General features: G+C 73.6%; 59 protein-coding genes (2 of these 59 cut by a window edge). 34 read left to right on the forward strand and 25 right to left on the reverse strand.

Going from position 1 to position 55,178, the window contains the following annotated elements; all coding sequences use genetic code 11:
* Positions 1-104, reverse strand: partial view of an HD domain-containing protein gene (locus PP1_RS27435; RefSeq protein ID WP_010241008.1) — the 5' portion only. Its footprint begins 457 nt before the window's first position; 104 of the gene's 561 nt are visible here — the first part of the coding sequence; its start codon is at positions 102-104; the stop codon falls past the left edge of the window.
* Between the two features lie 112 nt (positions 105-216).
* Here PP1_RS27435 and PP1_RS27440 point away from each other — a divergent pair, with 112 nt between their 5' ends.
* Both PP1_RS27440 and PP1_RS27445 read left to right on the forward strand, forming a co-directional pair.
* Complete coding sequence (locus PP1_RS27440) at positions 217-690, forward strand: hypothetical protein (RefSeq protein WP_139323903.1); 474 nt, start codon at positions 217-219, stop codon at positions 688-690.
* A gap of 220 nt (positions 691-910) precedes the next feature.
* Entirely contained in the window at positions 911-1,705 is a 795-nt protein-coding gene (locus tag PP1_RS27445; protein ID WP_010227053.1) for an IS5/IS1182 family transposase, read from the forward strand.
* A gap of 17 nt (positions 1,706-1,722) precedes the next feature.
* On the opposite strand, the gene PP1_RS27450 is transcribed toward PP1_RS27445, so the two are convergent.
* Entirely contained in the window at positions 1,723-2,079 is a 357-nt protein-coding gene (locus PP1_RS27450) for a hypothetical protein (protein ID WP_075314456.1), read from the reverse strand.
* Between the two features lie 189 nt (positions 2,080-2,268).
* On the opposite strand from PP1_RS27450, the gene PP1_RS27455 reads away from it, so the two are divergent.
* Positions 2,269-2,598 carry a hypothetical protein gene (locus tag PP1_RS27455; RefSeq protein WP_010227319.1) on the forward strand — a complete coding sequence of 110 codons (330 nt, stop codon included), beginning with the start codon at positions 2,269-2,271 and terminating at the stop codon, positions 2,596-2,598.
* Positions 2,599-2,710: 112 nt separating this feature from the next.
* On the opposite strand, the gene PP1_RS27460 is transcribed toward PP1_RS27455, so the two are convergent.
* Entirely contained in the window at positions 2,711-3,721 is a 1,011-nt protein-coding gene (locus tag PP1_RS27460) for a saccharopine dehydrogenase family protein (RefSeq protein ID WP_029239372.1), read from the reverse strand.
* Positions 3,722-3,791: 70 nt separating this feature from the next.
* Here PP1_RS27460 and PP1_RS27465 point away from each other — a divergent pair, with 70 nt between their 5' ends.
* A complete protein-coding gene (locus PP1_RS27465) occupies positions 3,792-4,760 on the forward strand; it encodes a GlxA family transcriptional regulator (protein WP_010227323.1) in 969 nt (322 codons plus the stop codon).
* 20 nt (positions 4,761-4,780) lie between these two features.
* Here PP1_RS27465 and PP1_RS27470 read toward each other — a convergent pair whose 3' ends face one another.
* From PP1_RS27470 to PP1_RS27480, 3 genes are all read right to left on the reverse strand, one after another.
* Positions 4,781-5,521, reverse strand: coding sequence for a TetR/AcrR family transcriptional regulator (locus tag PP1_RS27470; protein ID WP_010227325.1), 741 nt, complete (start codon positions 5,519-5,521; stop codon positions 4,781-4,783).
* 72 nt (positions 5,522-5,593) lie between these two features.
* Positions 5,594-6,349 carry an SDR family oxidoreductase gene (locus PP1_RS27475; protein WP_010227329.1) on the reverse strand — a complete coding sequence of 252 codons (756 nt, stop codon included), beginning with the start codon at positions 6,347-6,349 and terminating at the stop codon, positions 5,594-5,596.
* 76 nt (positions 6,350-6,425) lie between these two features.
* Positions 6,426-7,367 carry an SDR family oxidoreductase gene (locus tag PP1_RS27480; protein ID WP_010227331.1) on the reverse strand — a complete coding sequence of 314 codons (942 nt, stop codon included), beginning with the start codon at positions 7,365-7,367 and terminating at the stop codon, positions 6,426-6,428.
* Between the two features lie 175 nt (positions 7,368-7,542).
* Between PP1_RS27480 and PP1_RS27485 the strand changes: the two genes are divergently transcribed.
* Entirely contained in the window at positions 7,543-8,424 is an 882-nt protein-coding gene (locus tag PP1_RS27485) for a helix-turn-helix transcriptional regulator (RefSeq protein WP_010227333.1), read from the forward strand.
* Positions 8,425-8,508: 84 nt separating this feature from the next.
* Positions 8,509-9,786 (forward strand): cation:proton antiporter domain-containing protein, encoded by a 1,278-nt coding sequence (locus tag PP1_RS27490; RefSeq protein ID WP_083697170.1) that lies wholly within the window; start codon positions 8,509-8,511, stop codon positions 9,784-9,786.
* A gap of 12 nt (positions 9,787-9,798) precedes the next feature.
* Here the strand turns inward: PP1_RS27490 and PP1_RS27495 are convergent, their stop codons facing one another.
* A complete protein-coding gene (locus tag PP1_RS27495; protein ID WP_029239373.1) occupies positions 9,799-10,230 on the reverse strand; it encodes a pyridoxamine 5'-phosphate oxidase family protein in 432 nt (143 codons plus the stop codon).
* A gap of 47 nt (positions 10,231-10,277) precedes the next feature.
* Complete coding sequence (locus PP1_RS27500; protein ID WP_010227339.1) at positions 10,278-11,117, reverse strand: NAD(P)H-binding protein; 840 nt, start codon at positions 11,115-11,117, stop codon at positions 10,278-10,280.
* Positions 11,118-11,199: 82 nt separating this feature from the next.
* On the opposite strand from PP1_RS27500, the gene PP1_RS27505 reads away from it, so the two are divergent.
* Positions 11,200-12,141 carry an AraC family transcriptional regulator gene (locus PP1_RS27505; RefSeq protein ID WP_010227340.1) on the forward strand — a complete coding sequence of 314 codons (942 nt, stop codon included), beginning with the start codon at positions 11,200-11,202 and terminating at the stop codon, positions 12,139-12,141.
* Positions 12,142-12,154: 13 nt separating this feature from the next.
* Here PP1_RS27505 and PP1_RS27510 read toward each other — a convergent pair whose 3' ends face one another.
* A complete protein-coding gene (locus PP1_RS27510) occupies positions 12,155-13,042 on the reverse strand; it encodes an alpha/beta fold hydrolase (protein WP_010227343.1) in 888 nt (295 codons plus the stop codon).
* 91 nt (positions 13,043-13,133) lie between these two features.
* Here PP1_RS27510 and PP1_RS27515 point away from each other — a divergent pair, with 91 nt between their 5' ends.
* Both PP1_RS27515 and PP1_RS27520 read left to right on the forward strand, forming a co-directional pair.
* Complete coding sequence (locus tag PP1_RS27515) at positions 13,134-13,661, forward strand: CGNR zinc finger domain-containing protein (protein WP_010227345.1); 528 nt, start codon at positions 13,134-13,136, stop codon at positions 13,659-13,661.
* Between the two features lie 141 nt (positions 13,662-13,802).
* Positions 13,803-15,299, forward strand: a complete 1,497-nt coding sequence (locus tag PP1_RS27520) for a dienelactone hydrolase family protein (protein ID WP_050802290.1) — start codon at positions 13,803-13,805, stop codon at positions 15,297-15,299.
* A gap of 9 nt (positions 15,300-15,308) precedes the next feature.
* On the opposite strand, the gene PP1_RS27525 is transcribed toward PP1_RS27520, so the two are convergent.
* Positions 15,309-16,349: a YdcF family protein gene (locus PP1_RS27525; protein WP_010227349.1), complete on the reverse strand. Its 1,041-nt coding sequence runs from the start codon at positions 16,347-16,349 to the stop codon at positions 15,309-15,311.
* Positions 16,350-16,413: 64 nt separating this feature from the next.
* Here PP1_RS27525 and PP1_RS27530 point away from each other — a divergent pair, with 64 nt between their 5' ends.
* The 4 genes from PP1_RS27530 to PP1_RS27545 are packed head-to-tail and all read left to right on the forward strand — an operon-like array spanning position 16,414 to position 20,490.
* Positions 16,414-17,175: an alpha/beta fold hydrolase gene (locus tag PP1_RS27530; protein WP_010227351.1), complete on the forward strand. Its 762-nt coding sequence runs from the start codon at positions 16,414-16,416 to the stop codon at positions 17,173-17,175.
* Between the two features lie 30 nt (positions 17,176-17,205).
* On the forward strand, positions 17,206-17,649 hold the full coding sequence (locus PP1_RS27535) for a helix-turn-helix transcriptional regulator (protein ID WP_010227353.1): 444 nt from the start codon (positions 17,206-17,208) through the stop codon (positions 17,647-17,649).
* A 5-nt stretch (positions 17,650-17,654) separates the two neighbouring features.
* Entirely contained in the window at positions 17,655-18,068 is a 414-nt protein-coding gene (locus PP1_RS27540) for a VOC family protein (RefSeq protein WP_010227355.1), read from the forward strand.
* Between the two features lie 25 nt (positions 18,069-18,093).
* On the forward strand, positions 18,094-20,490 hold the full coding sequence (locus PP1_RS27545; protein ID WP_010227357.1) for an ATP-binding cassette domain-containing protein: 2,397 nt from the start codon (positions 18,094-18,096) through the stop codon (positions 20,488-20,490).
* Positions 20,491-20,525: 35 nt separating this feature from the next.
* Here PP1_RS27545 and PP1_RS27550 read toward each other — a convergent pair whose 3' ends face one another.
* The 4 genes from PP1_RS27550 to PP1_RS27565 form a co-directional block, all read right to left on the reverse strand.
* Positions 20,526-21,698: a DUF418 domain-containing protein gene (locus tag PP1_RS27550; RefSeq protein ID WP_010227359.1), complete on the reverse strand. Its 1,173-nt coding sequence runs from the start codon at positions 21,696-21,698 to the stop codon at positions 20,526-20,528.
* 87 nt (positions 21,699-21,785) lie between these two features.
* Complete coding sequence (locus PP1_RS27555; protein ID WP_010227362.1) at positions 21,786-22,757, reverse strand: phosphotransferase; 972 nt, start codon at positions 22,755-22,757, stop codon at positions 21,786-21,788.
* Between the two features lie 97 nt (positions 22,758-22,854).
* Positions 22,855-23,226, reverse strand: coding sequence for a hypothetical protein (locus tag PP1_RS27560; RefSeq protein WP_075296295.1), 372 nt, complete (start codon positions 23,224-23,226; stop codon positions 22,855-22,857).
* Positions 23,227-23,473: 247 nt separating this feature from the next.
* Positions 23,474-23,725, reverse strand: a complete 252-nt coding sequence (locus PP1_RS27565; RefSeq protein WP_010227366.1) for a hypothetical protein — start codon at positions 23,723-23,725, stop codon at positions 23,474-23,476.
* A 128-nt stretch (positions 23,726-23,853) separates the two neighbouring features.
* On the opposite strand from PP1_RS27565, the gene PP1_RS27570 reads away from it, so the two are divergent.
* From PP1_RS27570 to PP1_RS27585, 4 genes are all read left to right on the forward strand, one after another.
* Positions 23,854-24,504 (forward strand): GOLPH3/VPS74 family protein, encoded by a 651-nt coding sequence (locus tag PP1_RS27570; protein WP_075314452.1) that lies wholly within the window; start codon positions 23,854-23,856, stop codon positions 24,502-24,504.
* Positions 24,505-24,697: 193 nt separating this feature from the next.
* Positions 24,698-25,825 (forward strand): sensor histidine kinase, encoded by a 1,128-nt coding sequence (locus tag PP1_RS27575; protein ID WP_010238060.1) that lies wholly within the window; start codon positions 24,698-24,700, stop codon positions 25,823-25,825.
* Positions 25,822-26,514, forward strand: a complete 693-nt coding sequence (locus PP1_RS27580) for a response regulator (RefSeq protein WP_075314450.1) — start codon at positions 25,822-25,824, stop codon at positions 26,512-26,514. The genes PP1_RS27575 and PP1_RS27580 overlap by 4 nt, the downstream gene beginning before the upstream one ends.
* A 28-nt stretch (positions 26,515-26,542) precedes the next feature.
* Positions 26,543-27,160 carry a dihydrofolate reductase family protein gene (locus tag PP1_RS27585; protein WP_010235669.1) on the forward strand — a complete coding sequence of 206 codons (618 nt, stop codon included), beginning with the start codon at positions 26,543-26,545 and terminating at the stop codon, positions 27,158-27,160.
* Between the two features lie 113 nt (positions 27,161-27,273).
* Here PP1_RS27585 and PP1_RS27590 read toward each other — a convergent pair whose 3' ends face one another.
* Complete coding sequence (locus PP1_RS27590) at positions 27,274-28,023, reverse strand: DUF3152 domain-containing protein (protein WP_212592113.1); 750 nt, start codon at positions 28,021-28,023, stop codon at positions 27,274-27,276.
* Positions 28,024-28,148: 125 nt separating this feature from the next.
* Here PP1_RS27590 and PP1_RS27595 point away from each other — a divergent pair, with 125 nt between their 5' ends.
* Both PP1_RS27595 and acs read left to right on the forward strand, forming a co-directional pair.
* Positions 28,149-29,243, forward strand: coding sequence for a DUF3500 domain-containing protein (locus PP1_RS27595; RefSeq protein ID WP_010241827.1), 1,095 nt, complete (start codon positions 28,149-28,151; stop codon positions 29,241-29,243).
* A 67-nt stretch (positions 29,244-29,310) separates the two neighbouring features.
* Positions 29,311-31,215 (forward strand): acetate--CoA ligase, encoded by a 1,905-nt coding sequence (gene acs, locus PP1_RS27600; RefSeq protein ID WP_010241828.1) that lies wholly within the window; start codon positions 29,311-29,313, stop codon positions 31,213-31,215.
* A gap of 3 nt (positions 31,216-31,218) precedes the next feature.
* Here the strand turns inward: acs and PP1_RS27605 are convergent, their stop codons facing one another.
* Positions 31,219-31,536, reverse strand: coding sequence for a putative quinol monooxygenase (locus PP1_RS27605; protein WP_029240006.1), 318 nt, complete (start codon positions 31,534-31,536; stop codon positions 31,219-31,221).
* Between the two features lie 89 nt (positions 31,537-31,625).
* Between PP1_RS27605 and PP1_RS27610 the strand changes: the two genes are divergently transcribed.
* Positions 31,626-32,777, forward strand: a complete 1,152-nt coding sequence (locus tag PP1_RS27610) for a DUF3500 domain-containing protein (RefSeq protein ID WP_010241831.1) — start codon at positions 31,626-31,628, stop codon at positions 32,775-32,777.
* A 9-nt stretch (positions 32,778-32,786) separates the two neighbouring features.
* Here PP1_RS27610 and PP1_RS27615 read toward each other — a convergent pair whose 3' ends face one another.
* Complete coding sequence (locus tag PP1_RS27615) at positions 32,787-33,287, reverse strand: Lrp/AsnC family transcriptional regulator (RefSeq protein WP_010241832.1); 501 nt, start codon at positions 33,285-33,287, stop codon at positions 32,787-32,789.
* A 112-nt stretch (positions 33,288-33,399) separates the two neighbouring features.
* Here PP1_RS27615 and PP1_RS27620 point away from each other — a divergent pair, with 112 nt between their 5' ends.
* The 6 genes from PP1_RS27620 (at position 33,400) to PP1_RS27645 (ending at position 40,528) form a co-directional block, all read left to right on the forward strand.
* Complete coding sequence (locus tag PP1_RS27620) at positions 33,400-34,404, forward strand: LacI family DNA-binding transcriptional regulator (protein ID WP_010241833.1); 1,005 nt, start codon at positions 33,400-33,402, stop codon at positions 34,402-34,404.
* Positions 34,401-35,390 carry a 2-hydroxyacid dehydrogenase gene (locus PP1_RS27625; RefSeq protein WP_010241834.1) on the forward strand — a complete coding sequence of 330 codons (990 nt, stop codon included), beginning with the start codon at positions 34,401-34,403 and terminating at the stop codon, positions 35,388-35,390. The genes PP1_RS27620 and PP1_RS27625 overlap by 4 nt, the downstream gene beginning before the upstream one ends.
* Entirely contained in the window at positions 35,387-36,604 is a 1,218-nt protein-coding gene (manD, locus tag PP1_RS27630) for a D-mannonate dehydratase ManD (protein WP_010241837.1), read from the forward strand. The genes PP1_RS27625 and manD overlap by 4 nt, the downstream gene beginning before the upstream one ends.
* Positions 36,601-38,052: a mannitol dehydrogenase family protein gene (locus tag PP1_RS27635; RefSeq protein ID WP_249266011.1), complete on the forward strand. Its 1,452-nt coding sequence runs from the start codon at positions 36,601-36,603 to the stop codon at positions 38,050-38,052. The genes manD and PP1_RS27635 overlap by 4 nt, the downstream gene beginning before the upstream one ends.
* On the forward strand, positions 38,049-39,086 hold the full coding sequence (locus PP1_RS27640) for an NAD(P)-dependent alcohol dehydrogenase (RefSeq protein WP_083697169.1): 1,038 nt from the start codon (positions 38,049-38,051) through the stop codon (positions 39,084-39,086). Before PP1_RS27635 ends, PP1_RS27640 begins: the two co-directional genes overlap by 4 nt.
* A gap of 71 nt (positions 39,087-39,157) precedes the next feature.
* Positions 39,158-40,528 (forward strand): MFS transporter, encoded by a 1,371-nt coding sequence (locus tag PP1_RS27645; RefSeq protein WP_010231949.1) that lies wholly within the window; start codon positions 39,158-39,160, stop codon positions 40,526-40,528.
* A 16-nt stretch (positions 40,529-40,544) separates the two neighbouring features.
* Here the strand turns inward: PP1_RS27645 and PP1_RS27650 are convergent, their stop codons facing one another.
* Together PP1_RS27650 and PP1_RS27655 are read right to left on the reverse strand one after the other, a co-directional pair.
* On the reverse strand, positions 40,545-41,804 hold the full coding sequence (locus tag PP1_RS27650; protein ID WP_033199772.1) for an FAD-dependent oxidoreductase: 1,260 nt from the start codon (positions 41,802-41,804) through the stop codon (positions 40,545-40,547).
* A 134-nt stretch (positions 41,805-41,938) separates the two neighbouring features.
* Positions 41,939-42,763 carry an SAM-dependent methyltransferase gene (locus PP1_RS27655; RefSeq protein ID WP_010231953.1) on the reverse strand — a complete coding sequence of 275 codons (825 nt, stop codon included), beginning with the start codon at positions 42,761-42,763 and terminating at the stop codon, positions 41,939-41,941.
* A 256-nt stretch (positions 42,764-43,019) separates the two neighbouring features.
* Between PP1_RS27655 and PP1_RS27660 the strand changes: the two genes are divergently transcribed.
* From PP1_RS27660 to PP1_RS27670, 3 genes are all read left to right on the forward strand, one after another.
* Positions 43,020-43,913, forward strand: coding sequence for a helix-turn-helix domain-containing protein (locus PP1_RS27660; protein ID WP_010231955.1), 894 nt, complete (start codon positions 43,020-43,022; stop codon positions 43,911-43,913).
* A 230-nt stretch (positions 43,914-44,143) separates the two neighbouring features.
* Complete coding sequence (locus tag PP1_RS27665) at positions 44,144-44,371, forward strand: DUF397 domain-containing protein (RefSeq protein WP_010231957.1); 228 nt, start codon at positions 44,144-44,146, stop codon at positions 44,369-44,371.
* A gap of 145 nt (positions 44,372-44,516) precedes the next feature.
* Positions 44,517-45,569, forward strand: coding sequence for a class I SAM-dependent methyltransferase (locus PP1_RS27670; RefSeq protein WP_010231961.1), 1,053 nt, complete (start codon positions 44,517-44,519; stop codon positions 45,567-45,569).
* Between the two features lie 4 nt (positions 45,570-45,573).
* On the opposite strand, the gene ppk2 is transcribed toward PP1_RS27670, so the two are convergent.
* Positions 45,574-46,563, reverse strand: coding sequence for a polyphosphate kinase 2 (ppk2, locus tag PP1_RS27675; RefSeq protein WP_010231963.1), 990 nt, complete (start codon positions 46,561-46,563; stop codon positions 45,574-45,576).
* Between the two features lie 81 nt (positions 46,564-46,644).
* Positions 46,645-47,553: an ABC transporter substrate-binding protein gene (locus tag PP1_RS27680; RefSeq protein WP_010231965.1), complete on the reverse strand. Its 909-nt coding sequence runs from the start codon at positions 47,551-47,553 to the stop codon at positions 46,645-46,647.
* A 158-nt stretch (positions 47,554-47,711) separates the two neighbouring features.
* Between PP1_RS27680 and PP1_RS27685 the strand changes: the two genes are divergently transcribed.
* Entirely contained in the window at positions 47,712-48,467 is a 756-nt protein-coding gene (locus PP1_RS27685) for a phytanoyl-CoA dioxygenase family protein (RefSeq protein WP_010231966.1), read from the forward strand.
* Here the strand turns inward: PP1_RS27685 and PP1_RS27690 are convergent.
* Both PP1_RS27690 and PP1_RS27695 read right to left on the reverse strand, forming a co-directional pair.
* Positions 48,445-49,206, reverse strand: a complete 762-nt coding sequence (locus PP1_RS27690) for an SDR family NAD(P)-dependent oxidoreductase (protein WP_010231968.1) — start codon at positions 49,204-49,206, stop codon at positions 48,445-48,447. The two genes, PP1_RS27685 and PP1_RS27690, sit on opposite strands and share 23 nt — an antisense overlap.
* Before the next feature lie 12 nt (positions 49,207-49,218).
* Complete coding sequence (locus PP1_RS27695; RefSeq protein WP_029239618.1) at positions 49,219-50,220, reverse strand: acetamidase/formamidase family protein; 1,002 nt, start codon at positions 50,218-50,220, stop codon at positions 49,219-49,221.
* 81 nt (positions 50,221-50,301) lie between these two features.
* On the opposite strand from PP1_RS27695, the gene PP1_RS27700 reads away from it, so the two are divergent.
* Entirely contained in the window at positions 50,302-50,739 is a 438-nt protein-coding gene (locus PP1_RS27700) for a helix-turn-helix transcriptional regulator (protein WP_010231972.1), read from the forward strand.
* A 10-nt stretch (positions 50,740-50,749) separates the two neighbouring features.
* The gene (locus PP1_RS27705) at positions 50,750-51,187 is read left to right on the forward strand and encodes a VOC family protein (protein ID WP_010231974.1); all 438 of its coding nucleotides are present in this window, start codon (positions 50,750-50,752) and stop codon (positions 51,185-51,187) included.
* A 1,281-nt stretch (positions 51,188-52,468) separates the two neighbouring features.
* Here the strand turns inward: PP1_RS27705 and PP1_RS27710 are convergent.
* Positions 52,469-52,906, reverse strand: coding sequence for an FmdB family zinc ribbon protein (locus PP1_RS27710; RefSeq protein ID WP_010231979.1), 438 nt, complete (start codon positions 52,904-52,906; stop codon positions 52,469-52,471).
* Between the two features lie 78 nt (positions 52,907-52,984).
* Positions 52,985-53,803, reverse strand: coding sequence for an N-acyl homoserine lactonase family protein (locus tag PP1_RS27715; RefSeq protein WP_010231982.1), 819 nt, complete (start codon positions 53,801-53,803; stop codon positions 52,985-52,987).
* Between the two features lie 115 nt (positions 53,804-53,918).
* Here PP1_RS27715 and PP1_RS27720 point away from each other — a divergent pair, with 115 nt between their 5' ends.
* Positions 53,919-54,539 carry an L-threonylcarbamoyladenylate synthase gene (locus PP1_RS27720; protein ID WP_010231985.1) on the forward strand — a complete coding sequence of 207 codons (621 nt, stop codon included), beginning with the start codon at positions 53,919-53,921 and terminating at the stop codon, positions 54,537-54,539.
* Positions 54,540-54,825: 286 nt separating this feature from the next.
* Positions 54,826-55,178, forward strand: partial view of a hypothetical protein gene (locus PP1_RS27725; RefSeq protein WP_075314446.1) — the start only. 1,885 nt of this gene lie beyond the right edge of the window; 353 of the gene's 2,238 nt are visible here — the first part of the coding sequence; its start codon is at positions 54,826-54,828; its stop codon lies off the right edge, out of view.

A 55,178-nucleotide genomic window follows, 5' to 3' on the forward strand; every position in this document is an offset into this window, starting at 1 on the left:
GCCTTCTCCGCCACCGCCTGCACGTGGGCCCAGCGGCGGTGCAGCGGTTCGAGGAGCTGCCGGGCGAGGTGCCGAGCCTCACCGGCCGTCGGTGTCTCAGGCATCACCGCCGACAGTATGCCGCCCCTGCACGCGAAGCTGGGACGCGTCGATCATGACGTCGAAGCAGGAGGAAGCGTCGACGTCTTTGGGCGCCCGTTCGGACACCCATAGCGGATGAAACTGATCCGTACTTGTTCCGGAGCTCACCCGACATCACCCGGTGTTGCGGGTCGGAGACGTTTCCGCGGCGATTCCGACAAGCCGGACGGCGTATTGTTGAATTCTTCGAGACTTCCTGACGGTGCTAATGCATGGGAACGGAGCGAGCTCAGTGAATTTCCCGAGCTGCGGAGAAACTTTCCCTTCGATCTTGCGTCCGACGAAGAAGTTTTCCAGATAGGCTCTGTGAGAGACTTCGAGCGACTCGTCGTCGAGTATCCGCGGGTCATCGAGCCTGGCCGAGTAGGTGTCGACTGGGAAGGACTGTCCGGTCGGTATGTTGCCGTCAATCTGACCTCGGCAGGTCTGGCAAGAGTGCAGAATTTCAGAATCGTGACCGACCGCGGTGTCGCGGAATTATCGGATTGGGATGCGGAATGCACGGCATGGTTGCGTTTGCTCAAGTATTGCGGCTTGGTGGCTCTCTAGGGTGAACCGGGGAGTTGGCACCTTGCATGGCGATGAAGTCGGCGGAGAGTGCTTTCGATCTACGCCGGAGACGGTGGTCGGCTGGTCTCGACTCATTGAACCCTTTCCAACCTGGTGATCATGCGGCTGGTCGTGCCCGGCGTGGCGGGCCCGGAAAGTAGAAGAGCCCCTGGTAGACGAGTGATTGCCTAGATCAACTCGTTGTCCACCAGGAGCTCCGGTGCTTTCCTACCCGTCCGCGCTGTCGGTGTCCAGCCGCGCGCTGATCACCCTGACCAACGCCCTGCAGCGCAGCCGCAACCAGCGCGGTACCCGCTGGCGGCGACTCCCGGTCAGCCGCCACGCCCTGCTCGCCCTCGCGCACCTGCGCAAGGGCGAGACCTACCCCGACCTCGCCGCCGGGTTCGGAATCGGCACCACCACAGCGTTCCGCTACATCCGCGAGGCGATCGACGTCCTCGCCGCCCAAGCCCCGACCCTGGCCGAAGCGGTCGCGGTGGCGCTACGGAAGGCGTTCGTGATCCTCGACGGGACCCTGCTGCGGATCGACCGGGTCGCCATGGCTTCGGGACGTGACCGCCCGTACTACTCGGGGAAATGGAAGTGCCACGGCATGAACGTCCAGGTCATCAGCGACCCGGCCGGGCGGCTGGTCTGGGCCTCACCGGCGCTGCCCGGTGCGCGGCACGACATGGGTGCCGCCCGCGAGCACGGGATCATCGACGCCCTCGCCGCTGCCCGGGTGCAGGTGGTCGCCGATAGCGGATACCGCGGCGCCAGCCCGACGTTCGATCTCCCGCAGCGCCGGCGACCGGCCGATCGGGACACCGGTGAGCGCCGGCGGCTCTCCCCGGCGCAGCGGGAGGTCAACGCCGCCCACGCGGCGCAACGCGGGCCTGGGGAACGCGCCAACGCGATGTTCAAGAGCTGGAAAGTCCTGCGGAAGATCAGGTGCTGCCCGCAGCGCACCACCGCGCTGGTCAACGCGATCCAAACCCTCATCCTCGCTGGCTGACGCCAAGTGGAAAGAGTTCATTGCTGACTGTTCCGCGACGGATGGAGATTCGCCACCTTCTGCTCGAGCTGGTCTTCGAGCTCGTCGATCGTCACGGACGGGGAAGCCGCCAGCGCGTCGCGAAGGCGCTCCGCGGACCAGCCGACCCGCCTGGCCGCGCGGAGAAAGTGAAGGTCGGACATGGCGACCGTGTATCGCTCGGAGACGATGACTCGCAGCCACTCGTCAAGGACGTCGTCCGGAGGCGGAGGAGAGGTGCTCCGCTCGACCAGCAACAGCATCATCGTCAGATCGTTCGTCGCTCGGTCGGCCACCTCCGGACGTCCGATGGCGGTTGCCCAGCCTGCCGGCAGTGGACTGCCGTCCTCGGTCATCGGTCACTCCTCGTGGACGCCGGTGGGGAGCTGAAGGATCCGGTCTGCACGTGCGCAACGACGCGGGCGTGAGCCCGACAGAGTGTGAGGGAGTCGGGCTTCCTGCGAGTGACTTCTCGCCGATCGTCACTTCTGTCGATCCGGCCCGCCGCCGGCTAACGACCGCCCGGTTGCGCCGGATGGACGTGCATGACTACTCCGAACTCCCCGCAGCCGACCCCCTACGAGCTGGCCCAGTGGCAGCAGTACCAGGCGTGGCAGCAGCACCAGGCCTGGCAGCAGCACCAGGCCGCCGCGCGTTCCGAGTCCGCCCGCAAGCTCGCCGGCTGGGCCATCGCCTGCGGCGGGCTCGGCTTGCTGGTGTTCGGCATCGTCCTCGGTCCGATCGCCTTCGCACTCGGGCTCACCGCGTACAACCAGCTCCTGCCGGGGCAGCGCGGCAAGAACGACGCGGTCGGGGCGATGGTCCTCGGCGTGATCGACATCTTCGCGTTCTTCGTGATCATGGCGATGCTCTGATCTGCGGCGCGACAGGCACACTCCTGCTGTCCCGTCGGCGGACAGGTCCACCACTGAGCAGCGGTGAGCAGCGGTCACCCCGCAGCGCACTGCGGCGGGGGATCGTTCGTCGTCAGGGGGTGTCGATCGTCAGCCACTCCGCGCTCAGGGAGTCGAGGAAGTCCTGCGCGTCGAACGCCTCGCCGGGCGCCAGGACACCCCGCTCCTGCGCCCGGCCGTCCAGCAGCCGCACGACCGCCTCGACGACGAGCGGCGCGGTGACCGCGTAGATGTCCCGGCCGGTCGCCGCGATGCGGCGCTCCTCCCGGCCGCGCCGGACGACGACGTCGACCACGAACACCTGCGCCGAGCGCCCGTGCTCGTCGACGGCCTGCGGCGCCGAGGTCGCCGGATCACGGACGTCCCCGAGCGCGACCGAGGCCAGGTAGTTCTCGATCCGGTTCGCGGGCAGGTGGCGCGCCATCGTGACGATCTCGCTGAACGGCACACCGACCACGGTCTGCGTCCCGATCGGGGCCGGGAACACCCATTCCCGTTCGGGGGCCGGAGCGGGTGCGGGGACCAGCTGCCCGCCGTCGACGACGAGCCGTGTGGCCGTGTTGCGCTCGCCGGTGATCCGCGTGCCCCTCGTCGGCCACCACCGGTCGAGGCCGATGCCGACGGTCACCGCGTCGATCGTGTCCCATCCCGTCGTCGCGGCGGTGGCGAGCAGGTCGGCCAGCCCGCCGTAGAACGACATCGCCGGCACCACCGCCACGTCCGGCGCGGCGCCGGGGGCTCCGTACGCGTCGTACAGGCCCTGCACCGCAGCCTGCTCGGCCGCGACGTCCAGGTAGTGCGCTCCCGCTCGGACGGCGGCGTCCGCCAGCGGACGGGCCGTGTCGAGGAACGGGCCGGCGACGTTCACGACCGCTGAGACCCCTCGTACCGCGGCGTCCAGCGCGGCCGGATCGTCGACCGACGCCGGCCGTACCTCCGACCCCGGGAACTTGTCCCCGAGGTCGTCCAGGGCCGCCTTGCTCCGTCCGGACAGCACGGGCACCAGGCCGCGCCGCACTAGTTCCGCGACCACGAACCGTCCCGTGTGGCCGTACGCCCCGTAGACCAGAACTCTGCTCTCCATGCGTCCACCTCACCAGCGCAGAGGGGTTCGTTCGAGTGTCTGATCCGACGATGTACGTACACTTTCGGACATGCACACCCTGGGGCTCGCCCTCCACCAGGACTCGATGCTGTACGAGACGGCGATCGCGTCGGAGGTCTTCGGGGTCGACAGGTCCGAGCTGTCGGCGACCGGTGAGTGGTACGACGTCGTCGTCTGCACCCCGAACGGGGTCGCCCCCGGCTGGTTCCCCGGTGCCGAGGTCCAGGACTTCGCAGCGCTGACCCGGGTCGACACCGTCCTCGTCCCGTCCACGTCCGTTCTCGACCGCGAGCCGGACGCGGAGCTCCTCTCCGCCCTCCGGGCCGCGTACGAACGGGGCGCGCGGATCGCCGCCCTGTGCACCGGCTCGTTCGTGCTCGCGGCGGCCGGTCTGCTCGACGGCCGCCCGGCGACCACGCACTGGATGCACGCCGCCGAGCTCGCGGAGCGTCATCCCCGTGTCGACGTGCGGGCGAACGTCCTCTACGTCGACGACGGGCAGGTCCTCACGTCGGCGGGCAAGACCGCGGCGCTCGACCTCTGCCTGCACCTCGTCCACCTCGACCACGGCACCGCCGCGGCGAACGGGCTGGCGCGCACGCTCGTCGTCCCGTCGCACCGCCCCGGCGGCCAGCAGCAGTTCATCGTCGCGCCGGCCGACCCCGTCGTGACCGACGAGCTCGCTGCGGCGCTCGACTGGGCGCGCACCCGTCTCGACCAGCCGATCACGGTGCAGGGGCTCGCGGACCGGGCCCGGCTCAGCAGCCGGCAGCTCGCCCGGCGGATGCTGGCCGAGCTCGGTGTCGCCCCGCTGACCTGGCTCCACGACCAGCGGATCCGCCGTGCGCAGGACCTCCTCGAACGTACCGGCGCCTCCGTCGAGGAGATCGCCACACGCTGCGGCATGGGCACCGCGGCGACGCTCCGGCGGCGGTTCCGGCACTCCCTCGGCGTCAGCCCGACGGCCTACCGGGCCGCCTTCCGGAGCTCCCACGAGCTCCGCCCGAGCCCCGGCTGAGGCCGACGGTGCCTGCGGGCTCAGGGCGTGGACGACGTCCCTGGTCGGTGGGCCGGGCCGGGGAGGCGTGCGATGTCGGCCAGCCACTTCTTGAGCAGCACCGTCTCGGGGGCACCGAGGACCGTGTTGTCGTCCGGCAGCGCGAGAAGGGTCGCCGCCGCCCGGGCGAGGTGGGGCTCCTCCGCCGGATGGTGGGCGGGCCGGCTGCCGCCGGTGACGGCCGCGATGGTGGCCTCGCGCATGTCGGCCGACAGTCCCGGGTCGGGACGGGCGGTGATGATCTGTTGCAGGGTGACGCCGATGTTGGCCGCGAGGATGTGGGCCGCGGCCCGGTCGGGCTCGACGGCGAGTCGTCCGCGGGCGGCCGCCTTCCGCGTCAGGCCGAGGAGGATCGTGGTGGGCCGTTCCTGTGCCGCGGGTCGGCGGCCCGGCGTGACCTGGCCGTACATCAGGGCGTAGAAGCCGGGGTTGGCGATGCCGAACTCGACGTGGGCGTCCCAGCCGTCGCGGATGTCCTGGATCGGGTCGCCGCTGGGCTCGTGCTCCTGCTTGGCGGACAGGTACTGCTCGAACCCGTGCTCGACGACGGCGTCGAGCAGCCCCTCCTTGCTCCCGAAGAAGTGGTAGAGCGTGGGCAGCCGGACACCGGCGGCGTCGCAGATCGCACGCAACGGGACGGTCTCGCCCGGGGACGCCGCGATCAGGTCGGCAGCGGCGCGCAGCAGCCGGTTCCTGGTCCCGCCGGGGGGTTCGTGTCCCACGACTCCACCTTAGGTCGACCGGGTCGGGTCACTGCCACGACGCTCAGCACCGGCGACGGCGCCGCGACCCGCTCAGCGGGTGGTGTAGCCGCCGTTGGCGAAGATCGTCTGGCCGGTGATCCACCAGCCCTCGGTCGCCAGGAACCGCACGATGGGCGCGATGTCCTCGATCCGGGTGAGCTGGTTGCCCATGGCCATCGACCGGTGGAACTCGACCCGCTCCGGGGTCTCCTGGGGGTAGAAGAACGGAGTGTCCATCGGGCCCGGGGCCACGCTGTTGACCGAGATCCCGCGCTCGGCGAACTCCTTGGCCGCGGCACGCGTGAAGTGCTCGACCGGGGACTTGCCACCGGCGTAGGTGGAGTAGCCGTCGGTGAACGCCGCCAGCAGCGCGGTCACGATGGTGACGATCTTGCCGTTGTCGGCGAGGTTGCGGCCGGCCTCCTTGATGAAGAAGTAGGCCGCCTTCGAGTTGATGTCGAACATCGAGTCGTACTCGTCCTCGGTGGTCTCCACGATCGGCTTGCGGAGCACCTTGCCCACGGTGTTGACCGCGACGTCGATCGGTCCGAGCGATCCGGTCGCATCGGCGAAGAGCCGCTCGACGTTCGCCGGGACGGTCAGGTCCCCGGACAGCAGGACCCCCTGGCTCCCGGCGGCCTCGACGGCCTTCAGCGTGTCCTCCGCCTCGGGACGGGACGACTCCGAGTTGTAGTGGATCGCCACGTTCGCCCCGGCCTCGGCGGCCTGCCGGCTGACCAGGCCACCGAGGTTCTTGCCGCCCGCGGCGACGAGCACGTTCTTGCCCTGCAGCGTGTGAGTGGCCATGTCTCCTCCTATATCGACTGACCACTCCTGTGTATCAGAGATACAGAACGGGTGTCGAGTCGATCCAGGACCCCCGTCAGGCCGCGGTGAGGCTCACGCCCGTCAGCTCCTGCGACAGGTCCCAGATCCGCGCCGCGTCCTCCTCGCTGCGCAGCGGCCGGTACAGGTCCTGCTCCCCGGGGCCGCCGCCGAGGTGCCCGAGCCCCGTCGGCCCGTAGAGCCGCCCGCCCTGCGCGTCCGCGGACGTCGCGGCCAGCAGCGCGGGCAGCTGCGCCGTCGCGACCGTCCCGATCAGGACCCCCCACCGCGACAGCGCCCGGATCACGTGCACCTGCGGGGTGTCCCGGGCGCGCCCGACCTCGGGCCGGGCGGAGAGCAGGCTCGTCGGCACGACCCCGGGGTGGGACAGGTTGCTCGTGATGCCCCAGCCGCCCGCCCGGCTGCGCCGGTCGAGCTCCAGTCCGAACAGCCCGAGGGCGACCTTCGACTGGCCGTAGGCGCGGGAGCCGTCGTAGGAGCGGTCCCAGTTCGGGTCGTCCCAGTGGATCGCGCCCCGGGCGGCCGCGATGCTGACCTGCGAGGTCACCCGGCCCCGGCCGGCGCGGAGCAGCGGCATCAGGTGCCCGACGAGTGCGACGTGACCGAGGTGGTTCGTGCCGAGCTGCAGCTCGAAGCCGTCGGCCGTCGTCTTCCGGTCCGGCGGGGTCATGACGCCGGCGTTGTTCACCAGCAGGTGGATCGGCCGGTCCTCGCCGCGCAGGGTCTCGCCGAGCGCGGCCACGGACGCCAGCGACGACAGGTCCAGCTCGCGCAGCGACACGTCGGCATCGGGGTGCTCCCGGCGGATTCCGGCGACCGCGGCCTCGCCCTTGCGCGGGTTGCGGACGGGCATGACCACCTCGGCCCCGGCGGCGGCGAGCCGGGTGGCGATGCCGAGGCCGACCCCGTCGCTCGCGCCGGTGACGACGGTGCGCCGCCCGCGGAGGTCGGGGACGGTGATGTCGGGCGTGCGCGGCATGGCGTGTCTCCTCGGGGTTCCGGGCGGTACCCGTCCAGGCTCACGCGCCGGCGGGTCCGTATCCACGGCCCGCCGATCCGTGGCTGCGGCCGTAGCGGGGGATCGACGATCCGTGGTCCGGCCGGCTGTCGCGCGGTAGGAACGGGGTCGTGATCGAGGGGGAGGGTGGTGGGCCGTGATCGACCGGACCGGGCTGGCGGAGTTCCTCCGGCGACGACGGGGTGCGCTGCAGCCCGAGGACGTCGGGCTCCCGCGCGGACGGCGCCGCCGGACCGCCGGGCTGCGGCGCGAGGAGGTCGCCGCCCTCTGTCACATGTCGGCCGACTACTACGCGCGCCTCGAACGGGAACGCGGGCCCCAGCCGTCGGAGCAGATGCTCGCGTCGATCGCGCAGGGCCTGCACCTCTCCCTCGAGGAGCGCGACCACCTGTTCCGGCTCGCCGGGCACCACCCGCCGCTGCGCGGGGCGGCGAGCGAGCACATCGGTCCCGGCCTGCAGCGCATCCTCGACCGCCTCGCCGACACCCCCGCCGAGATCGTCACCGAGCTGGGGGAGACGCTGCGGCAGAGTCCCCTCGGCGTCGCCCTGACCGGCGACACGACCGGCTACACCGGCCCGGCGCGCAGCCGCGGCTACCGCTGGTTCACCGACCCGGACACCCGCCGTCTGTACGCGCCGGAGGAGCACGCGTTCCTCTCCCGGATGTACGCCTCCGGCCTGCGGGGGCTCGTCACCCTGCGCGGGCCCGGGTCGCGGGCCGCGTACCTCGCCGACCTCCTCCTCGGGCAGAGCGAGGAGTTCGCGGCCCTGTGGGACGAGCACGAGATCGGCATCCGCCCGCGGGACACCAAGACACTGGTCCACCCCGAGCTCGGCGTGCTGGAGCTGAACTGCCAGACGCTCGTCGACCCGGAGCAGTCGCACATGCTGTTCGTCTACACCGCGGTACCGGGCAGCGAGAGCCACGAGAAGCTCCAACTGCTGTCCGTCATCGGGGCGCAGCCGCTCGGCCCGGCCGCACCCGGACACCCCGGCGACGGTCTCCCGGTGACGTAACGGGCGGCGGGCAGGCAGCCGAGTCCGAGCGCGTCGGCCCCGTCACCCGACGGACTCGACACGGGGCCCGGGGCTGGGGGACCGATGCTCGCGCTCGTCGTGATCATGCTGATTCTGCTCGGCTGGGCCCTGGTCGCGGGCCGTCTCGCGCGGTTCAGCGTCACGATGCCGCTGGCGATGCTGGTGGCCGGTGTCCTGCTCACCGCGGGGTCCGACCCGGTGTTCGTCTTCGACCTCGAGTACGAGTCGGCCGAGCACGTCGTCGAGGTCGTCCTCGCGATCCTGCTGTTCACCGACGCGACCGAGGTGCCGGGCGGCGTCCTGGGGCGGGAGCCGCGGCTGACCCTGCGGCTCCTGCTGGTCGCCCTCCCGCTGTCGCTCCTGCTGGCCTGGGGCGGCGGCGTCCTCCTGCTCGGCGGTGCGGGCATCTGGATGGCGGCCGTCCTCGCGACGATCGTCATGCCCGTCGACCTCGCACCCGCGGTCGCCTTCGTCCGGGACCGACGTGTGCCGGAACGGCTGCGGGAGCTCGTCAACGTCGAGAGCGGGCTCAACGACGGCATCGTCGCGCCCGTCTTCCTCCTCGCACTCGCCGCGGCGACCGCGGCCGGTGCGGAGTCCATCGAGGAGGCCGCGATCGACGGCGTCCCCGCGCTGGGCATCGCGATCCTGGTCGGCGCCGTCGTCGGTGTCGCCGCCGCGCGGGTGCTGCGCCGGTCGCTCGTCGCGGGGTGGAGCCAGCCGTCGGCGCTGCGCATCGGGGTGCTCGCCCTGCCCCTGCTCGCCTACGGGGGCGCGGTCGTCGCCGGGGGCAACGGGTTCGTCGCCGCGTTCGTCGCCGGCGTGTTCTTCGAGCCGGTGGCGCGCCGGCTCCCGGCGGGCACCCTGCACCTCGCCGAGGACGTCGGGCACCTGCTGTCGCTCGCGCTGTGGTTCGTGTTCGGCGCGATCGTGAACCAGACCCTCGCCGCCGGGTCGGTGACCTGGCAGATCGTGCTCTACGCGGTGCTCGCGCTGACCGTCGCCCGGGTGCTGCCGGTGGCGGCCGCGCTGATCGGGACCGACCTCTCCGCGCGCGACCGCCTCGTCGTCGGGTGGGTGGGTCCGCGGGGGATCGCGACGCTCGTGTTCGGAATGCTCGCGTTCATCGACCTGCCCCCGCCGCAGGAGGACCTCGCGCTCACCGTCGCCGTCGTGACCGTGGTGGCCAGCATCGTCGTCCACGGCCTGTCGTCGGGGCTGGTGTCCCGGTCCTACCCGGCGACGACGGCCGGCGACCCCGGGCCGTCCCCCGGTGGCGAGCCGGCGGGGGACGGCCGGGGACGGGTGGGCCGGACCACCTGGCGGTGGCGGCGCCGGTGACCCGGCCCGGGCTCAGAAGGCGAGGCGCCGCACCGACTCCGGGCGGAGGACGACGCGCAGGAGCCCGTCCTGGGAGAGGATCGCCGCGAGATCGGCGGCCCGGACCGGGTCGTCGAGGTCCCAGTAGCGCGCGGCGAGGCGGGCGGCCAGGTCGTGCGCCCCGTCGGTCTCGACCGTGGCCCGGCCGCTGACCGACACCCAGCGCTCGCGCTCCTCCACCGGAGCGGCGACGACGAGTGCGGCACGCGGGTCACGACGCAGGCGGCGCACCTTCAGCGCGTCCGGCTCGGTGAAGAGCTGGACCGCGCCGTCGGTGGTGGCCTCGAACCAGACCGGCCGGGCCTGCGGCGGCTGCGGACCCTCGGCGAGGGTCAGGAAGCCGTGCAGCGGGCGCCCGAGGAACTCGATGTCCTCGGCGGTCAGGGTGCTGGTGGTGGTGCTCATGGTGGTCCTCTCCGTGGTCCTGTCCCGGGTGTCGGTGTGCGCTGCGGTCACCGGTCCCACGCCCCGGCGGCCGCGGCCCGGACGACGTAGTCCTCGAAGGGACGGGGCTCGCGGCCGAGCACGGTGGCGACGCCGTCGTCGGTCCCGGCGATCTCCCCGCGCGCCATGAGGACGAACATCTCGGCGACGTGGTGGGCGTCGTCCGGGCCGACACCCCGCCCGACCAGCTCCGCGGTGTACGCGGCGGGGGAGACCTGCTCGTAGGTGAGGGACCGCCCGGTCGCCCGGGAGATCAGCTCGACGGCCTCGGGGAAGGTCACCGGACGCGGCCCGGTGAGCTCGTAGGTCCGCCCGGCGTGCCGGCCGGGCCCGGTCAGCACGGCCGCCGCGACGTCGGCGACGTCCTCCAGATCGACGAACGCCTCCGGGACCTCTCCGGCCGGCAGGGACAGCCCGCCGGCGACGAGCGGCGCGTGGAAGAGGTCCTCGTCGAAGTTCTGGGCGAAGTTCGACGGCCGCAGCACGGTCCACTCCAGCGCCGAGCCGCGCACGGCGTCCTCGGCCGAGCGCATGTCCCGCCCGAACGACGAGTCGCCCCAGGTGTCGGCGCCGTGCCCGGAGAGCAGGACCAGGCGTCGCACGCCGGCCGCGGCGGCCCGGGCGACGAACTCGTGGACCGGGCCGGGCACCGTCGGCGGGACGACGTAGGCGGTGGTGACGCCGTCCAGCGCCCGGTCCCAGCCGGCCGGGTCGGACCAGTCGAACGGGGTCGCGCTGGACCGGGACGCGGCGCGCACCGGGACCCCGCGCAGCCGCAGGCGGGCGGCGACCCGCCGGCCGGTCTTGCCGGTGGCGCCGAGGACGAGGGTGGTGTCGGTGGTGCTCATGACGACGATTCAACGGCTGATTGCCGGACGAATCCATGGGTGAGGAGCCGGATCGCCTGTGTGTTCGTCTAACCTCGGAGACGTGGATGCCTTCGCCGACCTCTTCCGCGGGGTGCGGGCCCAGGGCTCGCTCTTCGGCAGCACGACCCTGACCGCGCCGTGGTCGTTGCGGTTCGTCGACGGCGCCAAGCTCACGCTGTGCACCGTGCTCGAGGGCGGGGGATGGCTCCTCCCGGACGGGCACCCGCCCGAGCACCTCGCCGCCGGCGACACGGTGATCCTCCGGGGGCCCGGCCTGTTCTCCTTCGTCGACGTGATCGGGACGGCTGCCGAGCCGATCGAGTGCGGTGAGGACTGCGCGACCCCCGAGCAGGGCGGGACGCTGCACCGGCTCGGGTGGCACGACCGCGGCGAGGGCGACGGCGACGGTGCCACCACGCTGGTCGTCGGCGCCTACCCGGTGGGCGGTGAGATCGGCAGGCGGCTGCTGGACGCGGTGCCCGACGTCCTGCGCATCGAGCCGGACGGGACGGCCGACGCCGTGCGGGACCTGCTGGCCGCGGAGGTCGCCGTCGACGCGCCGGGGCAGCAGGTCGTCCTCGACCGGTTGCTGGACTGGATGCTCGTCTGCTCGCTGCGCGAGTGGTTCGACCGGCCCGGCGGCGCGCCGCCCGCCTGGTACGCGGCGCACCGCGACCCCGTCGTCGGCCACGCCCTGCGGCTGCTGCACGCCGAGCCGGCAGCCCCGTGGACGGTCGCGTCGCTCGCCGACCGGGTGGCCGTCTCGCGGGCGACGCTGGCGAAGCGGTTCGCCGACCTCGTCGGGGAGCCGCCGCTGACCTACCTGACCCGGTGGCGCATGACCCTGGCGGCGGACCTGCTGTCCGGGCGCGAGACGACCACGATCGCCGAGGTCGCCCGCGAGGTCGGCTACTCCGACGCCTTCGGGTTCAGCGCGGCGTTCAAGCGCGTCCGCGGTGTCACGCCGAGCGCGTTCCGCCTGGCCGGCGCCGCGGCCACCTGACGGGCGACGCCGGTCAGGTCCGGGCGGGCTCACGGGCGGGCACCCGTGCGAGGAAGTCCTGCACGAGCTCCAGCACGGTCTGCGGGTGGCTCTCGATCAGGAAGTGGCCGCCGCCGGGAACGAGGTGGATCTCGGCGCCGGGGAGGTCCCGGGCGAACGCCCGCGCCCCGTCCGGGCCGAAGATCTCGTCGTTCTCCCCCCACACCGCCAGCAGCGGGACCTGGGACTCGCGGAACCAGGCGTGCAGCTCCGGGTAGAGCGGCGGGTTCGTCGCGTAGTCGCGGAACAGGCTGAGCTGGGCCGCCGCCGAGCCGGGGCGGGCCATCGAGGCGGCGTCGACCGTCCAGCAGTCGGGGTCGACGAGCTCGGGCCGGTCCACGCCGTGCAGGTACTGCCACCGGATCGCGGGCTCGTCCAGCGCGGCGCGCACCGCCGGTTCGGTGCCGGGGCCGGGCGCGTCGGCGTAGGCCCACACCGGCGCCCAGAAGCCGGGGACGAAGCCGTCGTCGTAGGCGTTGCCGTTCTGGCTGATCACGGCGGTGACCGCCGCCGGCCGCCGCAGCGCGAGGCGCCAGGCGATCGGGGCGCCGTAGTCCTGCACGACGACCGTGAACCGCTCCACGCCCAGCTCGTCGAGCAGCGCCTCCGTCACGTCGGTGAGCGCGTCGAAGGTGTAGTCGAACGAGCCGGCGCCGGGGGCGTCGGAGTGGCCGAACCCGATGTGGTCGGGCGCGATCACGCGGTAGCGCTCGCCGAGCGCCGGGATCAGCGCGCGGTACATCCGGGAGCTGGTCGGGAAGCCGTGCAGCAGCAGGACGACGGGCGCGTCGTCCGGTCCGGACTGCCGGACGAACACCCGGTGACCGGCCACGTCGAGACGGCGGTGCAGCACCTCGGCCATGTCTAACCTCCTAAATAAGTTTTGATGGTTAGATAGGAGCATGGGTCGTCAGCCGGGGTCAAGCGGCCGGACCGGGAGCTACGCTCGCGGCATGGCCGATCCACGTCCGCTGACGGGGGAGCCGTTGCCGCTGGACCTGCTCAACACCCGGTGGGTCGAGCACGGCGAGGAACGGGACCTGCTGTCGGACCCCGGCGGCGTGGCCGCCTGGCTCGCCGGGCACGGGTTCGGCACCCCCGACGGCGAGCGGGCCGGTGCGGCGCTCCGGAGCGCGCGGAGCGTCATGACCGGACTCCTCGACGACCCGGTGGCCAACGCGGCCGCGTTCGACGAGCTCCTCGCTCACGGCCGGCTGCGCCGGGGGTACGGCCCGGACGGCGCCGTCACCCGGCCCGAGGTCGACGACGCCGACCTGCTGCCGGCCTGGACCGCGGCCGAGGCGCTGCTGCGGCTGCTGGAGACCCGTCCGGACCGGATCCGGCGCTGTGCCCACGACGACTGCGTCCTGCACTTCCTCGACACCACCCGCAGCGGCACGCGGCGCTGGTGCTCGATGACGTCGTGCGGTAACCGGACCAAGGCGAACCGCCACTACGCGCGGAGCCGCGGCGCCACGTGAGGCGGTCGGGGGAATCGGTGACCGTCGGCAGTCTCACACGGGTTGTTGTCACCCATCTGATGTGCGACAACGTCATCCGTTCGATGGCGTTATCACTGTTCGAGCTTGCGGAGGGTCGGGGGCTCGGTACGGTCCCGCCACATGCGCACCTCACGTCACTCCCGTCGCCGCCTGCCTGCCATCGGCACAGGCGCGGGCGCCGTGCTCGTCGCCCTGGCGGTCGTCGCTGCCGGTGACGTGGCGGTGCCGAACACACAGTCCCCGGCCTACCGCGCGGTCGCCGCGGCCCAGGAGGAGCCACCGGGGGGCGGTGACTCCGACGACGGGGGCGGGTCCGGTACCTCCTCCTCGCAGGACGACAGCTCGGACGACTCGGGCGGCTCCGGCGACTCAGGCAGCTCGGGCGGCTCCGGCAGCTCGGGCGGCTCCGGCAGCTCGGGCGACTCGGGCGACTCGGGTGGCTCGGGCGGCTCCGACCGGCCCGGCCTCCCCAGCCTCCCCGGCCTCTCCGATCTCACCGGAGGGATGATCTCGATCGACGGGACCGACTACCCGAACCCGCTGCAGCTGAGGAACGGTGGCCCGGTCTCCAGTGCGGCGATCTGGGAGAACACCCGCCGCGAGGAGCTGCTGGCCGACTTCCGCGAGAACGTCTACGGCCAGAGCCTGCCGATGCCGACCGAGCAGACCTTCGACGTCACCCCGACCGATGTCGGCGACGTGACGCGCAAGATCGTCAAGATCGACATCACCGGGCCGGAGGGGACGGGCAGCTTCGACCTGAAGCTCTTCATCCCCAAGGGCGAGAGCAAGCCGCGCGGGACCTTCCTGATGATCGACCACCGCGGCTCGGTGAGCGACGACCCGACCCAGTCGTCGGACTACGCGCCGGTCTCGAAGATCACGAAGGCCGGCTACGCCTTCGCCCAGATCGACGCCGAGCAGATCGCTCCCGACGACAGCGACAGCTACCGCAGCAAGATGATCAACCTGTTCCACGACTCCGGGCAGGACCTCCCCGACGACGCCGGTCGCGCCATCAGCGCCTGGGCGTGGGGCGCCAGCCGGGCCATGGACTACCTCGAGACCGACCCCGACATCGACGCCACGAAGGTCGCGGTGATCGGCCACTCGCGGGGTGGCAAGGCGTCGCTGTGGGCCGGGGCGCAGGACACGCGCTTCGCCGCCGCCATCACGAACAACTCCGGGTCCACCGGAGCCAAGCCGGCCCGGCGCGGCGACGGAGGCGTCGGCGGCGAGACCGTGGCGCGGGTGAACGAGTCGTTCCCGCACTGGTTCCCGCAGACGTACAAGAAGTTCAACGACGACGTCGACGCGCTGCCCGTCGACCAGCACCAGCTGCTGGCCCTGGTCGCCCCGCGACGGGTGGTCGTCGGGAGCGCGGCCGACGACTCGAACGCCGATCCCGAGGGCGAGTTCCTGTCGTACGTCTCGGCGTCGAAGGTCTACGAGCTGTACGGGCTGGGCGACACCGGCCTCCCGTCCCCGGACTGGAAGCCGGCCACCGACACCGCGTTCCGCGGTCCGGCGATGAGCTACCACCTCCGTTCCGGCGGGCACGGCCTGCAGGGCGAGGACTGGGACATGTACCTCGACGGGAACCTGTTCGCCCGGTGACCGACGCGGTCAGCCCGACGCCACCGCCAGCAGCGCGAGCGGCGCGGGCACCGCGATCAGGACGAGGAGCACGGCGTTGACGACCCGGTGCTCCCGCAGGATCGCGACGAACTCGCGCAGCACCGCGCTCGGCCAGTAGTACCCCGCCGTCGGCGCCCCGGCGGCCTGGGCGTCGACGCCCAGCCTGCGGGCCAGGACGGCGGCCCGGAACACGTGGTAGTCGCTGGTCACGATCAGGCCGGGGCCGGCCGGGTCCGGGTCGCCGCGCACCAGTTCGTCGCTGAGCCGGAGGTTCTGCTCGGTGGTGCGTGACGCGGTCTCGGCACGCAGCAGCGCGGGGTCCGCGCCGTGGTCGACCGCCCACCGGCGCATCGCCTCGCCCTCCGCGAGCCGTTCGTCGTCGCCCTTCCCGCCGGACAGGACCAGCATCCGTGCGCCGCGACGGTCGAGCTCGGTCATCCCGGCCCGGATGCGGTCGGCCAGCAGCGGCGGCACCGCACTGCCGTGCAGGCCGGAACCGAGCACGACCACCCAGTCCGCCGGACGGTCCCGCACCAGCCACCGGTACAGCCGCGCGTAGCCGAGGAACGCGACGAACTGGAAGGCGAGGAAGTACGCGGCCAGCGCGCACAGGATCCACAGCGCCCGCAGCCAGACCGGCCCGGTGAGCATCACCGGCACCGCGACCGCCAGCAGCACGACGATCAGCAGCCCGGCGAGCAGTGACAGCGAGTTCCCGAGGCTCACCCGTTCCCGGCGCAGCATGACCGCCCCGTTGAGGATCAGGAACACGGCGAACACGAGGGCGAGCAGCGGGGACGTGACGGTGAGCAGCACGATCGTGCCGAGGACCGGGTTGCTGCCGGCGAACCCCAGCGTCGCGACGGCGTTGCCGAGCAGCACCGCCGCAGCGAGGAGCCAGTAGGCGTTGCTCAGCCGCCGGGGCTCGCGGCGCACCCGCCGCACGACGAACGTGCAGACGACGGCCGTGACGACGAGGGGGACGACCAGCACGGCCACGGAGATCAACAGGTTCGTACCACCGGACACCGGGCCATCCTGCCCAGCGACGGTGCCACCCGATCGAGACCGTCCGGGATGCCAGGATCGGGGCATGCCCCTGAACGTCCACCACTCCGGCGACCCGGACGGCCCGCCCGTCCTCGCGATCCACGGCGTCACCGGTCACGGCCTGCGGTTCCGCCCGCTGTCCGGCGCGATGCCGGACCTGCGCTGGACCGCCGTCGACGTCCGCGGCCACGGACGTTCCCCGTGGACGCCGCCGTGGAACCTGGAGCGGCACGTCGCCGACGCGCTGCAGGTGCTCGACGACGAGGGGACCGGCCGGGCCGTCGTCGTGGGTCACTCGTTCGGCGGCGCGATCGCGACGCACCTGGCGCGGACGGCGCCGGAGCGGGTGAGCCGGCTGGTGCTCCTCGACCCGGCGATCGGGCTGGACCCGGAGCTCATGCTCGCCAACGCCGAGGAGTTCCGCGCCGACGCCTCGTGGGCGACGCCCGACGAGGCCCGCGCGGCCCGGACCGAGACCTGGCCCGGGGTGCCCGCCGAGCGCGTCGACGCCGAGATCGAGGCCCATCTCGAACAGCGCGACGGCGCCTGGCGCTGGCGCTACTCGCGGGCGTCGGTCATCGCGGCGTGGGCGGAGATGGCGCGCCCCGCCGTCGTCCCGCCGTCCGGTCTGCCCACACTGGTCGTGCCGGCGACCGGCGCCGACTTCGTCTCCGACGCCTGGCTCGACGCCTGCCGGGCCGAGCTCGGCGACGACCTCACGGTCGCCCCGATGGACACCGGGCACATGGTCTACCTGGAACGACCCGCCGAGGTGGTGGAGCTGCTGCGCGGTTTCCTCGGCTGAGGCGTGCCGGGGCTGTGGCAGGATCGGCGCATGGCCTGCCCGGACGACCAGCGGCTGCGTGACCTCGCCCGGCTGCGCCGCGTCCGGGACCGGATGGACCGCGAGTACGCCCGCCCGCTCGACGTCGAGGCGCTCGCGCGGGGCGAGCACATGTCGGCCGGGCACCTGTCCCGGGAGTTCCGCCGGGCCTACGGCGAGTCGCCCTACAGCTACCTGATGACCCGCCGCATCGAGCGGGCGATGGCGTTGCTGCGCCGCGGCGACCTGTCGGTGACGGAGGTCTGCTTCGCGGTCGGTTGCTCGTCGCTCGGCACGTTCAGCACCCGGTTCACCGAGCTCGTCGGCATGCCGCCGAGCGTGTTCCGCCGCGAGGCCGCCCGCGGGACCGAGGGCATCCCGGCGTGCGTCGCGAAGCAGGTCTCCAGACCGGTCAGGAATCGAGAAGCCCCGGAGCGCTCGCCCTCCCTAGCGTGACGTGCATGGACATCAGCATTCACTCCAGCTTCCTCCCGCACACCGACGCCGAGGCGTCGCTGGCCTTCTACCGCGACGCCCTCGGCTTCGAGGTCCGGCTCGACGTCGGCTACGCCGACATGCGCTGGATCACCGTCGGCCCGCCCGACCAGCCCGCCGTGTCGATCGTCCTCGCCCCGCCCGCCGTCGACCCGGGCGTCACCGACGAGGAGCGCAGGGTCGTCACCGAGATGATGGCCAAGGGCACCTACTCGGCGATCCTGCTCGCCAGTAACGACCTCGAGGCCGCGTTCGACAAGGTCCAGGCGAGCGGGGCCGAGGTCGTCCAGGAGCCGATCGACCAGCCGTACGGGGTACGTGACTGCGCCTTCCGCGATCCCGCGGGCAACATGGTCCGCATCCAGCAGCGTCCGGCCTGACCGGCCGCAGGGGGGAACACACACGATGACCACGCAGCACGCCGCGGACAGCCACGACCTCATCCGCGTGCACGGGGCTCGGGAGAACAACCTGCGCGACGTCAGCGTCGAGCTGCCGAAGCGCCGGTTGACCGTGTTCACCGGCGTGTCCGGCTCCGGCAAGAGCTCGCTGGTGTTCGCGACGATCGCGGCCGAGTCCCAGCGGATGATCAACGAGACCTACAGCACCTTCGTGCAGGGCTTCATGCCCACGCTGGCCCGGCCCGACGTCGACCTGCTCGACGGTCTTACGACGGCGATCATCGTCGACCAGGAGCGGATGGGCGGCGACGTCCGCTCCACCGTCGGCACCGCGACCGACGTCGGCGCCCTGCTGCGGATCCTGTTCTCCCGGCTCGGCGAGCCGCACGTCGGGTCGGCGAAGGCGTTCTCCTTCAACGTCGCGACGATCAGCGGGTCCGGCGCGGTCACCGTCGAGAAGGGCGGCAGGCAGATCAAGGAGCGCCGCAACTTCGAGATCGTCGGCGGTGCGTGCCCGCGCTGCGACGGGAAGGGCACCTCGTCGGACTACGACCTCACCGCCCTGTTCGACGCCGGCAAGTCGATCAGCGAGGGCGCGCTGACGATCCCGAACTACTCGGTCGACGGCTGGTACGGGCGGATCTTCTCCAACTCCGGGTTCTTCCCGGGCGACAAGCCGATCAGCTCCTTCACGAAGCCGCAGATGGACGCGCTGCTCTACAAGGAGCCGACCCGGATCAAGGTCGACGGCGTCAACGTCACCTTCGAGGGCCTGATCCCGCGGATCGAGAAGTCGTTCCTGTCCAAGGACCGCGAGGCGATGCAGCCGCACATCCGCGCGTTCGTGGACCGGGCGATCGTGTTCCGGACGTGCCCCGAGTGCGACGGCACCCGGCTGTCCGAGCTCGCCCGGTCGTCGCGCATCGACGGCGTCAACATCGCCGACGCCTGTGCGATGCAGATCGACGACCTGGCGGAGTGGGTCCGTGGCCTGGAGGCACGTGCCGCGGACGACGCGGAGCGCGGCTCGGCGCTGCGCGGGGTGGCGCCGCTGCTCACCTCGCTGCGGGAGACGCTCGACTCGTTCGTCGAGATCGGCCTCGGCTACCTCAGCCTGGACCGGCCCGCGGGGTCGCTGTCCGGTGGCGAGGCGCAGCGCACCAAGATGATCCGGCACCTCGGGTCGTCGCTCACCGACGTCACCTACGTCTTCGACGAGCCCACCATCGGGCTGCACCCGCACGACATCGCGCGCATGAACGACCTGCTTCTGCGCCTGCGGGACAAGGGGAACACCGTGCTCGTCGTCGAGCACAAGCCGGAGACGATCGTGATCGCCGACCACGTCGTCGACCTCGGGCCGCGCGCCGGGTCCGACGGCGGCCAGGTCGTCTTCGAGGGCACCGTCGACGAGCTGCGGGCCGGCGGCACGCTCACCGGCCGGCACTTCGACGACCGCGCGTCGCTCAAGGAGTCCCTGCGCACCCCGACCGGTGTGCTCGAGGTGCGCGGCGCGGACAGCCACAACCTGCGCGACGTCGACGTCGACATCCCGCTCGGGGTGCTGACCGTCGTCACCGGGGTCGCGGGATCCGGCAAGAGCTCGCTGATCCACGGCTCGGTGGCCGGGCGGGACGGCGTCGTCGTGGTCGACCAGGGCGCGATCAAGGGCTCGCGGCGCAGCAACCCGGCCACCTACACCGGCCTGCTGGAGCCGATCCGCAAGGCGTTCGCCAAGGCCAACGGGGTCAAGCCGGCGCTGTTCAGCGCGAACTCCGAGGGCGCCTGCCCGAACTGCAACGGCGCCGGGGTGATCTACACCGACCTGGCGATGATGGCCGGCGTCGCCACCACCTGCGAGGTCTGCGAGGGCAGGCGGTTCGACTCCTCGGTGCTCGAGTACACCTTCGGCGGCCGCGACATCAGCGAGGTGCTCGCGATGTCGGTGGCCGAGGCGGAGAAGTTCTTCGGCGCGGGGGAGGCCCGGACCCCGGCCGCGCACAAGATCCTCGACCGGCTCGCCGACGTCGGGCTGGGCTACCTCAAGCTCGGCCAGCCGCTGACCACGCTGTCCGGCGGGGAGCGGCAGCGGCTGAAGCTGGCCGTGAACATGGGGGAGTCCGGCGGCGTCTACGTCCTCGACGAGCCGACCACCGGCCTGCACCTCGCCGACGTCGAGCAGCTGCTCGCGCTGCTCGACCGGCTCGTCGACGCCGGCAAGTCGGTGATCGTCATCGAACACCACCAGGCGGTCATGGCGCACGCGGACCGGATCATCGACCTCGGCCCGGGGGCCGGGTACGACGGTGGCCGGGTGGTCTTCGAGGGCACCCCGGCCGAGCTCGTCGCCGACCGCTCGACACTGACCGGGCAGCACCTCGCGGAGTACGTCGGGGCATGACGGCGGGCGGGCCGGTGCTCCCGGCCCGCCCGGCCTCACCGGCCGGCGGCGACCTCGCCGCGGCGGGGAGCGCGGTAGGTCAGGCTGCGCAGCCACCCGTCCAGCGGTCCCGGACGTCCGGCCCGCTCCAGCAGGCACGCGAGCACCAGCCCGGTCAGCCACACCCCGACGGCGACGGCCGCGCCGCCCGCACTGCTCACCGCGGCCCCGAGGCCGAGCACGGCCGGCGCGAGCAGGGCGAACAGCATCGCCTCCTGCAGCACGTAGAACGTCAGCGACCGCTTGCCCAGCGCGGCCAGCGCCCAGGTCACGAGGCCCTGCCGGTCCTGCAGTGCGTGCCCGGCCAGCCCGAACGCGGCCGTGTAGGCGAGCCCGCCGACGACACCCGTGAGCACGTGGAGGGTGACGGCGACACCGCCGGCGACGGGACCGGGCTGCCACACACCGGCGCCGATCAGCGCCCCCGGGACTCCCCCGAGCACGGAGACGGCGACTCCGGCGACGACCGCGCGACGCAGCTGCGGGCGGTACTCACCGGCCCGTTCCAGGAGCCGTCGCCGGCCCGCCCACATCCCGGCGAGGACGCCGACGAGCATCGGCCAGCCGACCAGCTGCAGGAGCGGGAACGCCGGGTAGCCCACGAACCGCACGGCGACACCGGCGAGGTAGCCGCCGTCGTCGGCGGGCGGGACGAACCCGGTGGATCCCGTCCCCCACACCACCCCGATCCAGAGGACGGGCATCAGCACGAGGTAGACCGCGCCGACCACGACGAGCGTCCGGCCGAGCGCCCGGTCGGACCGGAAGAGCAGCCCGCCGACCAGGAGCGTCGCGACGCCGTAGAAACCGAGCACGTCCGCACCGCCCAGGACGCTCGCGTGCAGCAGCCCGAACAGCAGCAGGTACCAGCCGCGGCGGCGCAGGACACGGCGTGCCCCGGCGTCGGTGGATCCGCGGGCGAGCTGCCGGGCGACGATCGTCGCCAGGCCGTAGCCGAACAGCGCCCCGAACATCGGGTAGGAACGGTTGTCGACGAGGAGCAGCATGACGGCGTCGACGACGTGGTCGAGGCCCGTCTCGCCGAGCGGGCGGCTGACGAACCCCGGCGCGCCGCCGACCAGGAGCGGCGGCACGTGCGCGAGTGCGATCAGCAGCAGCATCGAGCCGCGCGCGAGGTCCGGGGCGAGGCTGCGGGGCGGGGCGGTCACGGGTCCGGTCACGGTCCGAGTCAGACACGGCGGACGGACGGACCGCAGCGGACTTTCGTCGCGCAGGGGACGAACCTTGGTCGGGGTTCAGCCGCCCATCTCCGCCACCGTCTGCAGCAGGCCCTCCCATGCGGTGCGGCTGTCGGCGTCGTCGCGGTGCGCGGAGCGGAACCAGCGCAGGAACTCGCCGAGATCGGCCAGCAGCCAGCGCACCCGGTACAGCTCGAGCGCGTGCGGGTCCGGCTCGACGCCCGTGATCGCGGTGTAGGCCGAGAGGTCACCCGCGGCGACGGCGAGGTCCCGCTCCGGGACGCCCAGCCCGACGGTGTCCCAGTCGATCAGCAGGAACCCGTCGTCGCTCCCCAGCAGGTTCCCGGGGTGCGGTTCACCGTGGGTGACGACGGCGGTCCGCCCGGCGAGGTCCAGCCGGTGGGCGAGCGCGTCGGCATCCGCGAGGTACTCGCGGATCGCACCCGCGTGCGTGACGACGGCCTGACGGGCGGGCTCGGAGTACGGGCCGCCCGTCCAGGAGACCTCCTGCCCGGCCAGCGCGGCGTCGATCACCGCCCGGTCCGGGACGTCGGGGGTGTGCACCGGGGTGCCCGCCGGCGGCGTGGCCGTGTGCAGCCGGGCCAGCAGGGTGAGGACCTCGTCCCGCGCGGCGGGGGAGAGCTCGGTGTGGAAGTCGTGGCTGCTCGCGTCGACGTGGGCGAACACCGTCAGTGCCCACCGCCCGTCGAGGTCGACGACGAGCTCCTTGTCCGGTGAGGGCTCCGCGGCGACGACGAACCCCAGGCCGTCCGCGCGCAGGGCGGCCGCCGTCTGCAGGGCCGCCCGGTACCCGTCGAGCGCGGCCGTCGCGGTGGCGCCGCACTGCGGCTTGTCGGTCAGGTCGGAGAGCTTGACGAACCAGCGCCGCCCGTCGGTGCCGGTCGCCGCCCAGTGGTAGTCGCCGAAACCGACCGCGCGGTAGTGCAGCTCACGGACGTCGATGCCGTGCCACGAGGACAGCGCGGAACGGACGTCGGCGTCGTCGAAGCCGGCCGGTCGGTACTCCATGCGGGGAATATCCCGCGCCGCGGCGTCGCGGTCGACCCGGAAAGCGGAACGGGGCCCGGGACGCGATGCGTCCCGGGCCCCGCCGGAGAACCGGGTATCAGCCGACCGAGTCGCCCGAGCCGGACTGCTGGGCGCAGTTGTCCGACTGGTCGGTGACCGAGTCGCCGCTCTTCGCCTCGCCCGAGCCCAGGATGCCGAGCGCGCCGGTGAGGCCGTTGGCGGCACCGAGGTCCTCGACCGGGACCTGCACGCCGAGCGCGTTGACCGGCACGTTGTTGTTGCACGCCTGGATCGGCACGTCGACGTTGTTGCCGTTGGCGACGCCGCCGAGCAGGCCGTCGGCGCTCTTGTCGATGCCGCTGCCGCCGGAGTCGCCCTCGCCGCCGTCCTCGTCGGCGAAGGCGAGCGGGCTGAGCGCGAGCAGCGATGCGGCCGACGCGGCCACGACCATTCCAGCCTTCTTCAGCACAGTCAGTCTCCTGTCGAGTCGCGGGCCTGTCGTGTGACCTGCCCGGGCGTGCCGGTGCTGCGAACGAGGGGGAGCCCGCACCGGCTGATGAAGACCGTATTGCCGCGAAAACTGCGCTGTCGAATTCGGGAATGCCATCGTGTGACGACATCACCGAGGGTTTTCGTTATTGCTCCGATGAGGTGGAGACGAAAGATGACGAATTGCACGTACCGCCATGCGGACGGCCGCCGGCCGTGCCCCGGGGTCAGTGCCGCAGCGCGTCCCGGATCTCCCTGAGGATCTCCGTCTGCTCGCGGACGGCTCCGATGAGGACGGTGATCTGGTCGTCGCCGTGCCGCATCTCCTGGTACAGCGCGCTGACGGCGTACGCGGTCGCGGCGGTGTGCCCGTCGGTGGCCTCGGCGTAGTCCTTGGCCCGGTCCGCGGACTCCAGCAGCTCCAGGGCGTGCTCGATGACGTGCTGGCCGCTCTCGCGGTGGCTCTGAGGTTCGGGCATGTCCGAATGCTACCCATTCGGGTGATCTGTCGATCGCGACTTCCGTCGCACGGCCCGCGACCTTCGCCGGGTGCGCGCGTGCCGTCCGGGGGAGCAGGGTCGAACCGGTACGGGGACGAGGGGGACCGATGGACGGGCGTGACACGACGATGCCGGAGCGGCTGGCACTGGTGCTGCTGGCGCCGGGCACGGGCCGGTTCGTCGTCGACCACCAGCGGACCGAGCGCGCGCTCGCCGGTGCGGTGCTGCTCGATCTCGCCGCGCGGGGACGGCTGGAGACCGACGGCTACCGGAACCCGCGGGTCCGGCTGGTCGACGGGCCGGGAGCGGACGTGGTGGCCGAGCGGGCCACGCGGTTGCCCGCCGGCTGGTTCCGGGCGCGTCGCGGCGTGACCCGGCTGGTCCCCGGGCTGCGGACGGCGGTGCTGGACGCGCTCGTCCGGGGCGGGCACGTCGACCGGGAGCCCGGCGGGTTCCTGCGGTTCGCGCGCTGGTGGCCGGACCCGGCACTGCGCGAGACGCTCCTGGCGGGGATGGCCGCGGCGCTGCGCGACGGCGTCGCGGTCGATCCGCGGGTCGCCGGGCTGGTCTCGCTGCTGCACGCGACGCGGGCCGAGCACCGGGTGCTCGACGGGCGCCGCCGCGAGCTGCGCGACCGCGCCCGGGTCGTCGCCGACGGCGACTGGGCCGGCCCGGCGGTCGCCGCGGCGGTCCGGGAGGTGCAGGCCGCGGCCGCTGCGGCGGCCGCCGTCACCGCGACCGCGGCGAGCGGCTCGTGACCGCGCGGCAGGGCCACCGGTGGGGGGACGGCGTGGGTCCGTGGGGGATGCCCACGCCCGGGGCGGGAACGGGGAGATCCTGACCGCTCCCATCGGCCCGGCGGGTGGGCACGGCGTCCACGAGGGACGCCGTGCCCGCCCGATCCGGGGGAATCGTCCTGGACTCCCGGCCCCCGCCGCCTATGGTCGACGCGTGATCCGCCCCGCCGTGATGTCCGCGATCCTGATGGTCGCGGTCGCGGCGGCCGGGCTGACGACCGGCGGGGCCCTCCGGGTGGACGGTGCCGGCCGGATCGCGCTGCTGGTGCTCGGTCTCGCCGCGATCGCGTGCATGCCGCTGCGCTACCGGTACCCGTGGGTCTTCGCGCTCGGCTCGCTCGTGGTCGGCAACATCGCCCCGCTCGCGACCTACCTGCCGCTGGTCGGGGTGTTCGTCATCGCGACCCGCCGCCGCACCAGCGAGACCGTCCTGGTGCTCCTGCTGTCGGTCGTCGCGGCGACGATCAACATCTACCACGGCATCCCCGACCTGCAGACGATGCTGGTCCTGCTCGGCGGGGCCATGGGTTTCCTGGCGACGTCGGCCGTCGCCGGGCTGCTCACCGGGATCCGGCGGGCGATGGTGGACGACCTGCGGGACCGGCTCGCCCGCGCCGAGATCGACCGGGCCGTGCGCGACGAGCAGGCCCGGACCGCCGAGCGCCGCCGGATCGCCGGCGAGATGCACGACCGGCTCGGGCACCGGCTGTCGCTGCTGTCGGTGCACGCCGGGGCGCTGGCGCTGCGCGACGACCTCTCCGCCGAGACCGTCCGCGAGAGCGCGCAGGTGCTGCGGGACACCACGCACCGGGCGATGGAGGACCTCCGGACGATCGTCCAGGTGCTGCACGAGCCGGTGGACCCGGAACGCCCGGACGACACCGAGGACCTCGCCGCCGTCGAACACCTGGTGGGCGAGGCGCGCGCCGCCGGGGCGGACGTGTCGCTGCGGTCGACCGCGCTGCTCATGATGTCGCCGCCGGGGCGCCCGCTCGCCGGCGTCGCGTACCGGGTGGTGCGGGAGGGCCTGACGAACGCGGCCCGGCACGCGCCGGGCGCTGCGGTCGAGGTCGTCCTCACCGGGCGGCCGGGGCGGGACCTCACCGTCACCGTCACCTCGGGGTGCACCGGGGACCGGCCCGCCCCGGAGGGTGCCGGCACCGGCCTGGTCGGACTGCGCGAGCGCGTGGAGACGCTGACCGGCGGGACCCTCGCCCACGGCCCGCTGCCGGACGGCTACCGGTTGCGCGCCACGCTGCCCTGGACGAAGGAGATCGCGTGACCGACATCGAGATCCGGGTGCTGCTGGTCGACGACGACCCGCTCGTCCGGGCCGGGCTCAAGGTGATGCTCGACGGGCACACCATCGCCGCCGCCGGGGAGGGCCCGGAGCGGCGGATCCGGATCGTCGGCGACGCGGGGGACGGCGACGAGGTCCCGGACGCGGTCCGCGCCGGCCGCCCGCACGTCGTCCTGATGGACCTCCGGATGCGGCGGGTGAACGGGGTGAGCGCCACCCAGCTGCTGACCGCCGAACCCGACCCGCCGACCGTCGTCGTGCTGACGACCTTCGACGCCGACGAGCACGTCGTGCGCGCGTTGCGTGCGGGCGCGAGCGGGTTCCTGCTCAAGGACGCCGACCCGGAGCAGATCGTCGAGGCCGTCCGGGCCGCCGCCGACGGCGACGCGGTGCTGTCCCCGGCGATCACCCGGCGGCTCATCGGGATCGTCGCGGGCGGCGCAGGCCCGGTCGACCGCCGCCGCGGCGCCCGCACCCGGCTGGACCGGCTCGCCGAGCGGGAGCGCGACGTCGCCGAGGCCGTGGCCCGCGGCGGCTCCAACGCCGACATCGCCGAGGAGCTCCACATGTCGGTGGCGACGGTGAAGTCGTACGTGTCGAAGCTGCTGCGCGAGCTCGGCCTGGACAACCGGGTGCAGATCGCGCTGCTGGTCCGCGACGCCACCGATTAGTTCCCGGCGGCCCGCCGGTCGGACCGGCATGAAGCTCACAGCGACGATGTTCGTGTCGGTCGACGGCGTCTACCAGGGGCCCGGCGCCCCCGAGGAGGACCGCTCCGGCGGGTTCGGCCGCGGCGGCTGGGTCGTCCCGCACTTCGACGAGCCGACCGGCCTGTTCATGGACGAGGTGTTCCGCCGCGCGGACGCGTTCCTCGTCGGGCGGCACACCTACGAGATCTTCGCCGCGTCCTGGGGTGCGATGGCCGACCCCGGCGACGACGTCGTCGCGGTCGGGTTCGCCACCCTGCCCAAGTACGTCGCGTCGACCACGCTCACCGATCCGGGGTGGGCGGGGACGACCGTGCTGTCGGGCGACGTCGTCGCGGCCGTCAGCGGGCTGAAGGAGAAGCCGGGCCGGGAGCTGCAGGTGCACGGCAGCGGCGAGCTCGTCCGGTGGCTGCTGGCGAACGACCTGCTCGACGAGCTGAACCTGCTCGTCTTCCCGGTGGTCGTCGGCGCCGGGCGGCGGCTGTTCCCGGAGACCGGACCCGACACCGCGCTGGAGCTCACCGGGTCGCGGACCACCCCCACCGGCGTCTCCATCGCGACCTACCGGGTCGCCGGGCGGCCGGAGTACGGAGTGATCGAGGTCGAGTGAGGGGTCAGCCGGTCGGGGACCGCGACGCCCGGCTCGGAGGCCGAGCTCGTCGGGCGCCACGGCGGCTACCGGCGTGTGCAAGCAGTGCGCCCGAGGACGGCCGCCCGATCTGCTCAGCGGGGCCAGGAGTGCGGACGGCAGCCGTCCAGGCCGAGCGTCTGCTGCTGCATCACCGGGGCCGGCTCCCCGGGGCCGGGGCAGGTCACGTGGTGGTGGCCGAGCCAGTGCCCGACCTCGTGGTTGACCAGGTACTGCCGGTAGGCGGTGAGGTCGCGGGCGTACTCCGGGGTGCCGGTGACCCAGCGCTCCAGGTTCACGACGACGCGGTCGCCGTTGCGGCAGGACAGCCTGCCGACGGTGTCGAGCGGCAGGCAGAGCCGGTCGGCGAGCGCCGGGGTGGCCAGCACGATCCGCAGCGGGGCCCCGCCGTCGGTGCGGGCGAACCCGACGGATCCGTCGCCGCCCCAGGACCGGCGGTCGTTCAGCACGCCGGTGACGAACGCGGCGAACGCCGCACCGTCGACGTCCACACCGCGCTCGATCTCGATCCGCACCGGCACCGTGCGGGCGCGGCCGGACGGCCCCGCCGCCGTACCGGGGACGACGTCGGTCGCACCGGAAGCGGAGGCCGGGACGGTCCGCCCACGCACCCCGGCCCTCCGGTCGGCCTCCACCGTCGCGGACCCGGCCCGGGGGCCCGGCGCCGTGGTGGGCGGGGCGGGAGGGGCCGCGGACGCCTCCCCGGCGGGCGGGCCGCCCGCCGGTGCCGGGCCGGTGGCCGGTGCCGGCGGCGCACCGCAGGCGGCCAGCACGAGGACCGCGAGCACGGCGGCCACGGGGCCTGCCGGGAAGGAGTGCGGCACAGGCGACAGCCTGGCAGAAACAGGCCCCCGGGAACGACCCGTGGCCGGAGGGGCGTCCGGTCCGACCAGCGACGCCGTCGTCCGGGAGGGGTGATCATGGGGCGTCCGGACTAGTCTCGCCCGATGTGACGACGGCGACCGGGCACACGACCGAGACCGCGACGGCGATGGCCGAGGCCGCCGCGGCGTGGCTGGACACCCTCGACGGCGAGCACCGCGCGACCGGGACCGGCCACGGCCCCGGCACGGGCGACGACGACGCCGAGCGCCGCCGCTGGTTCTACACCCCGACCGACCACGGCGGCCTGACCCTGCACGAGCAGTCCCCGGTCCAGCAGCAGCGCGCGATGCGGCTCGTCGCGTCCGGCCTGTCCGAGGCCGGGTTCGCGACCGTCGCCGCCGTCATGGGCCTGGAGAACGTGCTCGACCGGGCGCAGGGCTGGCCGGCGCGCCCGTACCGCGAGCGCTTCCGCGACCCGGGGCTCTACCACCTGCGGGTCTTCGGCGACCCGGCGGGCGGGACGTGGGGCTGGCGGTTCGGCGGGCACCACGTGTCGCTGAACAACCTCGTCGTCGACGGCCGGGTGGCGGCGACGACGCCGTGCTTCCTCGGCGCGAACCCGGCCACCACGCCGCTGCTCGGCGGGGGCGTGCACCGCCCGCTCGGACCGACCGAGGACCTGGCGCGCGACATCGTGCGCGGGCTCCCGCCCGAGCTGCTCGACGCCGCGGTGCTCGCCGAGGCGGCACCGCCCGACCTGGTCACCGCGAACCGGGCGACGGCCGCCCCGGGGGACCGGCCGCTGCCGGGCACGGCGATCCGCCGGGAGTCGCCGCCCGGGCCCGCCGATCCGGTCGCCGGCACCGAGGAGGTCGCGCTCGCCGCGGCCCCGCGCGGGGTCCCGGCGAGCGCGCTGGACGACCGTGGCCGTGACCTGCTGCGACGGCTGCTCTCGGCCTACCTGGACCGGGCACCGGCCGGGACCAGCCCGGTGCAGCGCTACGACGACGACGCGGCACTCGACGAGGTGCACCTGGCCTGGGCCGGCTCGACCGACCCCGGCGAGCCGCACTACTACCGGCTGCAGGGACCGCGGCTGCTGCTGGAGTGGGACAACACGCAGGACGGCGCCGACCACGCCCACTCGGTGTGGCGGGACCCCGAGTCCGACCTGGGGCTCGACGTCCTCGGCGAGCACCTGGCGTTCGCCCACCGCTGACCCCGCTCACCCGGCCGGTGACGGCATTCACCTGTGCCGCACCGGGTGCGCCGGGGAGGATCGGGGCGTGACCATCGCTCCGCCGCCCGGGTTCGCCGCGCACGCCAACGTCTCCGCGGAGGCCTACGCCGAGGCCGAGGCCGACCCCGAGGCGTTCTGGGCCGCGCAGGCCCGGCGCCTCGAGTGGGACCGCGCACCCGAGCAGGGGTACGACGGCAGCCGGTGGCCCGAGGTCACCTGGTTCGCCGACGGCACCCTGAACGTCGCCCGCAACTGCGTCGACCGGCACGTCGAGGCCGGGAACGGCGCCACCGTCGCGCTGCACTGGGAGGGCGAGCCGGGGGACCGGCGCACCGTCACCTACGCCGACCTGCAGCGTGAGGTGTCCCGCTGCGCGCACGCGCTCACCGAGCTCGGCGTGGGGCGCGGCGACGTCGTCGTCGTGTACCTGCCGGTACTCGTCGAGACGGTCGTCGTGATGCTCGCCTGCGCCCGGATCGGTGCGGTCCACTCGCTGGTCTTCGGCGGGTTCTCCGCCGCCGCGCTCCGGTTCCGGCTCACCGACGGCGCCGCGAAGCTGCTGGTCACCACGGACGGGCAGTACCGGCGGGGGAAGGCGGTACCGGTCAAGGCGAACGCCGACGAGGCCGCGGACGGGGTCACGTCGCTGGAGCACGTCCTCGTCGTCCGCCGGACCGGGTCGGACGTCGGCTGGACCGAGGGCCGCGACGTCTGGTGGCACGACGTCGTCGACCGCCAGCCGGAGTCGCACGCGGCCGAGGCGTTCGGCGCGGAGAGCCCGCTGATGCTCGTCTACACCTCGGGGACCACCGGGAAGCCCAAGGGACTGCTGCACACCATGGGCGGCTACCTCACCCAGACGTCGTGGACGTCGTGGGCGTGCTTCGACCACAAGCCCGACGACGTGTACTGGTGCACCGCGGACCTGGCCTGGGTCACCGCCCACACCTACGAGGTCTACGGCCCCCTCTCCAACGGCGTGACCCAGGTGATCTACGAGGGCACCCCGGACACCCCGGAGCCGGGCCGGCACTTCGAGATCATCGAGCGGTACGGCGTCACCGTCTACTACACCGCGCCGACCCTGGTGCGGACGTACATGAAGTGGGGCGAGGAGGTCCCGGCGCGGCACGACCTGTCGTCGCTGCGGCTGCTCGGCAGCGTCGGCGAGGCGATCAACCCGGAGGCCTGGCGCTGGTTCCACCGGGTCGTCGGTGGCGGCCGCTGCCCGATCGTCGACACCTGGTGGCAGTCCGAGACCGGCGCCGCGATCTGTGCGCCGCTGCCCGGCGTCACCCCGCTGAAGCCCGGCTCCGCGACACACCCGCTGCCCGGGCTGTCGGTGCGGGTCGTCGACCAGCGGGGACGGACCTGCGACGCCGGCGAGGGCGGGCTGCTCGTGATCGACCGGCCGTGGCCGTCGATGGCGCGCACGGTGTGGGGCGACCCGGAGCGGTTCCGCTCGTCGTACTTCGCGGACTTCGCCGAGCAGGGCTGGTACAAGGCCGGCGACGGCGCCGTCGTCGACGACGAGGGCTACGTGACGCTGCAGGGCCGGATCGACGACGTCATGAACGTCTCCGGGCACCGGCTCGGCTCGATCGAGCTGGAGTCGGCGCTGGTCTCGCACCCGCGGGTGGCGGAGGCCGGCGTCGTCGGCGCGCCGGACCCGACGACCGGGCAGGCCGTCGTCGCGTTCGTGACGGTGACCGACGGGCCGTCCGACGGGCTCGCCGACGAGCTGCGCGCGCACGTGGCCGCCGAGCTGGGGCCGGTCGCCCGGCCGCGGGAGGTCGTGCTGGTCGGCGAGCTGCCGAAGACCCGCTCGGGGAAGATCATGCGCAGGCTGCTGCTGGACGTGACGGCCGGGAACGAGCCGGGGGACACGACGTCCCTGGTGGACCCGGCCGCCTTCGCGGAGCTGGCGGCCGGGTACCGGGTCAGGAGCTGACGTTCAGGCGATCCGCTTCAGCTTCTGGATCACCAGCTCGCCGTCGAGCAGGTCGCCCATGACGTTCTGGAAGTGCACGAGGTGCGGGGTCTGCAGGTGCGCCCCGAGCTTCTCCTCGGACTCCCAGTTCTCGTAGAAGAAGAACACCGCAGGGTCGTCCACGCCCTGGTGGAGGTCGTAGTTGACGTAGCCGTCCTCCTTCGTGGTCGGCTCGATCAGCTTCTCCAGCTCGGCGCGCAGGTCCGCCTCCCTGCCCGGCTTCGCCCGCATGCGGGCGATGACGGTGAGCAGGTCGCGGTCGTCGTCGGTGGGGGTGGGCATCGTCGCCTCCGTCTCGATCTCCTCGTGCACGACCACTATGGCCGAACCCGACGGGTGGGGCCCGCCCGGAATGGCTACCGTCGGTGCGTATGAGCGACGCGGCGAACACGCGGGAGACGGCCGGCGCCATGGCGGAGGCGGCCCGCGAGTGGCTGGACACCCTCGATCCCGGTCAGCGGGAGGCGGCCGTCGGGCACGCCCCGGCGGGCGACGGCGACATCGACGCCGAGCGGCGCCGCTGGTTCTACACCCCGACCGACCACGGCGGCCTGACCTTCCACGAGCAGCTGCCTCCGCAGCAGCGGGCGGCGATGAAGCTCGTCGGGACCGGGCTGTCGCGCGCCGCCTACGTCACCGTCGCGACCGTGATGGGGCTGGAGAACGTCCTCGACCACACCGAGGGCTTCGTGACCCTGTTCGACCGCACCCGGGGCCGCGACCCGCAGATGTACTACCTGCGCGTCTTCGGCGAGCCCGGCGCGGAGGGGACCTGGGCCTGGCGGTTCGGCGGGCACCACGTCTCGGTCAACATGCTGGTGGTCGACGGCGAGGTCGTCGCCTCCACGCCGTGTTTCCTCGGTGCCGACCCGGCGACCTCCGAGCTGCTGGGGGAGGCGACCCTGCGCCCGCTCGGCCGGGTCGAGGACCTGGCCCGCGACCTCGTCCGGTCGCTGCCCGGCGAGCTGCGTGACCGCGCGGTGCTGCTGGACAAGGCACCGCCGGACCTGGTCGCGGCGAACCGCACCGACCCGCAGGACGGCGACGACTGGATCCCGCTCGCCGGCATCTGGCGGGACCGGTTCGCGAACGACACCGAGCAGGGCAGGCTCGAGGCGATGAGCGAGACCATCGAGGAGCGCGCGGCCTTCACCGGCGACGACGTCGCGGCCGTGCGGCTGGGGCGCACCCCGAAGGGCGTCCCGGCCTCCGACCTGGACGGCGGGCAGCGCGAGCAGCTGCGCGCCCTGCTCGCCACCTACCTGCGCCGGGTCCCCGACGCGCTCTCGCCGATCGCCCGCTACGACGACGACGCCGCCCTCGACCGCGTCCACGTCGCCTGGGCCGGGTCGCTGGCCGACGGCGCCCCGAACTACTACCGGTTGCAGGGGCCCCGGCTGCTGGTCGAGTGGGACAACACCCAGCGCGACGCCAACCACGCCCACTCGGTGTGGCGGGACCCGTCGGCCGACTTCGGGCTCGACGTGCTCGGCGCCCACCGGGCGGCCCGCCACCTGTCCTGAGCGCCGGGCTCAGGACCGGTACGCCGGTGCCCGGACCGGCCCCTCCCGGTGCCGGTCCTCCAGCAGCGGCCGCCAGCGCGGCGCGACCAGTGTGGACAGCACGACGACGCTGGTCGAGCGCGCCACCAGCGGTGACCGGCCCAGCGCGAGCAGGGTCGCCTGCAGGTCCTCGTGCGACGACGCCGCCAGCCGGCACAGCACGTCGGACGACCCGGTCGTCGCGTACGCCTCGGTGACGGTGGGCAGCTCCGCCAGCGCGGCGGCGACGTCGCCCAGCTCGCCCTGGGCGATCTCCAGCGTCACGAACGCCTGCACCCCGTACCCGGCCGCGGGGAGGTCGACGTCTGGCCCGTAACCGGTGATCACGCCCGCCTGCTCCATGCGGTCCAGGCGGGCCTGCACGGTGCCGCGGGCGACCGTGAGGGTGCGGGAGAGCTCCAGCACCCCGGCCCGCGGCCGTTCCTGCAGCGCGGCGAGCAGGTCGACGTCGAGGGCGTCCAGCGTGAGCACGGGCGGAGTCTAGGCACCCGGTCCCGGCAAACCCTTGGCAAGCGTTGACAAGGTTGCGCAACACGATGCACGCTCCTCGGGTCCCACCGGCGGGACACCGAGGAGGAGAGCAGTGGCGCCCACCCTGACCGACGTCGCCCGCACCGCGGGCGTCGCCCTGTCGACCGCGTCGCGGGCGTTCTCCGACCCGGACCGGCTCGGCGCGGCGACCCGCCGGCGGATCCTCGCCGCGGCCCAGGAGCTGGGCTACGCACCGCGCCCGGTGGAGCCGGCCCCGGCGGCGCGCGACACCGCGACCGTCGCCGCGGTCGTCCCGGACATCGCCAACCCGGTCTTCTCCCGCTTCGTCAAGGCCGCCCAGGCCCAGGGGCGCCAGACCCGGACGACCGTCGTCGTCGCCGACACCGACTACGACCCCGACCGCGAGCGCGAGGCGATCACCGGCCTGTGCGCGCGGGTCGACGGGATCGTCGTCCACTCCTCCCGCCTCGACGGCGCCGAGGTGCTCGACCTCTGCGGGTCGACGCCGTCGGTGCTGGTCAACCGCGAGGTCGCCGGCGGGGACTGCGTCATCGCCGACTCCACCCAGGGACTGCGGGAGACCGTCGACCACCTCGACGCCCTCGGCCACCGCCGGATCGCCTACGTCCAGGGCCGCTCGGACTCCTGGTCCAACCAGCACCGGGTCGGCCTGCTCCGCGCACTCGCCGACGAGTACGGCCTGGAGCTGCACCTGCTCGGCTGGCACACCGAGACCGTCGACGGCGGCACCGCCGCCGCGGCCCGCGTGCTCGCCACCGGCGCGACCGCCGCGATGACCCACAACGACCTCGTCGCGCTCGGCCTGCTCGCCGGTGCCCGCACCCTCGGTGTCCGGGTGCCCGACGACCTGTCCGTCGTCGGCAGCGACGACATCCCCTTCGCGGCGCTGTCGGCCCCCGGGCTGTCCAGCATCGCCACCCCGATGGACCGCGCCGGGACGCTCGCCTGCGAGGTACTCGGCCGCGCGGCGGCCGAGCGCACCGCGCCGCGCGTGGTCCGCCTGCCCACCCACCTCGTCGTCCGCGGCACCACCGGTCCCGCGCGCGCCGAGCGCACCCTGGAGGTCACCTCGTGAAGATCGTCGTCGCGGACCAGAACCTGGTCGGGCTGCGGGACGAGCTGGAGGCCGCGCTGCCCACCGGCAGCGAGGTCGTCTGGTCGCCGACCCGCGACGTCGCCGACGTCGCCGCACTGGTGCCGGGCGCGGAGGTGCTGATCTCCGGCCGGTGCTCGAAGGAGGTCGCGACGGCCGGCCCGCAGCTGCGTCTGGTGCACGCCGCGGGCGCGGGCACCGACGGCATCGACGTCGACGCGCTCCCCGCGGGCTGCACGGTCGCGAACACCTTCCACCACGAGGACTCGATCGCCGAGTACGTCGTCGCGTCGGCGATCGCGCTGCGCCGCGGTTTCCTCGCCCAGGACACCGCGCTGCGCGCCGGGCACTGGCCCACCCCCGCCTACGACGAGGCGGCCCCCTGGATGCGCTCGCTGGCCGGCGCGACGATCGGGTTCGTCGGCTTCGGCCACATCGGCGCGCGGTCCTGGGACCGGCTGCGGGTGTTCGGCGCCCGCGGGGTCGCGGTGAGCCGGCGCGGCGCGATCGACGCGGGGGAGACCGGCCTGGGCTGGGCGGGCCCGACCGCCGACCGGCTGGGCGACCTGCTCGCGGTGTCCGACGTCGTCGTCGTGAGCGCCCCGCTGACGCCGGAGACCGAGGGCATGATCGGTGCGGCCGAGCTGGCGTCCATGAAGGACTCCGCGGTGCTGGTCAACGTCGGCCGTGGCCCGCTGGTGGCGGAACGGCCGCTCTACGAGGCGCTGCGCGACGGCGTGATCGGCGGCGCCGCGATCGACGTCTGGTACGGCTACCCGGAGCCCGGGTCGGCGCACGCGGAGCCGTCGTCGCTGCCGTTCCGCGAGCTGGGGAACGTCCTCATGACCCCGCACTCGTCGGGACTGACCCACCAGACCTTCGCCGGGCGCGCCGACGACATCGGCGCGAACGTGCACCGCCTCGCCGCGGGCGATGCGATCCGCAACGTCGTGGCGGTCGCGCCGTGACCGCCGACCGCATCGTCGCGGCGGATGTGCTGATCACCTCGCCGGGCCGCAACCACGTCACCCTCAAGATCACCACCCGGGACGGCCTGGTCGGCTGGGGCGACGCGACGCTGAACGGCCGGGAGCTCGCCGTCGCCGCCTACCTGCGGGAACACCTGTGCCCGCAGCTGCTCGGCCGCGACCCGTCCCGCATCGAGGACACCTGGCAGTACCTGTACCGGGGCGCCTACTGGCGGCGCGGGCCGGTCACCATGACCGCGGTCGGCGCCGTCGACCTGGCGCTGTGGGACATCAAGGGCAAGGCCGCCGGCCTGCCCGTCTACCAGCTGCTCGGGGGCGCCGTCCGGGACCGGGTGCGGGCCTACACCCACGCCACCGGCTGGGAGGTCGCTCAGCTGTGCGACGCCGTCGACGCCGTCGTCGAGCGCGGGTTCACCGCCGTCCGGGTGCAGACCGGCGTGCCCGGCCTGGACACCGTCTACGGCGTCGGGCGCGGGCCCGGCTACGAGCCGGCCGGGCGCGGCACCGTCCCCTCGGAGGAGGTCTGGGACACCGCCGCCTACCTGCGCCACGTGCCCGACGCGCTGGCCGCGGTCCGCGCGCACACCGGACCGGAGCTCGCGCTGCTGCACGACGCCCACCACCGCCTCACCCCGATCGAGGCCGCCCGGCTCGGGAAGGCCCTCGAACCGGTCGACCTGTTCTGGCTCGAGGACGTCACCCCGGCCGAGAACCAGGACGTGCTGCGCCGGGTCCGCGCCCACACCACGACGCCGCTGGCGATCGGCGAGGTCTTCTCCACGCTCTGGGAGTTCCAGCAGCTGATCACCGAGCAGCTGATCGACCACGCCCGTGCCGCCGTCACCCACTCCGGCGGGATCAGCGCGCTGCGCAGGCTGGCCGCGCTCGCCGACGTCTGGCAGGTGAAGGTGAGCCCGCACGGCCCGTCGGACGTCTCGCCGATCGCGATGGCCGCGTCCGCGCACGTCGCGCTGGCGACGCCGAACCACGGGATCCAGGAGTACATGGGCTACCCGGAGCAGGTGCACGAGGTGTTCCGGCACGCCTGGACCTGCGACGACGGGCACCTGCACCCCGGCGACGCCCCCGGGCTCGGGGTCGACGTCGACGAGGCGCTAGCCGCCCGCTTCCCCTACGAACCCGCCCTGCTGCCGGTCGCGCGCCGCCGCGACGGCTCGATGACGGACTGGTGACCGCTGTGCTCCCGACCGAGACCCCGGCCCCGGACGGCACCGGGATCGTCCACCTGGGACTGAGCAACTTCCACCGCGCACACCAGGCCGTGCACACCGCCGCCGCGCTCGCCGGCGGTGGTCCGTGGGGGATCCTCGGCGTCGCACCCCGGTCGGCCGGGATCGCGGACGCGATGGCCGCGCAGCAGGACCGCTACGCCGTCGTCGAGATCTCCCCGGAGGGCGAGCGGGCGGTGGTGCCCGCCGTGCACACCGGCACCGCCGTCGCGGCCCGCGAGCCGGAGCGGGTGCTCGGCGCGCTGGCCGCGGAGTCCACCCGGATCGTCTCCCTCACCGTCACCGAGCAGGGCTACACGATCGACCCGCGCACCGGCGGGCTCGACCTCGACCACCCCGGTGTCCGTGCCGACCTGGCCGGGTCGGCGACGACCGCGGTCGGCCTGGTGGCCCGCGGTCTGCTCCGGCGGGCCCGCGGCCACGGCGCCCCGGTCAGCGTGCTCAGCTGCGACAACCTGCTCGGCAACGGTGACGTCACCGCACGGCTGGTGCGGGAGTTCGCCGCGGCGCTGCCGCCCGGCGATGCCGCGGCGCTCGGGTCCTACCTGGACACCGTGACGTTCCCGAACTCCATGGTGGACCGGATCGTCCCCGCCACCACCGACGCGACCCGGGCCGCGGCCGCACGGCTGCTCGGGACGGCCGACGCCGTCCCGGTCCCGTCCGAGCCGTTCAGCATGTGGGCGCTGGAGGACCGGTTCGCCGCGGGCCGTCCCGCCTGGGACCGGGCCGGGGCGGGGGTGCCCGGTGCCGTGTTCACCGACGACGTCGCGGGCTACGAGCTGCTCAAGCTGCGGCTGCTCAACGGCACCCACTCGCTGATCGCCTACCTGGGGGCGCTGGCGGGGGAGGACCTGATCGCCCGCTCGGTCGCCCGGCCGGCCGTCCGGGGCGCCGCCGAGCGGGTGCTGCACGACGACCACCTGCCGACCGTCGCCGTCCCGGCGGGCGTCGACGCCGACGAGTACGCCGCCCGGCTGTTCACCCGCTGGTCGAACACCGCGCTCGGGCACCGCACCCGCCAGGTCGGCTCGGACGGGTCGCTCAAGCTCGCGCAGCGGATCCCTGGTCCGGCCGCCCGGCACCTCGCGGACGGGCGGATGCCGCACCACCTCGCGCTCACCGTCGCCGCGTGGCTGGCCTGCGTCGCCCCGCCGCCGGGGTCCGATCCCGGGCCGCACGCCGCCGCGATGGCCGAGCCGGCCCGCGATCGGCTCGCCGCGACGGCCGCCGGGCTCGCACCGGCGCACGTCCGGGCGGGGCTGGACCTCCTCGGCGGCGACCTCCCGGACGCGTTCGCCGCCCGGGTCACCGAGCTGTTCGAGGTGCTGGTCCGGCACGGCGTCGACGACGCCGTGGCCGAGGCCGCCGGGACCAGGAGCGCCGCATGACCGCCACCACGATCCCCGGCCGCACCCGCGCCGCAGTCCTGCACGGGGCGCTGGACCTGCGGGTGGAGGAGGTGCCGGTGCCCGCGCCCGGGCCCGGCGAGGTGCTCGTCGCCGTCGAGGCGGTCGGCGTGTGCGGCTCGGACGTGCACTACTTCACCGACGGTCGCAACGGCCGCAACGTGCTCCGCGCGCCGATGGTGCTCGGTCACGAGGCGGCCGGGACGGTCGCCGCCGTCGGCGACGAGGTGCACGGCGTCGAGGCCGGGACCCGGGTCGCCGTCGAACCGGCGGTCGGCTGCGGGACCTGCCCGACCTGCCGGTCCGGGGCCTACCACCTGTGCCCGTCCGGCACCTGCCTCGGCTCGCCACCCACCCACGGCGCCATGTCCGGCTACCGCGCCGTGCCCGCACGCGCGGTGCACCCGCTCCCGGACGCGCTCGGCACCGAGCTCGCCGCCCTGGTGGAGCCGCTGGGGGTCGCGGTGCACGCGGTGCGCCGGGCCGGGGTGGCGACCGGGCACCGCGTGCTGGTCACCGGCGCCGGCCCGATCGGCGTGCTGGTCGCGCAGGCCGCGCGGGCCGCCGGGGCCGAGCAGGTCGTCGTCACCGACGTGCACGACGCGCGGCTCGACCGGGCCGCCGCGCTCGGCGCGACGGGCACCGTGAACACCGCCCGCGACGAGCTCCCGGCCGCCGCGTTCGACCGGCTGCTGGAGTGCTCGGCCGTCCCGGCGGCGCTCTGGCAGGGCATGCACGCGCTCGGCCCGGCCGGGCGGGCGACCGTCGTCGGGCAGGCCCCGCCGTCGGCCGACGGGCTGCCGCTGGCGCTGATGCAGCGCTGGGAGATCGACCTGAACGCCTCGTTCCGGTCCGCGCACGCGTTCGCGCCCGCCATCGGGCTCGCCGCGTCCGGGCGGGTGGACCTCGCCGGTGTGCTGACCGGCCGGTTCGCCCTCGACGAGGCTCCCGACGCCCTCCGGGCACCGGGAGCCGACCCGCGTCACCTCAAGGTCGTCGTGCGCCCGGGCGACTGAGCCCGGCCGCGGCCGACCCCGACCGCCCGAGAACCCGCCCCGGCCACGGGGCCCGATCCATCCGAGGACGTATGGACACCAGCGGAAGCACCACGAATCCGTCCACAGTAGATCCCGACCGGCCCGCCGACCCGCGGGCCACCCGCAAGGCGGCCTGGGCCGGTCTGGTCGGGACGACGCTCGAGCAGTACGACTTCGTCATCTACGGCACCGCGTCCGCGCTGGTGTTCTCGACGCTGTTCTTCCCGAACGTCTCACCGGCCGTCGGCATCCTGGCCAGCTTCTCCGCCTACGCCGTCGGGTTCCTCGCCCGGCCGCTGGGCGGCCTGTTCTTCTCCCGCTACGGCGACCGGCTCGGACGCAAGTGGGTGCTCGTCGCGACGTTGCTGCTGATGGGCGGGTCCACGATGCTCATCGGCCTGCTGCCGACCTACGGGACGATCGGGATCCTCGCGCCCGCACTCCTGGTGCTCTGCCGGTTCTTCCAGGGGTTCGGCGCCGGGGCCGAGCAGGCCGGGGCGGCGACGCTGCTCACCGAGACCGTCGGGCGCGGCCGGCGCGGGCGCTACGCCTCGCTCGTGATGGTCGGCGCGGCACTGGGCACCGCGCTCGGTGCGGTCGTCTGGATCGCGGTGCAGCAGCTGCCCGAGGAGGCCCTCATGGCCTGGGGCTGGCGCCTGGTGTTCCTGTCCAGCCTGATCGTCACCGCGGTCGCGATGCTGATCCGGCGCAAGCTCGACGAGAGCCCCGTCTTCGCCGAGCTGAAGGAGTCGCACGTCGCGCCGCGCAAGCCTGCCGCCGAGGTCTTCCGGCACGGCAGGCGCCCGATGCTGCTCGCCCTGTTCATGAACATCGGGACCAGCGCGCAGTCCTACACCTTCCAGGTCTTCATCGCCTCGTACCTGGTGACGACGGTCGGCGTCGACTCCGAGTTCGTGCCGCCGGTGCTGCTGATCGGCGCGATCTGCGGCGGGATCGCGGCCTTCGGGTTCGGGGCGCTCTCCGACCGGATCGGCCGCAAGCCGGTCTACTCGTTCATCATGCTGGCGATCGTCCTGCTGCCCGCACCGGCGTTCGTCGCGATGAACACGGGCAACCCGGTCGCGATCACCGTGACGCTGGTCGTCGGGTTCGTCCTCGCCGTCAACGGCGCGGTCGGGGTGCAGATGAGCTACTTCCCGGAGCTGTTCGGCAACCGATACCGCTATGCCGGCGTGACGCTGGGCCGCGAGTTCTCCGCCGCGCTGGGCGGCGGTGTCGCCCCGCTGATCTGCGCCGCGCTGCTGTCGGTGTTCTGGGGGTCGTGGATCCCGGTCGCGATCTACATGTCCGGGATGGCGCTGATCAGCCTCGTCGCCGCCCGGATGGCGCCGGAGACCCTCGACCGGGACCTCACGGTGCCCGAGGACGCCGGTTCCGGCCGGCAGGACGGCTCGCGCTGATCCCGCCGGCCGTCGCTCAGCCGGTCGACGCGGGGGTGCGGCGCGCGAAGTCCGGTGCCCGCTGGGGCCGGAACCCGACCCCGACCAGGTATGCGGGGACGATCTGCAGTGCGGGCACCCGGCGCATCAGCCGGATCAGCGGGGCCGGTGGGCCGTCGAGCTCACCGGCCAGCGCCGGACCCGCGATGTTCGCGTGCATGATCCGCTGGAGGCCCTGGACCAGCATCGTCGGGATCCGGCGCCGGTTCCGGACGCGGGCGAGATCGTCGGCGGTGACCGTGCCCCGCTGCAGCGGCGCGGCGAGCAGCGCGGCGGTGGCGACGGCGTCCTGGATCGCCAGGTTGATCCCCACCCCGCCGATCGGCGACATCGCGTGGGCGGCGTCGCCGATGCAGAGCAGGCCGTCGACATGCCAGCGGCGCAGCCGGTTCAGGTGCACGTCGAGGTGCTTCACGTCGTCCATCGACTCCAGCGCCTCGACGCGGTCGGCGAACTCGGGGATCAGCTCCGCCACGTCCGTGCGGAACGCCTCGAGCCCGCGCGCCCGCAGCCGAGCGTCGATGCCCTTGGGGGCGAGGTAGCCGATCTGGAAGTAGCCCTCGCGGGGGATGACGACCGCGAACCGGCCGTTCCCGATCTTCGGCACGAGGGTGGCCTCGGTCTCGTGGGCGTGCCGCGGCAGCCGGAACCACCAGGTGTCGAACGGGACGTCGAACTCGGTGACCGGGAGGCCGGACCCGTCACGCAGCACCGAGTGCCTGCCGTCGCAGGCGACGGTGAGGTCGGCGCGGATCTCGCCGTCGGTGTGCTCGTGCTCGCCGGTCGTCGTCCGGTACCGCACGCCCACGACCCGGCCGTTCTCACGGATCATCGAGGTCGCGCGGGTGTCCATCCGCAGGTGGAAGCCGGGTTCGCTCCGGGCCGCGTCGGCGAGGAGGTCGAGCAGGTCCCACTGCGGGACGAGCGCGACGTAGGGGTGCCGCACGCCGACCTTCGTCAGCAGGTCGAAGTTGCCGACCCGCTGCACACCACCGTGCTCGTCGGGCAGTGCCACCTCGGTGACCCGGCTCTGCGGCAGCGCAGCGAACCGCTCGGCGAGCCCGAGGTCGTCGAGCAGGTCGAGGGTCGTCGGGTGCACGGTGTCGCCGCGGAAGTCCCGCAGGAAGTCGCCGTGCTTCTCCAGGACGGTCACGTCGACGCCGGCGCGGGCGAGCAGGAGCCCGAGCATCATTCCCGCGGGGCCGCCACCGACCACGCAGCAGGTCGTCCGCTCCATCGCGATCACCTCATTTCAACTGTTGTTGAATTAAGGCGAGTATGCGCCCGCGGAGGGTCGCCGCGCAATCGCGGGACGCGGAACCGCCGGCCCGTCGTGCAGGACGGGCCGGTGGTGGGCTCGGGTGCCGGGTGCTACCGCTTGATGCCGATGCCGCCGACGATGCACCGCTGGACCGGGTCCTCCGTCTTGAGCTGCGGACCGTCCGGCCACCAGCGGAAGCAGGGCACGACGCCCGGGTCGACCATGTCGAGCCCCGGGAACAGGGCCTGGATCTCGGACAGCGTCCGGAACCGGCCGCTGCCCATCGGGCTGTGGACGAAGACCTGCTCCATCCGGTGGGCCAGCTCGCTGTCCCCGTCCTCCGGGTCGAAGAAGTGCGCGATCGCGACGACCGAGCCGGGCGCCAGCCGCTCGACGAACTTGGCCATGACCGCCTGCGGCTCGTCGGCGTCGTCGAAGTGGTGGATGGTCCCGATGTGGAACAGGGCCACCGGCTGATCGAGGTCGAGGAAACCCTGCACCGCGGGGTCGGTGAGGACCGCCTCGGGGTCGCGGATGTCGGCGGGGGAGAACCGGGTGAGCTCGTTGTCCTCCAGCAGTGCGCGGCCGTGCGCGATCACCGTCGGGTCGTTGTCGACGTAGACGATGCGGGCCTCGGGCTGCAGCCGCTGCACGACCTGGTGGGTGTTCTCCGCGGTCGGCAGTCCGGAGCCGCAGTCCAGGTACTGGGTGATCGAGGTCTGGGTGGCGATGAAGCGTGCCGCGCGGATCAGGAACGCCCGGTTGTCGACGGCGAGCTGGTTGACCTCCGGCGCGATCTTCCGGACGCGCTCGATGGTGTCCCGGTCGACCTCGTAGTTGTCCTTGCCACCGAGCGCGTAGTCGTAGACGCGGGCGATGCTGGCCTTCGTCGTGTCGATGTACGCAGGTGCGCGCCCGTCGGTCGGCTGGGCCATCAGCGGGTGTCCTCACAGCAGTCGTCGGTGGTCCGGCGGCCTCGGTCACCGGTGGCGGTCACCGTAGCGGACCCCCCTGACGGCGACGCAGGGTGATCGTCGAGTGACGTCCACGTGATCGGCGCCGCTGACGATTCGCAGAATCATTGTGTACGCTTAATCACCCGATCGGCCCGCTGTGCCTCCTGGGGCGGTGGCCGTCGGTGAGCGACGTCAGCGTCCGAGCAGTGCCGATCGACCCGCAGGAGTCCTTCCGGTGGTCCCGAGTCCGAACAGCCCCGCGCCCCCCGGTGCCGACCGCGGCCCGACCGCGCGGCGGATCGTGCTCGGCTCCCACCTGCGCCGGTTGCGCGAGCGTGCGGGGATCCGGCGGGCCGACGCGGCGTACGCGATCCGGGGTTCGGACTCGAAGATGAGCAGGCTCGAGTCCGGCAAGGTCGGGTTCAAGGAGCGCGACGTCGCCGACCTGCTGACGATGTACGGCGTCGGCGAGGGCCCGGAGCGCGAGCAGGTGCTCGCGATGACCGGGGAGAGCAACGAGAGCGGCTGGTGGGCCCGCTACAACGACGTCGTGCCGGGCTGGTTCGAGGACTTCGTCGGCCTGGAGGCCTCGGCCTCCCGTATCTCCAGCTACGAGCTGCTGTTCGTGCCCGGGCTGCTGCAGACGGAGGGCTACGCCCGTGCCGTCGTCAGCGGAGGGCGCACCGACCTGCCCAGTTCGGAGCGGGCCGGCGTCGAGAAGCGTCTCGAGGTCCGGATGCGACGGCAGCGGGTCCTGCACCGCAAGGACGCCCCGACCTTCTGGGTCGTCCTCGACGAGGCGGTGCTGCACCGCCCGGTGGGCGGCCACGCCGTGCGGCGGGGACAGCTCGAGCACCTGCTGGAGCTCGCCGCACTGCCGAACGTGATCATCCAGCTGCTCCCGTGGGACCTGTCGGGCTACGGCGCCGAGCACGCCTTCTCGATGCTCCGTTTCGCCGAGGCCGAGTTGCCCGACCTGGTCTACCTGGAGGAGATGACCGGGGCGTCGTACCTGGACAAGCGGGCGGACGTCGAGCGCTACGGCCGGGCCATGGACCGCCTCACCGTCGACGCCCTGTCGCCGGAGCAGACCAAGCAGGCGCTGTCCAAGGTGCTCGCCGAGGCCTGAGCGGTCCGAGGGCTCCTCGCGGCGGGCGGATTCCCGCGACGAGCGGTTCCGGTCTGTCGGATTCGTCCCGGAATCGGTCCACATGGGCCTCGCGGGGACCGCCCGGGGACAGCCGGGCGCGGTTGATCGACCGCCGGGCGCCGTCGAACGGTTTTGCGCGATGGGCCCCCTGCACCGCTGCTACCTTCATCGCAACGGAACATGCACGTGCAGATGAGGTGAGCGTTCGCATGGATCAGATGCATCCGACCAGCCCCGCGTCGATCGACGCGCTGGCCTGGCGCAAGAGCGTCCGCAGCGGTTACCAGGGCAACTGCGTGGAGCTCGCCGTCGCAGGCACCGGTGTGGCGGTCCGCAACTCCCGCGACCCGCACGGCACCGTCCTGGGCTTCTCCGCCGCCGGGATGGCGGGGTTCCTCGCCTCGATCAAGAGCGGCGAGCTCGACGACCTCGCCTGACGGCGGGTCCCCATGATCCTCCCGCGGGCGGCCGTCCCGACCACGGCCGCCCGCGGTGAGTCCGGCCCGGCGGTGCAGCGCGACACCGGCCACATCGGACGCGTCGACGGGCACCGGTGATGCCGGTCCGGGGTAGTAAGTAACGGTGAGCCGTTCCGATCAGGCACCGGCGCCCTCCTACCGGGGAGCGAGTGCCCACTACCTGTCGCCGTCCCGCCGTGACCCGGTCAAGATCCTCTCCGAGGAGCCCGTCACCCGCCGGGTGATCGCCGCGGCACTGGCCGCCGTCGGAGCCGGCCCCGGCGACCCGGTCCGCGTGCTCGACGTCGGTTCCGGCACCGCGGACGGATGGTCGCTCCTGACCCGCGCGGCTCCGGACGCCCCGCCCCTGGTCACCGAGGACCGGCTGCACTACGTCGGGCTGGACGTCGATCCCGAGATGGTGGAGACGGCCCGCGCGGCGGTCACCGCGCCGTCCGCGTCGTTCGTACTGGGGGACGTTCGGGACGCGATCCCGGACGGGGCGTTCGACCTGTACCTGTCCTGCGGTGTCCCCTACTCGCACCTGACCCGTGCCGAGCTCGTCGCGGCCCTCGGATCCGTGCTCACCGCGGTTGCGGCACGCGGCAGGCGGGCCGCCGTCGTCGTCGACGTGCTCGGGCGGTACTCCGTCGAGTGGCAGCCCCGGTGGGACGCCGAGCGCTGGGACTACGCGATGAGCTTCTTCGCCGGCGGCGGCGGGACGATCTCCGAGCCGATGACGTTCTACGGCCGCCCGCAGCTCGACGCCTGTGTGGACGAGGCGGCGGACGGCAGCGGCGTCCGGGTCGTGTCACGGACCGCCGTCGACCGCTCGGTGCTAGTCGGCAGGCACACCGCCACCGGGACCTTCCATCCGGAGGTGCCGCGGTTCCGGACCCTGGTGAACGACCTCGTCCGCGATCCGGGCCGGGTGCGCCCGGACGACCTGCGCTTCGTGCCCGCCCGGTCGGGCGCCCCGGCCGACGTGCTGGCCTGGCTGGACCGGTTCGCCGCCCGCTGGAACGCGGCGCTCGACCCCTTCGCCGGTGCCGCCGGGATCGGCGACGCGGAGGGCGCCCGGCTCGCGCACACGCTGCTGGGGCTGGAGCGGGAGGCGGGGCCGGGGCTGGGCGTCGGCCACTCGCTCACGATGACGCTGGTGGCCGAACCGGCCTAGAGGATCACGCCGGCGGTCCGGCCCGGCCCGTCCGCCCGGTGTCGGTCAGCGGCGGGAACCGGCTCGGCTGCTCGCCGTGCTCGAACATCTCCGCCGCCGGGCCGACGATCAGCGGGTCCGGCGGCGCGGCCACCCCGGCGTCCTTGCCCGGGTAGTCGAACAGGCCCAGGACGTGGCGCATCGCCTCCAGCCGGGCCCGCTTCTTGTCGTTGCTCTTGATCACCGTCCAGGGGGCGTCCTTGGTGTCGGTGTAGAAGAACATGGCCTCCTTGGCCTCGGTGTAGGCCTCCCACTTGTCCAGCGACGCCAGGTCCATGGGGGAGAGCTTCCACTGCCGGACCGGGTCGACCTGGCGGATCAGGAAGCGGGTGCGCTGCTCCTCGCGCGACACCGAGAACCACAGCTTGACCAGGTGGATCCCGGAACGCACCAGCATCCGCTCCAGCTCCGGGGTCGCCCGCAGGAACTCCATGTAGGACCGGGCGTCGGTGAAGCCCATGACCCGCTCGACGCCCGCGCGGTTGTACCAGGAGCGGTCGAACAGCACGATCTCGCCGGCCGCGGGCAGGTGTGCGACGTAGCGCTGGAAGTACCACTGCCCGGCCTCGCGCTCGGTCGGCTTCTCGAGGGCGACGACCCGGGCACCCCGCGGGTTCAGGTGCTCGGTGAACCGCTTGATCGTCCCGCCCTTGCCGGCGGCGTCGCGCCCCTCGAACAGGACGACGACCCGGCTGCCGGTGTCCTTCACCCAGTTCTGCAGCTTCAGCAGCTCGATCTGCAGCAGCCGCTTCTGGCGCTCGTAGTCGGCGCGGGTGAGCCGGTCGTCGTAGGGGTAGCCCTGCCGCCAGGTGTCGACCGGCCTCCCCTCCGGCCCGACGAGCGTCGGGTCGTCGTCGTCCGAGTCGTCGACCCGGAAGCGGTCCCGGTCGACCGCGGCGGGGTGCGGCAGCTCGGTGCCGGGGCTGTCGGGACGGGGGTCGGGGGTCTCCTCCACGAGGTGCCACGCTGCGCGGTGCGGGTGTCCGCCCGGCGACCGCCCGGTGACATCCGAATGATCACCGGGCAGCGGGACGGGTCAGCCGCCGAGGACCCGGTCGATGTCGTCGAGCACCCGCTGCCCGCCGAGCGGACCGACGCCGGTGATCCAGAACGACTGGTCCACCGTGTGCAGCCGCGGGAACGCGCTGTCCCGGACGGCCGTGACCGCGGGCGGGACCGCGTCCGGCGACGACGGGTCGGCCGCCGTCAGGAAGACCTCGTCGGCGCGCGCCTCCTGGACGAGCTCGGGGGAGAGGTCCACCGAGATCGAGTCCTCCCAGTCGCGCGGCGGGAGGGTGAAGCCGGCGCACTCGAGCGTGCTGCCCGCGAACGAGGTGGGGCCGTACAGGGTGAGCAGGCCGTCCCGCGGCCGGATCAGCTGGGCGGTCCGGCCCTGCGTGCCGTGCGTGCCGGCGACCTCCGCGCACCGGGTCGCGTAGTCCTCCAGGAGCTGCTCGGTCTGCTCCTCCCGGCCGAGCGCGCGCCCGGCGAAGCGGACGTTGTCCTGCCACGGGTCCGCCTGCGACGCGAGGAACGCGGTGGGGGCGATCGCCGAGAGCTGGTCGTACAGGTCGGCGTGCCGGGACTCGGTGCCGAGGACGAGATCGGGCTGCAGCGCCGCGATCCGCTCCAGGTCGGGTGCGGCGACGGTCCCGACCACCGTGATCCCCCGGGCCGGTTCGCCCAGGTAGGACGGGACGCCCGTGGCCTCGGACAGCACCGCGGCACCGGCCGGGACCGCGCCGAGCGCGACGGCGGTGTCGAGCAGCACCGGTTCGAGGACGACGATCCGCTGCGGGTCGGCGGGGACGGCCGTCTCCCCCCGGGCGTGCGCGACGGTCCGTCCGGCGTCGCCGGTGGCGGCGCCGTCCGATCCCGCGCAGGCGGTGACGAGCAGGCAGAGCAGGGCGGCCAGCGCCGGCAGCGCGGCCCGGGGAGCGGGCACGGTCGATCTCCTTCGGGGACCGTCGAGGGCCGGTCCGGCGGTTCGGGGCCGCCGGAGGCCCGGGGTGAGGTGAGCCTAGCCTCGGTCATGCGGCGGAGTGTCCCGTCGTGACCGAAATCGTTCGCCGGGATCGCCGCGACCGTCCACGATGTCCGGCGATGACCTTCGAGGACGACGGCTACGTCCACCTGCCGGGCGCGTTCCCCCGGGAGCTCGCGGCCCGCTGCCGCGCGCTGCTGGCGGACGAGCTGCGGCAGCGGGGCACCGACCTCGACGAGCCCGCGACCTGGACCGCGCCCGTCGTCCGGGTCGAGTCGATGTCCGCGCCCGAGTTCACCGCGTCGGCAGGCACCCCGGCCCTGCGTGCCGCCTGCGACGTGCTGGTCGGCGCCGGGCGCTGGCGGCCCCGCCTCGGGATGGGCACCTTCCCGATCCGGTTCCCGCACGCCGGGGACCCGGGCGACGACGGCTGGCACGTCGAGGCGTCGTTCGCCGGGCCGGACGGCGGTCCGCGGCTGTCGGTCCGGTCCCGTGGCCGGGCGTTGCTGATGCTGTTCCTCTACTCCGACGTCGGCCCTGACGATGCGCCGACCCTCCTGCGCGCCGGGTCGCACCTCGACGTCGTCCCGCTGCTCGCGCCGTACGGCGACGACGGCGCCGGCTGGGCGGAGCTGTGCGCCGCCGCCGTCCCGGCCTCCGCACACCGTCCCGAGGTCGCCGCGACCGGCCGGGCCGGCGACGTCCACCTCGTGCACCCGTTCGTCGTGCACCGGGCGCAGCGCCCGGGACCGGGGATGCGCGGGCCGCGGATCATCGCGCAGCCGCCGCTGGAGCCGGCGACCGAGCCCGCGTTCGACCTCGACGACGGCCGGGCGCCGGTGGAGCGGGCCGTCAGAGCTGCACTCCGCGGGTGAGGGCACCGTCGACGACCAGGTTCGTCCCGCTGATCCGGCTCGCCAGCGGGCTGACCAGGGAGACGACCGCGTAGGCGGTCTCCTCCGGCGTCCCCATCCGGCCGGTCGGGTTCAGGCCCATCGCGTGCGCGAAGAGGTCGGGGTTGCCCTGCTCGACGTTCTGCCACACCCCGCCGGGGAAGTAGACGTTGCCGGGGGAGACGGCGTTCGCGCGGATCCCCGTCGCGGCGAGGTCGAACGCGAGCCCGGACACGTAGTGCACGAGCGCCGCCTTCATGACGCCGTACGAGCCGTCCGCGAAGTCGACCTCGCGGCCCGACACCGACGACACCGCGGTGATCGACGCGGCGTCGCTGCGCTGCAGGTGCGGCAGCGCGGCCTCGACCAGGCGGACGGTGTGCAGCAGGTCCACCTCGAAGCTCGACCGCCAGTTCTCCTCGCCCGGCCCGATGGCCAGCGCGCTGACGTTCGCGACGACGGCGTCGAGCGCACCGAACCGCTCGGCGCTCGCGGCCACCCAGCCCGCCAGCGCGTCCCCGTCGGCGACGTCGACGGCCGTCCCGGCCACGTCCGCGCCCCCGGCCCGCAGCTCGTCCTCCGCGACCCGCACGCCGTCGGCGTCGCGGGCGCAGAACGCGACCCGGGCCCCCTCGGCCGCGAGCAGCTCGACCACCGCGCGGCCGATGCCGCGCGACCCTCCGGTGACCAGCACGACGCGGTCGCCCAGCAACATGTCCATGACGGATCTCCTCTACAGGGACCGGGCCTGCTCGCGCAGGTGGCGGTGCACGCCGTTGTAGGCGGCGGCGTCCGGCAGCAGCGCTTTGGCGATCTTGGTGACGGCGCTGTAGTTGGTGTCGACGACGTTGGCCAGCGGCGACTCCGCGGCCTGGGTGAGCAGCTGGTAGGCGTCCAGCCGGTCCAGCCCGTAGAGCTCGCCGAGCCAGGCGATCATGCCGACCTGGGACGCCCGCCAGGCGTCCTCCAGCGGCCGGGACGACCCGACGACGACGTAGTGCGTGTCCGTCTCGATCCGCGGCCACGCCGGAGCCGGCGCACCCTTGACGAGCTCCACGAGCAGGACGACGTCCATGGCGCCCTCGACGGCCGTCCCGCAGCTCTCGCCCTCGCCCTGCCGGTAGTGGCCGTCGCCGACGGAGAACAGCGCGCCCTCGACGTTGACCCGTAGGAAGCACGTCGCACCGGCCCGCATCTCCGGGGTGTCCATGTTGCCGCCGAACACGTCCGGCACCAGCGAGCTGCGCACCTCACGGGCCGGTGGCGCGACGCCGACCGTGCCCAGCATCGGGTTGCACGGCAGGTCCAGCTGCAGGTCGGCGCTCGTCGCCTCGAACCGCACGGTGCCGGCGTCCCGGTCGAGCTGGTAGATCCAGACCCGCTCCGGCAACGGTTCGTGCAGCAGCGCGGTCCGCTCGGTGACCGACAGCGCGCCGAAGAACGGGATCGTCGTCGACGCGCCCCAGTCCCGGGCCGGGGTCAGCTCGACGATGTGGAGCGCGAGGGTGTCGCCCGGCTCGGCGCCCTCGACGAAGAACGGCCCGGTCTGCGGGTTCACCTCGGCCATGTCGAGGACGTCGGTCGGCCGGTCGGTGGTGGAGGTGATGCGCCCGGAGAACGCGTCCTCGGTCCAGAGCCGCAGGCAGGTGCCGGGCGCGATGCGGTGGGTGGGCGGGGCGCCGCCGAACGTCCAGGCGAACTCGTGCCGTTCGGGGCGGTACTCGACGACCTGCATCATCCGATCCTGGCGTGCCGGGTGTGACGGCGGCAACGGTTGCGTCGCGCGCGGCTCCCGGCGCGGGCGTACGGTGCGTCGGTGCCCCGGGTACCGGAGGGTCTGCTTCCCCACCTCCGGCGGGCGCACGACGAGATCGACCGGCGCTACGCCGAGCCGCTCGACCTGGCCGGGCTCGCCGCCGTCGCCGGGGTGTCGAAGTACCACTTCCTGCGCTGCTTCGCCGCCGTCTACGGACACACCCCCGCCGCGCTGCTCACCCGGCGCCGGATCGAGCGGGCACAGGACCTGCTCCGGGCGACGAACCTGACCGTCACCGAGGTCTGCACGCTCGTCGGGTACTCGTCGCTGGGGTCGTTCAGCAGCCGGTTCACCCGCCTCGTCGGGGTGAGCCCGTCGGCGTACCAGGCGCGGTGGGCCGCGCGCGGCGCTCCGCGGATCCCCGGGTGCTACGTGTTCATGCACGGGCTGTCCGACACCGCAATCGCGGAGAAGCCGCCGGGTACCGGCCGGGACTAGCGTCCGCCGCATGCTCACGAACATCTCGCTGGTCACGCTGTACGTCACCGACCAGGACGCCGCCAAGCGCTTCTACTGCGACGTCCTCGGCTTCGTCGAGGGGACCGACGTCGCGATGGGCGACGGGTTCCGCTGGGTCACCGTCCACCACCCGGCCCACCCGGAGCTGGAGGTGACCCTGATGAAGCCCGGCCCGCCCCTGGACGAGGGCATGGCCGAGGCGGTCGCGCGCTCGCTCGCCGCCGGCCGGATGGGCGGGTTCGGCCTGACCACCGACGACTGCCACGGCGACCACGCGAAACTCGTCGCGCAGGGGGTGGAGTTCACACAGCCGCCGTCGGAGCGGCCGTACGGGATCGAGGCGGTGATGCGGGACAACTCCGGGAACTGGCTGGTGCTGGTGGAACCCAGGCCCTACGACGGCTCCGACTTCCCCCACGCGACCTGACCCGAGCCCCCTGACCCACGCGACCTGCCCCGCGGCCCCCGCCCCGCCCCGCCGCGCCCCGCCGCGGCGCCCGGCCCAGCGAGAGCCGCACAGGTCCAGCGGCAGCCGCACAGGTTCGGTGACGGCCGCATGGGTTCGGGGGCATTCGCACAAGCCCGAGCTCGTGCGAGAGGCACGGAATCTGTGCGGTTGCCTGGTTGTCCGGCGCAGGTCATGGAGTTCCGGAGCGGGCGGCCGGGCGCGGCTGCATGGCGCCCGGGCGCTGCCGCCTCAGGCAGGGCGCGGCCACAGGCGACGCGCGGCCACAGGCGCGGCGCAGCACAGGCGAGGTGCCGCCATACGGGTGGGGCGCTGTCACGCGGATGGGGCGCCGCCACGCGGGTGGGGTGCTGCCACGCGGATGGGGCCCGGCCACGCAGGAGGGGCGGCGCCATACAGGCATGGGCGTAGCCGCACAGGTTCGCCGGCAGCGCCACAGGTTCATCGGTATCCGCATGGGTTGGTCGGCTGCCGCACATGTTCGGGCTTGTGCGGCTGCACCGGAAGCTGTGCGGCTACGTCGTGTTCGCGTTCGCGGCTGCCGGCAGCGAGGCCCCGAGGCTCGACAGCCGCACATGCTCGGGGTAGCCGCGCAGGCGTGGGTAGAGCCGCACAGGTTGGATGGCTGCCGCACGAGGCTGAGCTTGTGCGCCGTCCCGGAAGCTGTGCGGTTGCTGGGGTGCCTGCGCCGCGGGGCGTGGTCGGTCGGCCCGGAAGCTGTGCGGTGTCCGCTACGCGCGCGGAAGGTCGTCGCGGCGGTCTGCGACCAGCTGACGGCTGCGGCGGCGCCGGGCGCCGGGCGCCGCCGCCGGAGCGAACGGAAGCCGCACAGGTTCGGTGCGCGCCGTTCGCACCGGCCGCACAGCTCCCAGGCAGCCGCACAGCTTGTCAGGCAACCGCACGGGCTCGGGCTTGTGCGACTACCCGTGATGCTGTGCGTTAGCACCTGAACCTGTGCGGCTCCGCCGGAGCCTGCGCGGCTGTCCCCAGAGGCTTTGTGCGGCTGCCGATAGGTGCGTGGCCGGCCAGCGCCTGGGTGGCGCTGCCCGACAGGTGTGCGGCTGCCCCCAGCCTGTGGCTGCCCCCGAGCCTGTGGCTACCCCGGGCGTGTGGCTACCCCGGGGCTGTGGCTACCCCCGAGCCGGTGTCGCTGCTGGCAGGCGTGTGGCTCCGCAGGGCGTGGGCGCTTCGTCCCGGATCGGGTGGTCGGCTGGGCCCGGGTGGGCGACGGGGGTGGTGGGGTCAGTCGGTGGGAGGGGGCGGTGTGCGTCGGGCGCGGCTGGCCTCGGCGGCGGCCTGACCGGCGTCCTTGCTGGTCGCGGCGCGGGACGCGAGCTCCTTGTAGGTCAGCGGCTTCCGTTCGAAGCGGCCCTCGTGGGCGGCGATCGCGTCGCGGTGCTCGCGGTGCTCGGGATGGTTCGACTCGAACTCCTGGCGGGCCTCCACGGTCCGGCGCCAGTGCGTGATCGTGTCCCGGTCGCCGTTGTTCAGTCCCTCCCAGGACTGCGGTGCCGACGACATCGCCGTCGGCGGGGCGGCCCGGCCGCGCATCGCCGGGCTCGGTGGGCGACGGCTCGTCGCCGCGCCGCAGTCCGGGCAGTCGGGCGCCGGCGTCGACCAGGACGGGACCATCAGTTCGAAGCGGGTGCCGCAGGAGCACGCGTAGTCGTAGACCGGCACGGCGACGACCTTCCGGGGCGGGGCCCGGCCGCGGAGGTCGCGGCCGGGCCGGGGGACAGGACGGGCGGGGCGGACGGGTCAGGTGTAGGAGTTGCCCGGACCGGTGCGGAGCTCCTTGATCTGGTTCGCGTCGTGTCCGAAGACGACGGTCGCGTCGGTCCGCTCCTGGATGGCGCGGATCTTGTCGACCGAGTTGAACCAGGCCACGGTGTCGTAGACGATCCCGGCCGCGATCGGCGGCGGGCCGTAGGACTCCTTCAGGTAGAGCGAGTCCGATGCGAAGATCATCGTGCCGGAGTCGGCGAGATCGACCTGCAGGCTCATCGTGCCCCAGGTGTGGCCCGGGGTGCGCAGGAGCGTGACGCCCGGGAGCAGCTCGGTGTCCTCGGAGATCGTGTCGAGCTGGAGGGTGTCGTAGTCCGACTTGATGTGTGCGCCCTTGTTGTGGCCGTCGAAGGAGAACGCCCCCTCCTTCTCGGCCTCGTCGACGATGATCTTCGTGTCGGCCTTCTCCCAGAACTTCGCGTTCGCCGCGTGGTCGAGGTGGAGGTGGGAGAGGACCAGGTAGTCGATGTCGTTGGGCTCCAGGTTCAGCTGCTTGAGCCGGGAGTCCAGCCAGTCGTCCTCGGTGGCGGCGTCGACCGGGAAGAACTGGCCCAGCCCGGACGGGGCCCAGCGCGTCTCCCAGTCGCGGGGGACACCGGCGTCCCACATGAGTTTCTGCCCGTTCGGGTGCTCGACGTAGACGACGTGCGTCGGCACCTCGATCCAGTCGCGCTGCTTGTCGGGCTGCTGCTGGGTGGCCATCCGGCCCGGATCGATGAGCAGCCACGTCAGGTCGGCGTGCATCGTCCCGGTCGGAAGGATCGTGACCTTGATCTTGTCGGCGTCGGACATCGCTCTCCTCGTCGAGTGCGGGCGCCCGGGGTGACCCCGGTCTCACCGGATACATGCACACTGCCGCACCGATCGCGCGGGCGACAAGCCGTGATCGTCGTGGCAGGCTGCCGGGATGGCGAGGTACTACGACGTCCACCCGCAGAACCCCCAGCCCCGCAGCATCGGTCAGGTCGCCGACCTGGTCCGGGAGGGCGGCCTGATCGCGTACCCCACCGACTCCTGTTTCGCCCTCGGTTGTTCCCTGGGCAACAAGGAGGGCATCGACCGGATCCGGCAGATCCGCAAGCTCGACGACAAGCACCACTTCACGCTCGTCTGCGCCGAGTTCGCCCAGCTCGGACAGTTCGTGCAGATCTCCAACGCGGTGTTCCGCGCGGTGAAGGCGTCCACGCCCGGGAGCTACACGTTCATCCTCCCGGCCACCAAGGAGGTGCCGCGCCGGCTGCTGCACCCGAAGAAGAAGACCGTCGGCGTGCGGATCCCGGACCACGCCACGACCCAGGCGCTGCTCGCGAACCTCGGTGAGCCCCTGCTGTCGTCGACCCTGCTGCTGCCCGGCCACGACGAGCCGCTGACCCAGGGCTGGGACATCAAGGAGGAGCTCGACAACCAGGTCGACGCCGTCATCGACTCCGGCGACTGCGGCACGGAGCCGACGACCGTCGTGGACCTGTCCGGCGACGAGCCCGAGATCATCCGGACGGGTGCGGGTGATCCGTCCCGGTTCGAGTGATCCGGGCCCGGCGGCGCGCAGCGTGATCGCGCCGTCACGGTCCTGACCACGGCCGTCGCGGGAACCCGGCCGTCGGTCGTGCGCGACCGGTTGGTGCGAAGGCTCCCGGTCGCGGGCCGGAGCCGCCCGTCTGCCCGTCGTCCACCGCCCACCGCATCGGGCCGGGCGGGGAGCCAACCGCCGAGTAGGGTTCGTGAGCGACCCTGTCCGGACCCGTTCCCGTACGGGCCGGGTGGAACGTGACATCCGGCCCGGATGTCGTATCAGCCGTTCGGAGGACGATCGCGTGGCGCGAGACGACCCGCCGTACAGCCCGTCCGGTCCGGGGCAGGACCCGCCGGCCGGGCCGGGCGAGGGCGCGAGCGGCGACGCCGTACTGGCCGCCATCGCGCACCGGCTGCGCGCGCGGTCCGAGCGACAGCAGCTCCTGACCGAGCGGTTGCGCTCGGGCGAGCTGCGCCCCGGGGCCCTCGCCGATCTCGCCGAGCTCGCAGGGGCGGCCCGTCGCGGCGTCCGTGACGGCGAGCACATCCTCGTGCTGGCGGGCGCGCCGCGCGGCCGGCGGATGTCCCCGCCGACCCCGCTGGGGCAGGCGCTGGACTCGATCGTCGCCGCGAGCGAGGCGGCCTCCCGGACCGT

The organism is Pseudonocardia sp. P1, from assembly GCF_000178675.2.
In the GTDB taxonomy this organism is placed as follows: domain Bacteria; phylum Actinomycetota; class Actinomycetes; order Mycobacteriales; family Pseudonocardiaceae; genus Pseudonocardia.

Bases quoted from the DNA above. Each gene is read 5' to 3' on its own strand.
- PP1_RS27440 (WP_139323903.1), top strand. From the start codon at position 217: ATGAAACTGATCCGTACTTGTTCCGGAGCTCACCCGACATCACCCGGT.
- PP1_RS27450 (WP_075314456.1), bottom strand. From the start codon at position 2,079: ATGACCGAGGACGGCAGTCCACTGCCGGCAGGCTGGGCAACCGCCATC.
- PP1_RS27455 (WP_010227319.1), top strand. From the start codon at position 2,269: ATGACTACTCCGAACTCCCCGCAGCCGACCCCCTACGAGCTGGCCCAG.
- PP1_RS27460 (WP_029239372.1), bottom strand. From the start codon at position 3,721: ATGGAGAGCAGAGTTCTGGTCTACGGGGCGTACGGCCACACGGGACGG.
- PP1_RS27465 (WP_010227323.1), top strand. From the start codon at position 3,792: ATGCACACCCTGGGGCTCGCCCTCCACCAGGACTCGATGCTGTACGAG.
- PP1_RS27475 (WP_010227329.1), bottom strand. From the start codon at position 6,349: ATGGCCACTCACACGCTGCAGGGCAAGAACGTGCTCGTCGCCGCGGGC.
- PP1_RS27480 (WP_010227331.1), bottom strand. From the start codon at position 7,367: ATGCCGCGCACGCCCGACATCACCGTCCCCGACCTCCGCGGGCGGCGC.
- PP1_RS27490 (WP_083697170.1), top strand. From the start codon at position 8,509: ATGCTCGCGCTCGTCGTGATCATGCTGATTCTGCTCGGCTGGGCCCTG.
- PP1_RS27495 (WP_029239373.1), bottom strand. From the start codon at position 10,230: ATGAGCACCACCACCAGCACCCTGACCGCCGAGGACATCGAGTTCCTC.
- PP1_RS27500 (WP_010227339.1), bottom strand. From the start codon at position 11,117: ATGAGCACCACCGACACCACCCTCGTCCTCGGCGCCACCGGCAAGACC.
- PP1_RS27510 (WP_010227343.1), bottom strand. From the start codon at position 13,042: ATGGCCGAGGTGCTGCACCGCCGTCTCGACGTGGCCGGTCACCGGGTG.
- PP1_RS27515 (WP_010227345.1), top strand. From the start codon at position 13,134: ATGGCCGATCCACGTCCGCTGACGGGGGAGCCGTTGCCGCTGGACCTG.
- PP1_RS27520 (WP_050802290.1), top strand. From the start codon at position 13,803: ATGCGCACCTCACGTCACTCCCGTCGCCGCCTGCCTGCCATCGGCACA.
- PP1_RS27530 (WP_010227351.1), top strand. From the start codon at position 16,414: ATGCCCCTGAACGTCCACCACTCCGGCGACCCGGACGGCCCGCCCGTC.
- PP1_RS27535 (WP_010227353.1), top strand. From the start codon at position 17,206: ATGGCCTGCCCGGACGACCAGCGGCTGCGTGACCTCGCCCGGCTGCGC.
- PP1_RS27540 (WP_010227355.1), top strand. From the start codon at position 17,655: ATGGACATCAGCATTCACTCCAGCTTCCTCCCGCACACCGACGCCGAG.
- PP1_RS27545 (WP_010227357.1), top strand. From the start codon at position 18,094: ATGACCACGCAGCACGCCGCGGACAGCCACGACCTCATCCGCGTGCAC.
- PP1_RS27555 (WP_010227362.1), bottom strand. From the start codon at position 22,757: ATGGAGTACCGACCGGCCGGCTTCGACGACGCCGACGTCCGTTCCGCG.
- PP1_RS27565 (WP_010227366.1), bottom strand. From the start codon at position 23,725: ATGCCCGAACCTCAGAGCCACCGCGAGAGCGGCCAGCACGTCATCGAG.
- PP1_RS27570 (WP_075314452.1), top strand. From the start codon at position 23,854: ATGGACGGGCGTGACACGACGATGCCGGAGCGGCTGGCACTGGTGCTG.
- PP1_RS27585 (WP_010235669.1), top strand. From the start codon at position 26,543: ATGAAGCTCACAGCGACGATGTTCGTGTCGGTCGACGGCGTCTACCAG.
- PP1_RS27605 (WP_029240006.1), bottom strand. From the start codon at position 31,536: ATGCCCACCCCCACCGACGACGACCGCGACCTGCTCACCGTCATCGCC.
- PP1_RS27610 (WP_010241831.1), top strand. From the start codon at position 31,626: ATGAGCGACGCGGCGAACACGCGGGAGACGGCCGGCGCCATGGCGGAG.
- PP1_RS27640 (WP_083697169.1), top strand. From the start codon at position 38,049: ATGACCGCCACCACGATCCCCGGCCGCACCCGCGCCGCAGTCCTGCAC.
- PP1_RS27645 (WP_010231949.1), top strand. From the start codon at position 39,158: ATGGACACCAGCGGAAGCACCACGAATCCGTCCACAGTAGATCCCGAC.
- PP1_RS27650 (WP_033199772.1), bottom strand. From the start codon at position 41,804: ATGGAGCGGACGACCTGCTGCGTGGTCGGTGGCGGCCCCGCGGGAATG.
- PP1_RS27655 (WP_010231953.1), bottom strand. From the start codon at position 42,763: ATGGCCCAGCCGACCGACGGGCGCGCACCTGCGTACATCGACACGACG.
- PP1_RS27665 (WP_010231957.1), top strand. From the start codon at position 44,144: ATGGATCAGATGCATCCGACCAGCCCCGCGTCGATCGACGCGCTGGCC.
- PP1_RS27685 (WP_010231966.1), top strand. From the start codon at position 47,712: ATGACCTTCGAGGACGACGGCTACGTCCACCTGCCGGGCGCGTTCCCC.
- PP1_RS27690 (WP_010231968.1), bottom strand. From the start codon at position 49,206: ATGGACATGTTGCTGGGCGACCGCGTCGTGCTGGTCACCGGAGGGTCG.
- PP1_RS27695 (WP_029239618.1), bottom strand. From the start codon at position 50,220: ATGCAGGTCGTCGAGTACCGCCCCGAACGGCACGAGTTCGCCTGGACG.
- PP1_RS27705 (WP_010231974.1), top strand. From the start codon at position 50,750: ATGCTCACGAACATCTCGCTGGTCACGCTGTACGTCACCGACCAGGAC.
- PP1_RS27715 (WP_010231982.1), bottom strand. From the start codon at position 53,803: ATGTCCGACGCCGACAAGATCAAGGTCACGATCCTTCCGACCGGGACG.
- PP1_RS27720 (WP_010231985.1), top strand. From the start codon at position 53,919: ATGGCGAGGTACTACGACGTCCACCCGCAGAACCCCCAGCCCCGCAGC.